A 55,371-nucleotide genomic window follows, 5' to 3' on the forward strand; every position below is an offset into this window, starting at 1 on the left:
TTGGAGCGCTGGCGCGCTCGAGTTCGCGGCCCCGCCGGTCCCGTCGATCAGGTGCCGTTGCTTGCTCCTTCGTCGCCTACGCAACGGCACCTGATCGACGGGACGGCCGCGAACCCGGCCGCTGCGCGTCCGGCCCCTCCCTAGGGGTCGGGGGTCGGGGCTGGGTGGGCGGCATGTTGGCGCGGTGGCAATAATCAGGGCATGAGTGAATGGAAGGCCTTTACCGTCGAGATCGCCGACAACGTTGCCCAGGTCACGTTGATCGGACCGGGCAAGGGCAATGCGATGGGACCCGACTTCTGGCGCGAGCTGCCCGAGGTCTTCGCCGAGCTCGACGCGGATCCGCAGGTACGGGCGGTGGTGGTGACCGGGGCGGGCAAGCACTTCTCGTTCGGTCTCGACCTGGCCGCGACCGCGGGCACGCTGGCTCCGGTGCTGGCCGACGACGCGAAGGCGGGGCCGCGTACGGAGTTCCTCAAGGAGGTCCGCCGGATGCAGGCCTCGGTGACGGCGCTGGCCGAGTGCACCAAGCCGGTGATCGCGGCGGTGTCCGGGTGGTGCATCGGCGGTGGTCTCGACCTGATCGCCGCTGCCGATATTCGTCTGGCCAGCGCGGATGCCAAGTTCAGCCTGCGTGAGGCGAAGGTGGCGATCGTCGCTGACATCGGGTCGCTGCAACGCCTGCCCGGCATCATCGGCGAGGGCAATCTGCGGGAGCTGGCCTTCACCGCCAAGGACATCGACGCGGCCCGTGCCGAGCGGATGGGCCTGGTGAACGAGGTGTTCGCCGATCAGGAGGCCGTGCTGGCCGCCGCGCACGCGATGGCGCGCGAGATCGCGGGCAACCCGCCGCTGGTGGTGCAGGGCATCAAGGACGTGCTCGAGCAGCGGACCAGCCCGGCGATCGCCGACGGTCTGCGTTACGTGTCGACGTGGAACGCGGCGTTCCTGCCGTCGAAGGACCTGCCCGAGGCGATCGCGGCGGTCTTCGAGAAGCGCGCGCCGGAGTTCAAGGGCGAGTAAAGGCAGTTCAAACGGTTGCCACGGCGACCGTTCTGCCTACATACTTGCATCACACAACTAATTGATTGATGCAAGTAAAGGTAAACGTGTGAGTGAGAGTGAGCCCGCGATCGACGCGATCGCGATCCAGCTCGTGCGGCTGCACCGGCTGCGCGATCGGGCGATGGCCCAGATCAAGGACCACTCGGGGATCGACCCGGCGGGGTTCATGGTGCTGTTCCGGTTGGTGTGTGACGGGCCGATGCGCTCGGGCGCCCTCGCCGACGCGGTGCATTCGGACGCGTCGACGGTGAGCAGGCAGGTCGCGCAGCTGGTGGAGCGTGGCCTGGTGGTGCGCGCCGCCGACCCCGACGACGGGCGAGCCACCGTGCTGGAGGCCACCGACTACGGGCGCGAGACCGCCGACCGGATCCGGGCGCGGCGCCGGAATTCCATCGCCATCGTCACCGAGAACTGGTCCACCGACGATCGCGCGCTTTTCGCCGGGCTGCTGACGCGGTTCGTCGAGGACTACGACGCGGCCCGCCCGGTCCTGCTGGCCCAGCCGCCCGCACTGAGCACTACGGAGAACGTTTCGTGACGACAACCGCGGCCCCGGTGGAATCACCGGCAGGCTTCACCCATCGCCAAATCCTGACCATCCTGTCCGGGCTGATGCTCGGCATGCTGCTGGCCTCGCTCGATCAGACGATCGTGTCGACGTCCATCCGCACCATCGCCGACGACCTCGACGGCTACTCGCTGCAGGCCTGGGCCACCACCGCCTACCTGATCACCGCGACGATCAGCACCCCGCTCTACGGCAAGCTCTCGGACATGTTCGGCCGCAAGCCGTTCTTCCTGGCCGCGATCGGTCTGTTCATCGTCGGTTCGCTGCTGTGCACGCTGGCCACGTCGATGTATCAGCTGGCCGCGTTCCGCGCGTTCCAGGGTCTGGGCGCGGGCGGACTCATGTCGCTGGCGCTGGCCATCATGGGCGACATCATCGGACCCCGTGAACGCGCCCGCTACCAGGGCTATTTCCTTGCGGTGTTCGGCATTTCGAGCGTGCTCGGGCCCGTCCTCGGCGGGCTGCTGGCCGGGCAGGACACCATTCTCGGCATCACCGGCTGGCGCTGGGTGTTCCTGGTGAACGTGCCGCTGGGGCTGCTCGCCCTGGTGGTGGTGACCCGGGTGCTGCACCTGCCGCGCAAGCCGCATGCCACCCACCGCATCGACTTCGCGGGTGCGATCGTGCTCGCGGTCGGATTGGTTCCGCTGCTGATCGTGGCCGAACAGGGTCGCGAATGGGGCTGGAGCAGTAACTCTTCGGTGATCTGTTACGCGATCGGCGCGATCGGGCTGGCCGGCTTCGTCGTGGTCGAGAAGTTCATGGGGGACGCGGCGTTGATCCCGCTGCGGATCTTCGACAATGTGACGTTCGCGCTCGGCGTGGTGATCTCCTTCGTCGTCGGTGCGGCGATGTTCGGCGGCATGCTGCTGCTGCCGCAGTACCTGCAGGTGGTGCGCGGCGCCGGGCCGACCGAGGCAGGTCTGCAGATGCTGCCGATGGTGCTCGGGCTGATGACCGGTTCGATCGTCTCGGGTCGGCTGATCTCGAAAACCGGCCGCTACCGGGCATTCCCGATAATCGGCGCGATCATGCTGACGCTCGGGTTGTTCCTGCTGCACCTGCTCGACGCCGACAGCCCGCTGTGGCTGGCGATGCTGTTCATGGCGGCCACCGGCTTCGGCCTCGGCAATCTCATGCAGCCGCTGACCCTGGCCTTGCAGAACGCGCTGCCGCCCAAGGACATGGGCGTTTCGACCGCGTCGGCGACGTTCTTCCGTCAGATCGGCGGCACTCTCGGCGCCGCGGTGTTCCTGTCGATCCTGTTCTCGCTGCTCACCCCGAACATCACCACCGAATTGCAGCAGTCGGCGGCGGACCCCGCCTACCAGCAGGCCGTGATCGAGGGCGCGCAGAGCACCAACCCGGCGGATGCCGCGCTGGCCAAGGGCCTGCTGGCGCACGACACGTCGGCCGCGGGCAAGGTACTCCAGGACAGCTCGATCATCCAGCAGCTCGACCCCGAACTCGCCAAGCCCTTCCAGGTGGGCTTCGCCGACTCGATGTCGACGGTGTTCCTCGTCGCCTCCGCGGTGGCGTTGATCGCCCTGCTGCTGGTGCTGTTCTGGAAGGAAGTTCCGCTGCGGATGTCGGGGGGAATCCAAGCCGACGGCGATGCCAAGGCCGCCGAAGGGGTGGGTGCGCTGGTCGACACCGCCGCGCAGTCCGCCGCGTCAGCCGGGGACCCGCGCGACGGGGGCGAGGGTGGTCGAGTCCGAGCGGGTGCGCCCCCGGCATGATCATCGGGTGAGTCGATTCGGCAGCGGTGGTGTAGTGCGGCGGTTACGTCGTCTGCCCGCCGCTGTCGGCTATCTGCTGGTGGGCGGGCTGACCGGGGTGGCGTCGCTGTTCGCGGTGGTCGCGCTGGCGATCGTGGCGGCCGCGAGCCTGATCGGGATCGGGATTCCCGCGCTGCCGGAGGCGGTCAAGTTGATCCGGCCGCTGCTGGGGCTCGAACGGCGCAGGGCGGGCAGGTTGCTCGGCACGCCGATCGTGTCCGCCTACCGGCCGTTGACCGGCGACCTGCGTCATCAGCTCGCGACGCTGGCCGCCGATCCGGCGAATCGGCGTGATCTGGCCTGGCTGGTGCTGCACGCGATCATCGGATTGCCACTGGCCGCGCTGGCGGTGGCACTGCCGCTGAGCGCGGTACAGCATCTCGCCGTCGCGAGTTATTGGAGTGCGCGGGCCGACGGCACGGTGTCCAGCGGCGGCATCGTCATCGATTCTTGGACCGCCGCCGTGGTGAGCGTGGCGGTCGGCATTGTCTACGGCGCCCTCGCACTGCGTGCGCCCGAGGCGGCGAACGCGCAGGCCCGAGTGGCAGGGGAGTTGCTCGCGCCGGACGAGAACGCCGTGCTGGCCGATCGGGTCGCCGAGCTGACCGTGACCAGGGCCGCCGCGTTGGACGCGCACGGTGCCGAACTGCGCCGCATCGAACGCGATCTGCACGATGGCGCCCAAGCCAGAATCGCGGCGGTGATCATGCAACTCGGACTGGCCGAGCAATGGCGCGACCGTGATCCCGAAGCCGCCGATCGGATGGTGCGGACAGCGCAGGACACGGCTTCGGCGGCCTTGGCCGAACTGCGCGATGTGGTGCGCAGCGTTTACCCGCCGGTGCTCTCGGATCGGGGCCTGAACAGCGCCGTCTCCGCACTGGCCGCGCGCAGTCCGATCCCGTGCGTGCTCGAATCCAACGGCATCACCCGGCGGCCGATGGCGGTGGAGGCCGCCGCCTATTTCGTGATCGCCGAGGCCATCACCAACGCGACCAAACACTCCGGTGCCGACACACTCTCGATAGAACTGGGTGGGCCGCCCGATCTGCTCACCGTCGAGATCCGCGACGACGGTATGGGTGGAGCGAGCGCGACCGACGGGGGAGGTCTGGCCGGCATCCGGCGCAGGGCCGAGGCGCTCGACGGGCAGATGACGCTGAGCAGCCCTGCCGGTGGGCCTACTGTGGTGCGGGTGGAGTTGCCGTGCGGGTCGTGATCGCCGAGGACGACGCCCTCCTGCGGGAAGGCCTCGTCCTGCTGTTGAAGACGGCCGGGATCGACGTGGTGGCCGCCGTCGACAATGCCGACGATTTCCTCGCCGTCGTCACCGCCGACCGGCCGGACGCCGTGGTGGTGGATGTGCGGCTCCCGCCGACCTTCACCGACGACGGCCTGCGCGCCGCCGTGCGTGCCAGGACCGTCCATCCCGGGCTGCCGGTGCTCGTGCTGTCGTCCTATGTGGAGGACAGTTACGCCTCCGAACTGCTCGGTGACGGTGGTGGTGGCGTCGGGTACCTGCTCAAGGAACGGGTCGGCAAGGTCGACCGGTTCCTCGAATCCCTGCACCGCGTCGCCGCCGGTGGCACCGCGATGGACCCGGAAGTGATCGCACAACTGCTGGTGCGCCGCAAGCTCGACGATCCGCTGTCCACGCTGACCGCCCGCGAACGCGAAGTGCTCGCGCTGATGGCCGAAGGACAGGACAACTCCGCCATCGCGGCACGCCTGGTCGTCACCGAAGGCGCTGTGCTCAAACACATTCGCAGCATCTTCGCCAAGCTCGGCCTCGCCGCCGACGAATCGGGCCACCGCCGGGTCCTCGCCGTACTGGCCTACCTGAACGCGCGCCCCGGATCGTCCTGACAGACCGGGTCGGTGTCGGGCAGCGTGCCGTCGCGGAGATAGGCGTTGACGGTCGTGTCGACGCAGGTGTTCGGGTAGTTGCCGTAGATCCAGTGCACTGCGACATCTTCCAAGGTCACCAGGCGTGACCCCGTCATTGCCCGGTGCATGACACGCGCGCCCGCGTGGGTGGTGCGGGTGTCGTCGGTGGACTGGACGATCAGGCTCGGCACCGCATTGCCGATCACGGTCGGCTGCTCGACCGGGGGCGCCCAGAACGCGCACGGCGGAATGTTGTTCGCGAACGCGCCGAACAGCGGTTGATCGGCGCGACTCGCCTCGATATTGCGCCAGTACCAGGCTGGATCGCGCGGTACTTCCACATCGCCGCACAGGACGGCCAACGCCGGTGAGTAGTCGCGTGGCCGCGCGGTGAGCATGAAGGCGAGCGAGGCGGCAAGCTCGGGTTCGGGCCGCACCTCGATGCCGTCGGCGGCATCGGCGAGTTGGCGGATCTGGTGGGCCAGCAGCGGATAGTTGCGTGGGTCGTCGAGCCCGCGGTAGAGCACCATCGGCAGGCTGTGTTCGTCGACGGTGAACTCGCCGATCCGGATCGGCCGGTCGTTCGCGCGGCGGACCATGGTCTGCACGGTCGACCTGACCGCGGAACGGTCCGCGCCGAAACGGAACTCGCCGTCGTGGGCGGCCACCCAATCGGCCCATCGGTCGAATGCCGCCTCGTTGACCGGGCCCATGGCACGGATCATCCCGACCGATCCGTAGTGCTCGGGGTCGACGGCACTGTCGAGGACGAACCGGTCGCTGCGCTCGGGGAACAGCTGGGCGAAGACCGCGCCGAGGTAGGTGCCGTAGGAGGTGCCGAAGTAGCTGATTCGTTCCTCACCGAGGGCGGCACGGATGATGTCCATATCGCGGGCGGTGTTGCGTGTGGTGATGTGGTGCAGCCGAGGTCCTTCGTTCGTCGCGCACAGCGCGGCGAGTTCGGCTTGCTGAGCGACGCTTTCGGCGAAACCGACGCCGTCGAGACCGGCAGATTCCAGCCCGAATCCGTGTTGCCAGCGGCAGTTCACCGGGGTGGAGCGGCCGATGCCGCGCGGATCCATGCCGATCAGGTCGTAGCGGTCACGGACGTCGGAGCTCATCGCCTCGCGCACGTCGATCATGAAGTCGAGACCGGGAGCGCCGGGGCCTCCCGGATTGGACAGCAGCACGCCGCGACGTTTCGCCGGGTCCGTAGCGGGCAGCCGCGAGATGGCCACGGTCATCGTTTCCGCCTGTGGCGCCGAGTAATCCACCGGTACCCTCACCTGCGCGCACTGGGCGCCCGCCGGATCGAGACGCGGATCATCGCAGGACTGCCAGGTCAGCGACTGATGGCGAAAACGATCGAGCGGGTCGACATCGGCCGATGCCGTTGTGGCGGTGAGCAATCCGGCGGCCGTCGCGGCGACCGCGACGGCCAGGATCGCGCGTTTCATGAGGCGCAGACCACGGCGTCGAAGGCCCGCTCGACAACCTCTGCCTGGTCTTTGCTGTGCGGCAGCTCGTTCACGGTGATGGTCACCGCGACGCCGTCGGCTGTGACACCGGTGCGGGTATCGAAACCGGGGATGCTGCCACCGTGGGCGACGGTCGTCTTGCCACACGAGGTGGTCTGCACGACCAGGCCTAATCCGTAACCGGCCGAAGGCATTCGGTCGAACTGCACCGTCTGCCGCATCTGTTCCAGCTGTGCGGCGGGCAGCAACTTACCGTCCAGCAGTGCGAGGAAGAAGCGGTTCAGATCCGAGCCGGTGGCGATCATCGCACCCGCGGTATCGCCCCATGAGGGATCGAAGTCGGTGAAATCGACACGTGCGCCGTCGATGTCCTGATAGCCGCGCGGGTGTGGTGTGCGCAGGCTGATGTCGCCGGGTGCGGGAAAGTAGGTGTCGCGCAAGCCGAGTGGCTCGGTGATCCTGGTGGTGATCTCCGTGGCGGCGGGGCGGCCGGTGACCTGCTCGATCAGCATGCCGAGCAGGATGTAGTTGGTGTTGGTGTAGACCGAGCGGGCGCCGGGTTCGTGCCGCGGCGGCATCGTCATCGCGATGCGGACCAGCTCGCTGGGCGAAAAGTGGCGCAGGCGGATGACTTCCGGGTCTGGCTCGATCTGCTGCGTGCCTGGGTCGGCACGCAGGCTGGGATCGCCGCCGGCCAGATAGTCCGGTAGCCCGCTGGTGTGCTGGAGCAGTTGGCGCACGGTGATGCGGTTGCCATCGTTGCCACTGCCCTGCACGACGCCCGGTAGGTACCGCTCGACGGGACCATCGAGTTCGACCTTCCCCTCGGCGACCAACTGCATGACCACGGTCGCGACGAAACTCTTGGTGTTGCTGCCGATTCGGACATACGCCCCGTCGGGAATCGGTGCGCCCGTCTCGATATCACCGACCCCCGCGGTGACGGTCTGTTCGCCGGCCGCGGTGGTGATCACGGCCTGGGCGCCGGGGAATCCGGCCTGCACCACCGATTCGAGCGCCTGCCGGATCTCCGGCCGACCCGGTTGCGCCGCCGTGGCGCTGTTCTCGGGCCCGCACGCGGTGACGGTGAGTAGTGCGAGCAGGCCGGTTCCGGCCGTGAAGGCACGCAGTGACTTGCTCGAAAAAGTGGTGTTGAGCTGCATGATTCGAGCCTAGGAACGAGCGGGCGCCGTGCCCATGACGCGCACACCCGAATCGAAGGTGGTGCCTGCGCTACCAACCTTGGGGTGGGGTAGGTGAATCGACCAAGGGGAGAGCGAACCTACCCCTAGGGTTGGCTGTTCAAACCTCTGCGCCGCAATAACTTCGAGAAGTCGAAGTTGTCCGCGTCAGGAGAATCAATATGCGCATCAAATCCACCGTCGCCGCCGCCCTGCTGGCCGTCGCGACCGTCGCCGGGGTGTCGGCGGTCGGTGCGGGCAGTGCCGCCGCGGCGCCGTACGGAACATATTACGGCACCTACTACGAGCTCTATCAGTGCCGCGCGGCCGGGGAAGATCCGTACACCGGCGGGTACTACTGGGAGTGCACGGAGAGCTGGGACGGCTGGGATCTCTACATCTGGTACTGACACCGAAACGGGAAGTCCGAAAACTCTTCGGACTTCCCGTTTTTCGTAGGTCTATCGGCTCAGTGGCCGGATTCCTTCAGTCGAGTGAAGGACTCGTCGATGATCTTCTCGGCCTCGGCGCGGCCGAGCCACTCCGAACCCTCGACGTACTTGCCCGGCTCGAGATCCTTGTAGCGCTCGAAGAAGTGCTTGATCGCCGACAGTTCGAACTCCGAGACGTCGCCCAGGTCCTGGATGTGATCCCAGCGCGGGTCGCCCGCGGGGACACACAGCACCTTGTCGTCGCCACCGGCCTCGTCGGTCATGCGGTACACGCCCACCGGGCGGGCCTCGACGATCACGCCGGGGAACACCGACTCGGGCAGCAGCACCAGCGCGTCGAGCGGGTCGCCGTCCTCGCCGAGGGTGTTCTCGATGAAGCCGTAGTCGGCCGGGTAGCCCATGGAGGTGTACAGGTACCGGTCGAGCTTGACCCGACCGCTCTCGTGATCGACCTCGTACTTGTTCCGAGAACCCTTGGGAATCTCGATGGTGACGTCGAACTCCACGCCATCTCCTTGCTCGTTCGAGTGCTGGTCTGTGCCGAATCGCCAGATCGTTCTGGGGAACCGTTGCGCAACGAGGATAGTGTGGTGTGCTGGTACACCGGTGCGGCAGGCGGCTGTAGTCGCGCAGTCGAGGCGTGTCGGTCGGCGTTGAGGGAGACACTGTCGTGGTCGATGCAGGCGGCAATCCGGGATCACCGGTGCAGGGGCGCCGGAGGTCCCGCTGGATCTGGTTGTCGGCAGTGGTCGTCGCGCTACTGGTGATCGCGGGCGGTTTCGCGGCGATCGCGCAGCCGTGGACGCCGGAATTCCGGCACGGCGGACTCACCGTGGCGCCGCCGCCGGACACGGGTCAGGTGTTTCCCGAGGTTGCTCCGGCCCGATCGGACGCGCCCGCGCCCACGGTGGCGGGCATCGCCGCGGCGCTCGCCGCGGTGGTCGGCAACCCTGATCTCGGTGCGTTCGCGGGTCAGGTGACCGATCCGGGCAGCGGGACGGTGCTGTGGAGTCAGGAGTCGACCAAGGCGATGATCCCGTCGTCGACGGCCAAGATCATGCTGGTCGCGGCCGCATTGCTGACCTTGCCCGATGATCAGCGGGTGACCACCAAGGTGCTCGCCGGTGCGCCCGGCGAGCTGGTGCTGGTGGCGGGCGGGGACCCCACGCTCACCACACGGGCAGCGGGCGGCTACTACACCGACGGCGCCCGGATCGCGGATCTGGCCGCGCAGGTGCGGGCCGCGGGCCGCCAGGTGAACGCGATCGTGGTCGACACGTCCGCCTACTCGGGGCCGACCATGGCCTCGGGCTGGGACCCGATCGACATCCCGGAAGGGTCGATCGCCCCGATCGAGCCGATCATGCTCGACGGTGGCCGGTTCGACCCCTCGGCCGACTATTCCCCGCGCACCGCGAATCCCGCGCTGGACGCCGGGCGAGCGCTCGCCGCCGAGCTGGGTATCGATCCCGCCGCGGTGCGAGTGGGACCGGCCGCGCAGACCGGCGCCCAGATCGCGAAGGTCGAATCGGCCCCGCTGCGGGTTCGCTTGCACGACATGATGATTCACTCCGACAATGTGCTGGCCGAGACCATCGGACGTGAGCTGGCGGTGGCGTCGGGCCAGCCGGCATCCTTCGCCGGTGCGGTCGCCGCCACCACGGCCGCCCTGTCGACGGCCGGATTCGATATCGCCGGACTGCATCTGGCCGACAACAGTGGGCTCTCCGTCGACGACCGGGTGACCCCGAAGCTGCTCGATTCGATCATCGCGACCGCGGCGGAACCGACCGGCAACGCCGCATTGGTACCGGCCGGAACACAGGCCAGGCCCGAAAACGACCCGCGCGCAGCGGCTCTCGCGCCGATGCTGGACTACCTGCCCGTCGCGGGCGGCACCGGCACACTCGCGCCGCGCTTCGTCACACAGAACCGGCAGGGTGCGGGGTGGGTGCGCGCCAAGACCGGAACTCTGAGCGTGGCCAGCGCGTTGGTCGGATATGTACTCGACCGCGACGGGCGGGTACTCACCTTCGCACTCATGTCGAACGACCGATTGCCGGAGCAGAGCAGGCCGGCGCTCGACGCGGTGGCGGGTGCCCTGCGCAACTGTGGATGCTCGTAGAGAACGGGTGACTATGACCGACAAGACCGAGCGCAAGAGTTCCGGGTTCAGCGGAGCTGTGGACTGGCGGCTGGCCGCGCGAACCGGGGCGGTGCTCGCTCCCTCCGGGCCGCGCGTGTCCCGGCAGACGGCCGAACAGGTCGTCGCCGAGCTGGCGTCTGCCTCGATACTGGCCGAACTGCCGGTGCGTGAGGTCAGTGGGCTGCTCGACGACCGGCCGGTTCCCGAGGCGCGGATCGTCGACCGGCCGGGGTGGATCTCCGCGGCCGCCGATTCGATGGCTGTGCTCACCGGCATCGAATCCGCCGACGGGGGCAAGTTCGTCGGGAAACCCGCGGGTGTCCAGGCGGGGACCATGCTGGCGTTCCTGTCGACCGCGATTCTCGGGCAGTACGACCCGTTCACCGGCGAGGACGGCACCTTGCTGCTGGTCGCGCCCAATATCCTCGGCGTCGAGCGTGCGCTCGGCGTAGATCCGAGCGACTTCCGGCTCTGGGTGTGCCTGCACGAGGTGACACACCGGGTGCAGTTCTCGTCGGCGCCCTGGCTGGCCGGGTACATGCGCACCAACGTGGACATCTTGAGCGAGGTCGGCGAGGAACCGATGAGCGAGATGCTCACCCGATTACTGGGCGAGGTGCGGTCGCGGCGCAACGGCGACAACACCGACGATCCGAACAGTCGAGGGGTGGTCGGACTGTTGCGTGCGGCCCAGGCGCCGCCGCAGCGCGAGGCACTGGATCGACTGTTGATGCTCGGCACGCTGCTCGAAGGGCATGCCGATCATGTGATGGACGCCGCCGGGCCCGCTGTGGTGCCGACCGTCGCCGATATCAGGGCCGCGTTCGATCGACGTCGACAGAAGCCGTCCAATCCGATCCAGCGGCTGCTGCGGGCCTTGCTCGGCGTGGACGCGAAGGTCGCGCAATACGTACGGGGCAAGAAGTTCGTGGACGCGGTGGTCGAGCGGGTGGGGGTCGCGGAATTCAACACGGTGTGGACGAACGCCGACACGCTGCCGTTGCTGGACGAGGTCGACGATCCGGAACGGTGGATTCGCCGGGTGCTGGGATAGGTCTCGGTAACCTGCACACGTGACTTACGCGGACGGTCGACCGCCGAGCAGGGCCGCGCAGCCTGCTCGTGGATCGCGGCTGCCGTCCGAGGCGATTGTTCGGTGTGGCCGATGACATCGCCTCGTCCGATGCGCCTGCCGGAGACAGCGGCGGTGCTCGCGGTGCGGCGGGGTGTGCGCGAGTGGGTGGCCGCGCACGGTGGGCGGGGGCCGGTGGTTGTGGGGTTGTCCGGCGGGGCGGATTCGCTGGCCTTGGTGGCCGCCGCCGTTGTCGAGGCGGGTGCGGTGACCGCGGTGGTCGTCGACCATCGGTTGCAGGAGGGGTCAGGGGCGGTGGCCGATCGGGCGGTCGAGCAAGCGATGGGGCTCGGGTGTGTGGGGGCGATGGTCGTGCCCGTCGAGGTCGGGCGTGCGGGGGGTGTGGAGGCGGCGGCTCGGGCGGCTCGGTACGCGGCGTTGGAGTCGGTACGGGACGGGCGGCCGGTGTTGCTCGGACACACGCTCGATGATCAGGCCGAGACGGTGCTGCTCGGGTTGGCGCGCGGCTCGGGCGGGCGGTCCATTCAGGGGATGGTGGCGTGGAATGCGCCGTGGGGGCGGCCGTTGCTGGGTGTGCGGAGGGCTCAGACGGTGCGGATGTGCACCGATCTGGGGATCGAACCGTGGGACGATCCGCACAACGTCGACCTCAGGTACACCCGCGTGCGGGTGCGCAACGAAGTACTGCCACTGCTCGAGGACGTCCTCGGCGGTGGGGTCGCGCAGGCACTCGTCCGCACGGCCGAGCAGTTGCGTGCGGACGGCGCGGTGCTCGATGCCTACGCGGCCGAGTTGCTGCGGAATGCGCGTTCGCACCGCGCGAGCGCACGTCCCGATGGCGCCGTGGCGCGCCGTCCCGATCTCGATGATCGATCCGGGGCCGGTGGCCGCGACGACACTGATCGACCCACGCTGTCGATCGAGATCCTGGCCACTGCCCCGCCCGCGTTGCGTCGCAGGGCGGTGCGCGCCTGGCTTGCGGACGAGGGCGTGAGCGGGCTCATGAACGCCCATTTACAGGCGATCGACGAGCTGGTGAGTAATTGGCACGGACAGGGCGGGGTGGCGGTGGCGGGCGGCTCGAGGGACCACAGGTTGGTCGTGACGCGCGAACATGGCACGCTGGCGGTGCGAGCACAGCCGCGCATTTGATGCCACGAAGGGACACCCACTTCCGTGTACGGAGACGACATCGCATCGGTGCTGATCACCGAAGACGAGATCAAAGCCAAGATCGAGGAACTGGCCGAGCTCGTCGCCAAGCGATACCCGCCCGATTCCCCCGAAGGTGACCTCCTGCTGATCTGCGTCCTCAAGGGCGCGATCTTCTTCATGACCGACTTCGCCAGGGCGCTGTCGATCCCCACTCAGCTCGAATTCATGGCCGTGTCGTCCTACGGTTCGTCCACCTCGTCCTCGGGCGTGGTGCGCATCATGAAGGACCTGGACAAGGACATCGCGGGCCGTAACGTCCTGATCGTCGAGGACATCATCGACTCGGGCCTGACCCTGTCCTGGCTCAAGCGCAACCTGTCCACCCGCAACCCGGCCTCGCTGGAAGTAGTCACCCTGCTCCGCAAGCCCGACGCGCTGCGCACCCCCGTCGACGTAGCGCACGTGGGCTTCGACATCCCCAACGAATTCGTCGTCGGCTACGGCCTCGACTACGCCGAGCGCTACCGCGACCTCCCCTACATCGGCACCCTCAACCCGGCGGTGTACTCGTAATCTTGGAGCGCTGGCGCGCTCGAGTTCGCGCCTCCGGCGGTCCCGCCGATCAGGTACCGCTGCTTGCTCCTTCGTGCCTACGCAACGGCACCTGATCGGCGGGACGGGCGCGAACCGCCGACTGCGTCGGCGGCCCCTCCTCGAGGTCGGGGCTGGGGGTCGACGACTCTGATCAGTGCCCGGATATCGGCGTCGATGGCGCGGAACAGCGCGTACGAGCCGAGGAAGGCCACGACGCTGCCGAGGTAGACGACGCGCAGGGAGACCATGGTCGGCAACAGGTCCTCGGTGGGCAGCAGGGTGATGGCGACCATCGCGATCAGCGGGATGGACGCGGCGACCGCCAGATACCAGCCGCAGCGCCGCAGGAGTCCGCGCAGCGCCGCGGCGTCGGTGTGGAACCGGTGGCCTTGCTGCAGGAAGGCCGGGTAGGCGCAGCGGACCATGTAGAAGGTGATGAGGAAGAACGCGTAGGTCGCCGCCACGGCGCAACCGATGGCGTTCGACGTCAGAAATTGCACCGTGGTGCGCGTCTCCAGCTCACCGGTGCTCACCTTCACCGTGGCGGGCAGGATCGCGGCCGCGGTGACCCAGAACAACACGGCGACGACAACCGCCCGGTCACCCAGGTACAGCGATTGCCTGCTTGCCAGGCCCAACGTCGCGGTACCCACGCGTCGCCCGGCCCGTAACGCGCGTGGAACCAGGATCGCGTGGCGGGACAAATAGACCAGGATCACCGCGCCGAGCGCGAAGGACATCACGTTGGTGACCACCGAGACGATGTGCACCGCCTCGCGAGCGGCGGGCTCGAGCCGCTGCACCAGCAGGCCGGAGTTCTGCCAGGTCTTGTATTTCACGGCGAGCGCGTTGGGTACCGCGATCGCCAGCGTCATCAGCGCAACCATGAAGGGCCGCAAGCGAATTCGGTAGGAACCGGCAGGCGGGTCGACCAGGTCTCTGCCGCGCGGGTCCAGGCAGAGGTCGAACTGTTCGGCGAGGACGGTGCCGTCGGGCCAGCGGTCGTTTCGGTCCGGCTCGAGGCAGCGCAGCAGCACCCGGCGAAGTGCGGGCGGACAGTCCGGCGGGAGTTGTTGCAGCGCGGAATTACCGACGCCCGTGCTGCGTGCGGAGAGCATCGCTTCGAGTCTGGTTCGATCTCCGCAGTCGGGGTCGTCGGCGCCGGTGTCGTCGAACGGCTTGGTGCCGGTGAGCAGTTCCCACAGCAGCACACCCAGTGAGAAGAGATCGGAGCGTGCTTCGAGGTCGGCGGCGCTGCGGTCGTAGCCGGGATGGCTGGCCTCGAGCTGCTCGGGTGACATGTACGCCAGCGACCCGCCGAAATACGAGAGCGGGCTGGTGCCCGCGGTCTCGCTGAAGCTGATGTTGAAATCGGCGAGCTTCGGCACGCCCTCGGCCGTGAGCAGGACATTCGCCGGTTTCACGTCACGGTGCAGCACACCCCGATCGGCCGCGTGATCCAGTGCCGCGGCCAGGCGCCGACCCAGCCAGGCCACGGTGTCGGGCCAGCTGAGGTGGGCGATCTCGCGCCGCACGCTCGAATCCGCCGGCCGGATCTCGCCCTTCTCCGTCATCGCCGCGTCGATCGCGTCGAGCAGGAGCCGACCGTCGCGTTCGGCGGGCGGGGTCGCGCGGACCCAGCGCAGCAGGCCGAGCAGGGTGCCGCCGGGCAGGAACTGCATGTACAGCAGGCGCAGCCGGGGCGACCCGTCGCCGGGTGGATCGAGGACGAGCTGATCGAACACGCGCACGATGTAGTCGTGGTCGAGCTGGGCCAGGGTTTGCGGCTCGGTGCCGCTGTCGGCGGAGATCTTCACCGCGACCAGACGTTGCATCGACCGTTGCCTGGCGAGGAAGACCCGGGCGAACGCGCCCACGCCGAGCTCGGTCAGCAGCTCGAAGTCGCCGACGCGGTCGCCCACCTCGAACCGGTCGAGCCCGCGGCGATCGGTGGAGTGCATGGTGGCGGTGCGGTCGAGCGAGGGGCGGGTCGCCTCGGTGATGACAGTCGAGCTCACGACGGGTCATACGCGCGGACCCGCACGGAAGTTCATCCGCGCCGCAGATCGTCAGCTGACGACGCGTTCCAGGGCTTTCAGATCGGCTTCGAGCGCGCGGAAGAGCAGGTAGGAGCCGATGAAGGCGACGATGCCGCCGACGCAGAGCACCCGGACGGCGACGATCACGGCTGGGATATCACCGGGCGGGAGGAAGGTGACGCCCGCGACGGCGAGGAGGGGGACCGAGGCGGCCACCGCGAGGTACCAGGTGCAGCGGCGGCTCAGCTCGCGCAGCCAGGTGCTGTCGTCGGTGCTGATCTCGCCGTGGCGAAGGAAGATCGGGTAGATGCAGCGGACCAGGTAGAACGTGACGAGGAAGAACGGGTAGGCGACGGCGATCGCCCCGCAGACCAGCAGGGATGCGAGGAAATGGACCACGGCGTGGCCGGGGACATCGCCGGCGGCCAATTGCAGCGCGATCGGGAAGGTGAGTCCGGAGATCGCCCACAGCGAGAACACCACGATCACCACCCGGTCGCCGATGCGCAAGGTGTCGTGTCTGGTGCGGCGCAGAATCTGTGGGTCGTAACGGCGGCCATGGCGAAGGCCGCGCGGCACGGAGAGCACGAAACGGGCGAGGTAGATGAGCACCGCGGCCCCCAGCGGGAAGAAGACCACGTTCACGCCCGCCGTGATCACGACGAACGATTGCTGGGCCGACTCGCTGAGCCGACTCACCACCAGATTCTGGTTGTGCTGGATGTTGTACCAGGAGGCGAGGGCGTTGGGGATGCCGATCGCCAAGATCATCACCAGCAGCGGCCACTTGCGCCACACCATCCGCCAGCTGTTCGGCGGCGGGTCGACGAGGTCGCGGGCCCGGGCGTCCAGACACAGATCGAACTGCTTGGCCAGCACCGCGCCTTCGGCCCAGCGACCCGACCTGTCCGGGTCGAGGCAGGTCAGCAGCACCCGGCGCAGGGCAGCGGGGCAGTTCGCCGGAACCCGGTCGAGCGCGGCGGGATCGACGCCGCCGGTCCGTCGCTCGAGCATGGCCTCGAGGGTGGTTTCGTCGCCCCGGCCCTCGGCCGCGGCGGTGTCGTCGTCGAACGGCTTTGCACCGGTGAGCAGTTCCCACAGGACCACGCCGAGGGAGTAGATATCGCTGCGGGTGTCGAGGTCGGCGGCGGTGCGGCTGAGGCCGGGGTGACAGGCCTCCAGCTGTTCGGGCGACATGTAGGCCAGCGAACCGCCGAAGTAGGCCACCGGGCTGGTGCCCTCGACGGTGCGGCTGAAGCTGATGTTGAAGTCGGCGAGCTTCGGGACGCCCTCGGCGGTGAGCAGCACATTCGCCGGTTTCACATCACGGTGCAGCACACCGTGCGAGGACGCGTAGTCGAGCGCCTCGGCCAGCCGCCTGCCCAGCCAGGCCACCGTTTCCGGCCAGCTCAGGGCGGCGATCTCGGCGCGCACGCTCGAATCGGTCGGGCGGATCTCGCCCTTCTCCTCCATGGCGGCGTCCACGGCGTCGAGCAGCAGTTTGCCGCTGCGTTCGGCGGGTGGGGTCGCGCGGACCCAGCGCAGCAGACCGAGCAGGGTCCCGCCGGGCAGGAACTGCATGTAGAGCAGGCGCAGGCGCCGCGAACCCGAGGGCGCCGAGTCGGTGTCCATCAGTTGCTGGTCGAACACGCGCACGATGTAGTCGTGGTCGAGCTGGGCCAGCGTCTGCGGCTCGGTACCGCGGTCGGCGGAGATCTTCACCGCGACCAGACGCTGCATCGACGTCTGCCTGGCCAGGAAGACACGCGCGAAAGCACCGGAACCGAGCCCGGTGAGCAGCTCGAAATCGCCGATGCGCTGGCCGATCTCGATGCGGTCGAGCGGCTCGAACGCGCCGGGATTCGAGAGTGCGTCCGTCGACGACGTCGCGGCCGAGGTGGCGGTCGCGGTGAGGTCGAGCTGCGGGCGGGTCATCTGGGTACTACGAGTCGAGTCCGCCGTTTGGTTCATCGTCGCGTCGGGATCGTCGGTCCGGTGAGTGCTCTGGTCGAGTTCCTCGGTGTTGAGCAGGCCGCGCAGACTGGCCGCCTGCTCCGGGTACTCGCGCAGGCACTCGCGCGGGTCGACACGTTCGCCGCTGTGCCTGCGGATGACGAATTCCTCGAACACCAGCCCGGCGGGCAGCGTGGCAACGTCGAGTTCGGGGAACTCGGCGCAGTAGTTGACCAGCCGCTTGCGGTCGATGCCGGTGCCTGCGTGGTGCAGCCAGCGATGGCGCAGGTCGACCCGGATCAGCTCGTGCAGCGCCTGCGCGCGCAGGGTGGCCGCGTCGGGGAGGAACTCGGCGATGTCGGGCGGGCGTTCGTCGACCGCGCCCCACGCGGCGGCGAACGCCTCGACCATGTCGACGCGCACATTCGTGGCCCGACCGGCCGTTGCGTCGGGTTGTTCCCCGCTTCCGGTGTTATCGCTCATCAACCGACCTAAAGAGTTCGCGCGGATCGGTGCGAAATTCATTCCGCCACACCCACCGCCATCGCCGGAGAGCTGTACTTGAAATGATAACTTGCGCCTCTAGAGCTGATCACCCGAATTTCGACGACCATGCGACGGGGGCGAATCCGCAGATGAACGAAGACCTCACAGCGGTAGCATGGGAGTCCGTCGACGACGACGGCGTAACGGACGCTGAGGTGACGATGGACTCGTCTCGCCCTCCTGCCGACGAATACCCCATCGGCGGCCCCGCCGCGGCACTGGCCGCCCGGGTCCGTGCGGGCACCATCACGCCCGCCGACGTCACCGCCGACGCGCTCGCCCGCATCGGTTCGGAGAATCGCAAGATCAACGCCTTCACGGTGGTGCGAGCCGAGCGGGCCAGGGCCGAAGCGCGGGAACTGGCCGCCCGGCAAGACCTCGACGAGCTGCCGCTGGCCGGTGTGCCGGTGGCGGTGAAACAGAACATCGCGGTGGCGGGCGAACCGACCCGGGCCGGTTCGGCGGCCACCTCCGCCGAACCGGCGAGCGTCGATCACCCGGTCGTGGCCAGGCTGCGCGCCGCAGGCGCGATCGTTGTGGGGTTGACGGCGATGCCCGAGCTCGGTTTGTGGGCCAGTACCGACTCCGCGGGGTGCGTCACCCGCAATCCGCGTGATGTCGGCCGGTCGACGGGTGGATCCTCGGGTGGTGCTGCCGCGGCGGTGGCCGCCGGACTCGTGCCGATCGCGCACGGCAACGACGGTCTCGGCTCGATCCGGGTGCCCGCCGCGGCATGCGGGGTCTTTGGGATCAAGCCGGGTAGACACGTGGTGCCCGCGCAGATCGGCGCCGATTCCTGGGCGGGACTGGCCGAGAACGGTGTCCTCGCGACCACGGTGTCGGACGCGGCGCTGGCGCTGTCGGTGCTGGCAGGCCGTTCCGACCTGGCCGAACTACGCAAGCCGCAGCGACTACGCATCGGACTGGCCGTGGCTCCGCCGTCGCGTCTGGTCCGGATGGATCGGCATTGGACGGCGGCGGCGCGCACCGCGGGTGCGCGCGCGGCAGTGGCCGGGCACGAGGTGCAACCGGTGGAACTGCCCTACGGCGACACGGCGCTGTTGATGCTGCTGCGCTGGCCGAGTGCGGGCCTGGCCGACGCCGACACACTCGAGAACCCCGAACTGCTCCAGCAACGCACCAAACGTCACCTGGCGATCGGCCGGGTGATCCGGCGACTCGGCCTGGTCCGCCCCAGCCAGATCGACCGGACCGAAGCCAGGCTGCTCGAATTCTTCGAGGACTTCGACGTGGTGATCACCCCGACGCTCGCCGCGCCACCGCCCAAGGCCAGGCAGTGGAGCGGGCGCGGGTGGGCCGCGAATGTCGTGTCCTCGGCGCGCTACGCGCCGTTCACCGGACTGTGGAATCTGCTCGGCTGGCCCGCGGCGTCACTACCGATGGGCACCCATCCCGAAGCGCACACCCCGTTGGCCGCGCAGCTGGTCGGTCCGCCGGGCAGCGAGTCCACCTTGCTCGGTCTCGCCGCCCAACTGGAACTGTCGAACTAGACCGCGATCGGCTGCGGCTGCGGTGTCGGCTCGGAGAAACCACCGTCGACGGCGCGACCGGCGAATTCCAGAATGGTCGGGCGCGTGTCGTCGGCCCGCCATGCCACCGCCAGCTCACACGGGGTGAGACCGGCGACCGGACGCGCGGTGAGCCCGGGCCAGCGGTACATCGGCACGTTGTTCTCGGCCAGCAGGCACACGCCGAGGCCGAGGCTCACGGCCTCGAGCTTGTCCTCGGGGGTGGCCGCCTCGGCGCCGATCTTGGCCGCCTTGCCGCCACGGGCATCGTTGCCGAGCCAGAAGTCGCGGACCGCGCCCGCCTCGGTGGGCAGGGCGACGAAGGGCTCGTCGAGCAGATCGGCGAATTCGATGCTGTCCTGCTCGGCCAGCGGATGCGACTCCGGCAGCAGCACCCAGCGCGGCTCGGTGCGCAGCACCTGCCAGCGATAACGGTTGGGGTCGGGCAGCGGCAGCCAGACCAGCGACAGGTCGGCCTGTCGACCGGCCAGGCCACTGGAGGGGTCGTTCCACGACGCGGCGTGCAGGGCGAGGCGGTGACCGCTCGCGCTCTCGAGGTCGTTGAGCAGACCCCGGCCGAGCGCGGACTGGATTCCGACGCGCAGCACCTCGCCTGCTTCCTGGAGGGACACGTTGGTCACCTCCCACAGCTCGAGGATCTTGCGTGCGCCTTCGAGCAGTTCCTTACCGGCGACGGTGAGGGCGACACTGCGCTGGTTGCGGTCGAACAGGACCACGTCGAGCTGGCGTTCGAGCTGGCGGATCTGGCGTGACAACGTCGGCTGAGCGATATGCAGCCGCTGGGCGGCGTTCGTGAAATGCAGTTCCTCAGCGACGGCGACGAAATACCGCAGATCGCGCAAATGCGGGTCCATAGCACCTTGCTATCAGAATCGGTCGGGAAAATCCAGCCAAAACGGGCAAGGAAGTTCGCGGAAGTGGATCAAAACAGTCACCAGGTTGGTATCGCACAGCATATGGCCTGACATGGTGAGCTGCACCATCGGATTGTCTATTGTTCGTGGCGATCTGCCACCGAGTGGATCGACGTCATATCTGGGCGGCTGACCAGCGAAAATGCGTCGCTGTTCACATCACCTGCTCCGATGTGGGCCGCACCGCGCCGCTGTCGTGCGCGCCGAAAGGTGCCGCTGACCACGGCGACCGTGACCAGCAACTTCGTCGAAGTGATGTTAGTCACAAACAAGTTTCGAAGCGGCGAATCCGGCTGCGCACCAACAGGTGTCGCAGCCGGAATCGACTACTTGCTCTTCTTGAGACGCAGCACCGCGGGCAGGTCGATTCGGCGCATCCCGCGCGCACCGGCCGCCCGCATCGCCGCGACCGCGACGACCAGCTTGTTCATGTCGTAGGGGTACCAGAACAATTCCTTGCCCATGGTCGGCAGCTTCGGCTTCGTCATCGCCTGCGCGCGACAGTATTTCCGCAGCCCCGACGCGCCGCCCCAGCGTGCGCCGACGCCGGACAGACCCCAGCCGCCCATCGGCATCGCGGGATTGAACAGGTTCGAGAACACGTCGTTGATGTTCACCGCGCCTGTGTTCAGCTGTCTGGCCACGCGTGCGCCGCGCGCCTTGTCGCCGGTCCACACCGACGCCGAAAGCCCGTAGATCGAGTCGTTGGCCATCCGGATGGCCTCGGCCTCGTCGGCCACCTTCATCACCGGCAGCGTCGGGCCGAAGGTCTCCTCGGCGACGCACGACATCGAATGGTCCACATCCACGAGGACAGTCGGCTCGAAGAAGGTGCCGACGCCGGTGCGTTTGCCGCCGGTGGTCACCCGGGCGCCCGCCGCCACCGCCTCGTCGACGTGGCGCTGCACGATCAGCACCTGATTCTCGTTGGCGAGCGCGCCGACGTCGTTCTTCGACTCGCGATCGTCGGCGCCCTGACGCAAGGCGGCGACCGCGGCGGTGAGCTTGGTGACGAACTCGTCGTAGGCGGGTGCTTCGACGTAGACCCGCTCGACCGAGATGCACACCTGCCCGGCGTTGAACATGCCGCCGAAGGCGATGCCGTGCGCGGCGCGGTCCAGGTCCGCGTCGGCGAGCACGATCGCCGGGTCCTTGCCGCCGAGCTCGAGGCTGTAGGGCACCATCCGCTCCGCGCAGGTGGCCGCGATCTTGCGACCGGTCGCGGTGGAACCGGTGAACTGGATGTAATCGGCGTTCTCGACCACCGCCGCGCCGGTCGCGCCCGCGCCGGTGACCACCTTGAACACCGGCGGCGCACCGATCTCGGCCCAGCCGCGGGCCAGCTCCACCGCGGACAGGGGCGTCACCTCCGACGGCTTGAGGATCACCGCGGCGCCGGCCGCCAGCGCGGGGAACACGTCGATCGCGGGCATCGCGAGCGGGAAGTTCCACGGCGTGATCACTCCGACCACGGGATAGGGGCGGTAGGCCACAGTCAGCGACTTCACCCGCGCGAGCGGGCTGTGCGGCGACGGGTGCTCGTCGGCGAGGAACTTGCCCGCCCGGCGCGCGTAGTAGCCGAGAATGTCGACCGCGAACGCCGGATCGATGATCGCGTCGACGCGCGGCTTGGCGGTCTCGGATTGCAGCACCGCGGCCAGGTGCTCGGTGTTGTCGATCAGCCAGTCCTGCATCTTCAGCAGCCACTGCTTGCGCCCGGACGGCCCGATCGCTTCCCATTCTGGCTGGTAGAGGCGCAGTTCGCGGACCGCGGCCGCCACGTCGTCCGGTGTGGTGACCGGTACGGTGCCGACGAGGTCGCCCGTGGCCGGATTGTGTACTTCGATCACCGCGACGTCTTTGTCGAGTTCGCTCACTGGTCGTTCTCCTCGTGCGTCTGCTGAATTCGGTTCACCGACTATCGCGGCGCGGCCAAGAGGAAGTGGCGTGCCTGCTCAGACAATTAGAACACGTTGCAGTTCTGGATCGAGCTGATTCCTACGGTGCTTCGCTGGCCTCGTTCTCGCGCGCCGCGATCCGGCGCAGCGGTGGCTCGGTGGGCGGCGGGACCCGGCGATCGGGGAGTTCGGCCAGCAGTGCCGTGGTAGCCGCGGCGATGGCCGCGACAGCCTTGTCGACCGCGGGCTTCGTGGCGCTACTCAGGCCGGAGATGCCGCCGACTTTGCGCACATATTGCAAGGCGGCAGCGTAGATCTCCTGCTCGGTGGCGGCAGGCTCCAGACCACGCAAGACGGTGATATTTCTACACATGACAGAACCATAGACCTGTGAGGCATGACACGACAGGCGAAGAATAGGGGGATCTGAAAATCTCGTGATGCACGTGAGATTCGCACGCCACCCGTGATCGCGGTCACGGCACTAGACTCGGCCGCATGCCTGCCAGGGGAGTACCAGCGCTGACCACTTTTCCCTACCCGGAACTGGACGAGCGCGAAGAAGATCACTGGTCGGGTGCGGGGGTGAGCGACGACGAACTGCGCGCGCTCGCCCTCGGCGCCTTCTACTCCACCCGCTGGGACGCCTTCCACGACGCGATGTTGCTCGGCCCCGAGCGTGAACACCCGCTCGGCGACCGCCGCGAACTCGCCATCGACACGCTCACCGGCGCCTGGGGCATCACCGACGGCACCGAAGCTCGCGCCTCGATGGAACAGCTGCTCGAAGGCATGCACGCGCCGTTGTATTCGCTGGTGCATCCGCTGGTGATGGCCTCGGTCAACGCCAGCGAGCGCGACCGTTTCGGTGAGCGGGCCGACAAGCAGCGCGCGTTCCTGCGGCAGGTCGGTTCGTTTCGGGGGATGGACAATCCCGAGGCGCTGGTGCGCGACTACGACATCTGGGCCCAGGCCATCAAGATCGGCTTCACCGATCATCTCTCGCGCCCGTTACCCAACGACATCCACGCCTGGGATCTGGCCCGCGTCGTCGCGGTGGCCCGCATGGCGTTCACCGCGGGCTACATCGACGCCGACGTGGCGTGGGAATACTGCATGCGCGCGCTGGTGCCCGCGCAGCGCCGCTACCGCAACTGGCGCCAGTTCGGCGACGCCTACCTCACCGGCTGGACCTACTGGCAGGCCACCGAGGACCTCGCCGAACTGAAGAACGGCGGCGTCGACCGCCGGATGGAACTGGTGCGACTATGGACCCGGCCCACCAGCCCGTGGCGGCGGATCGAACTCAACGAACCGGAGCAGAAGGCGGAAACCGAAGCGGCCGAACCGAATTGAGCATTCGGTCCGGCCACCGGCACTACAGGCTGCGCAGGATACCGCGGCCGTAGCGCTGGAATTGCGTGTCGTCGACCATGCCGAGCGAATGCCGCTCGACCAGTAATTCCCATTCCGCGTAGAGCTGGTTGACACCGGGGTCGGCGGGACCGGCGGCGCCGTCGGCGGCCTGCCTGCGGATGGCGAAATTCACCGCGCAGGTGACCCGTTCGGTGTCGGCGCGATCCACGCCCGCGAAATGCAGCGTGCGATTGCCGTCATTGATATCGATGCCCGATCCGCCGTGGCGCGTATCCACCTCGCCGGGCGCCGAGCGCGCGCCTTCGACGGTGCGGGCGCCGAGAATCGCGGCCACCGCCAATTCGAAGGCATAGCGCTCGCCGCTGCCGATGGAGATGAACAGCACGCGGGAAGTGGTCGCGGCGAGCAGGCCGATGCCCGATCCCGCAGGCGGGGCGGCAACGGCGATGGCCGTTTCCAAGACGTATTCGTCGGGCGTGACATACCGGTTCAGCGCGGTGACGGCCGAACGCGCGTCCTTGCGCGGCGCCATCCGGCGCACGGCGCGCTCGACATCGGCGCGGGTGGGACCCGACTTGCCCCACTCGGGAGCGGGCGGGGTGAGATCCGGCGCGGCCACGTCGATGCGCTGGGTCACCATGATCTGGTCGTTGATCCGGTCGACGATGCCGAGGGCGGCAGGCACGTCGTGCTCGGCGATGAGCACCGGAAGGGGAGTGCGGTCGGCGGGAACGCCGGTGAGGACCGCCGTGGGATAGCGCAGGTAGATCTCGATCACCACCGCTTCGTCGGCGCGCCGATTGAGGCGCACCTTGAGCAGGTCGGCAATGGGAACGTCGAGAACACGTTCGCCGTCGGTACCCGGCCGGAGGACGACGAGCCGTCCACCGCCGTGGCGCAGAATCGCTGTGGGTGTTCGTAGCTCGACGATGTCTATACCCCCTGCGCTGTAGTTGTGTCGTCGCCCACGATAAGGCGGGCATGACATGATTGTGGCCACTTGCCACAACCCGGTCGGAGCGTTCGGGAACCTCTTGCGTTCTCCGGCCGTTTACCAGTGCAACTGCACCAGCAGCCGAACTGCGCGATGTATCGAACTAGACCGTACGCGGTAACGTGGCATGTCCGCATCCGAAACCCGCCGATCTCGACGCTTCGCAAGCACACCCGGAGTAATAACCGGAAAGGACTGGGCCGTCCGGCCGACGCTCTATGAACCGCAAGACAGTGTTTCGCACCTTGGCGATCATCTCGGGCATCATGCTCATGATCTGGCTGTTCAGCTTTCTCAGCGATGACACGCGCGGTTGGGAGAGTGTCGACACTTCCGTTGCGCTGGCCCAGCTCGAGGACAAAGCGAACGTCAAGAACGTGCAGATCGATGACAAGGAGCAGCAGCTCCGCATCGAACTGAACAACGGCAACGAAGCCACGAGCAACAACGCCAAGATCGTCGCCAAGTACCCCAGTGGTGGGGAGAACTCCGCGCAGGTCCTCGACGCCGTGCAGAAGTCCGGCGCCCCGTACGACACCGTGGTCAAGCAGGAGAGCTGGCTGTCGCAGCTGCTGCTGTTCATCGTGCCGATGGTGCTGCTGGTCGGCCTGTTCATCTTCGTGATGTCGCGCATGCAGGGCGGTGGCCGTGGCGGAATGATGGGCTTCGGTAAGTCGAAGGCCAAACTGCTGACCAAGGACATGCCCAAGACCACGTTCCAGGACGTGGCCGGTGCCGACGAGGCCGTCGAAGAGCTCTACGAGATCAAGGACTTCCTCCAGAATCCGGCCCGCTACCAGGCGCTCGGCGCGAAGATCCCCAAGGGCGTGCTGCTCTACGGGCCGCCGGGAACCGGTAAGACGCTGCTGGCCCGCGCGGTCGCGGGCGAGGCCGGGGTGCCGTTCTTCACCATCTCCGGTTCGGACTTCGTCGAGATGTTCGTCGGTGTCGGCGCCTCCCGCGTGCGCGACCTGTTCGAGCAGGCCAAGCAGAACAGCCCGTGCATCATCTTCGTCGACGAGATCGACGCGGTCGGCCGCCAGCGCGGTGCGGGCCTCGGCGGCGGTCACGACGAGCGCGAGCAGACCCTCAACCAGCTGCTGGTCGAGATGGACGGCTTCGGCGATCGCTCCAACATCATCCTGATCGCGGCCACCAACCGGCCCGACATCCTCGACCCCGCGCTGCTGCGCCCCGGCCGGTTCGACCGGCAGATCCCGGTCGGCAACCCCGACCTGGCCGGTCGCCGCGCGATCCTGCGGGTGCACTCGGCGGGCAAGCCGATCTCGCAGGAAGCCGACCTCGAGGGTCTGGCCAAGCGCACCGTCGGCATGTCCGGCGCCGATCTGGCCAACGTGATCAACGAGGCCGCGCTGCTCACCGCCCGCGAGAACGGTTCGGTCATCACCGGCGAATCGCTCGAGGAATCGGTCGACCGCGTGATCGGTGGCCCGCGCCGCAAGAGCCGCATCATCAGCGAGCACGAGAAGAAGATCACCGCCTACCACGAGGGCGGCCACACCCTGGCGGCGTGGGCGATGCCCGATATCGAGCCCGTCTACAAGGTCACCATCCTGGCCCGCGGCCGCACCGGCGGGCACGCCATGACGGTGCCCGAGGACGACAAGGGCCTGATGACCCGCTCGGAGATGATCTCCCGGCTGGTCTTCGCGATGGGTGGCCGCGCCGCCGAGGAACTGGTGTTCCACGAGCCCACCACCGGCGCGTCCTCCGATATCGACCAGGCCACCAAGATCGCCCGCGGGATGGTCACCGAATACGGCATGAGTGCCCGCCTCGGCGCCGTGCGCTACGGCCAGGAGCAGGGCGACCCGTTCCTCGGCCGCTCGATGGGCGTGCAGGCCGACTACTCGCACGAGGTCGCCCGCGAGATCGACGAGGAGGTGCGCAACCTCATCGAGGCCGCACACACCGAGGCATGGTCGATCCTCAGCGAATACCGCGAGCAGCTCGACGCCTTGGCCACCGCGCTGCTCGAACGCGAGACGCTGCACCGCAAGGATCTCGAGACGATCCTGGCCGGTGTGGAGAAGCGTCCGCGGATCACCGCGTTCAACGATTTCGGTGACCGGCACCCGTCGGACAAGCCGCCGGTGAAGACGCCGGGCGAGCTGGCCGTCGAGCGCGGCGAGCCGTGGCCGCCGGTGCAGCCCGCGCCGGTGCCGGTGCCCAACGGTGCACCGCCGGTGGAGCCCAACGGCTACCCGGGTCAGCCCTACGGCCAGCCCGCACCGCCCGCGGCCGGTTACCCGTTGCCCGCCGCGCCGACCCAGGCGTTCCCCCGGCAGTCGGGCACGCACGGTTCGCGGCCCGATTACGGCGCACCGGCCGGCTGGTCGGCTCCGGGTTGGCCGCCGCGCGAGGAGCAGCAGCAGCCGCAGCAGCAACAGCCGCAGCAGCAGCCCCAACCGCCGCAGGACCAGGGCAGTGCCTGGGGCAGGCCCGAGCAGCAGCAGCCGCGGCACGCCAGCGATGGTTTCCAGCCGTGGGGTGCCCAGCCGCAGCCGCCGGTGCGTGACGCCGATCCGGAGAACAAGGAGTGGGAAGGGCCGAACGGCCGCCACTGACCGGGGGCCAACTACGCTCGGAGGTCGAATGCCGAACAAGTACCGGCATTCGGCACTGGTTCTCGGATCACGCTCGGCCGTCGAATGTCGGGTGGTCGCCGGCTTTCGGCTCTCGTTCTCGGCCCGCCCGCCTCTGGACTGAGCGGAGAACAGGGCCGAGAACCCGCGGCGCCAGCCGCAAATATCACGGAGGTGCGGAGAAGTTGTCGGCCAACAAGCAGGAACTCGATCCGGCAGGTGAGCTGGGTGCGACCAGTCCGTCGGTGCTGACGGCGCTGGCGACCGGTTTGCCGTTCGATCAGGAGCGCGCCGAGAACGCGGTGCGCGAGCTGCTGCTCGCGGTCGGTGAGGATCCCGACCGTCCCGGCTTGCTCGACACGCCCGCGCGGGTGGCGCGTGCTTACCGGGAGATGTTCGCCGGGCTCTACACCGAGCCTGACGCGGTGCTCGCGACCACCTTCGACGAGGGTCACCAGGAACTCGTGCTGGTTCGTGACATCCCGATGTTCTCCACCTGTGAGCATCACCTGGTCTCGTTCCACGGCGTCGCGCACGTCGGCTACATCCCCGGCTCGCACGGCCGGGTGACGGGGCTGTCGAAGCTGGCGCGCGTGGTCGATCTCTATGCCAAGCGCCCCCAGGTGCAGGAGCGGCTGACCAGCCAGATCGCCGACGCGGTGATGCGCCGACTGGATCCGCGCGGCGCGATCGTGGTGGTCGAGGCCGAGCACCTGTGCATGGCCATGAGGGGAATCCGTAAGCCCGGCGCCAGCACCACCACCTCGGCGGTGCGCGGCCAGCTGCAAACCGACTCCGCCTCGCGAGCCGAGGCGCTGGACCTGATCCTGCGCAAATGAGCCAGCCACTGGTGACCGCCCGTGACCACCGCTCCTGCGTGGTCATGGGTGTGGTCAACGTGACCGCTGATTCTTTCTCCGACGGTGGTCGCTACCTCGACCCCGAACTCGCGATCGCGCACGGTGTGGAGCTGTACGAAGCGGGCGCCGACATCGTCGACGTGGGTGGTGAATCCACCAGGCCGGGGGCCGACCGGGTCGACCCGGCCGCCGAGGCCGCCAGGGTCGCTCCGGTGATCCGCGGACTGGTCGCCGCCGGGGTGCCGACCAGTGTCGACACCATGCGCGCCGAGGTCGCCGAGGCCGCGCTGGAGGCGGGTGTCTCGGTGGTGAACGACGTCTCCGGCGGCCGTGCCGACCCGAACATGGTGAAAGTCGTCGCCGAAGCGGGCGTGCCGTGGATCCTCATGCACTGGCGGGCGGGCGCCGACTACCGCCATACCGGCCCCGCCGATCACTACGACGACGTGGTCGCCGAGGTGAACGCCGAACTCTGCGCCCAGGTCGACCTGGCTGTCGCCGCGGGGGTCACCCCGGACCGGCTGATCCTCGACCCCGGCCTCGGTTTCGCCAAGAACGCCGAGCACAACTGGGAACTCCTCGCCGCTCTCCCGGAACTGGTGGCAGGCGGTTTCCCGATCTTGATCGGCGCCTCACGCAAGCGTTTCCTCGGCGCCCTCCTGGCCGACGAAGCCGGCCCACGCCCGCCCGACGGCCGCGAAACCGCCACCGCCACCCTGTCGGCCCTCGCGGCCACCCATGGCGCCTGGGGCGTGCGCGTGCACGATGTCCGGGCTTCCCTGGACGCCATCGCCGTCGTCGATGCCTGGCGTCGAGCAGCCGACGCTCGATCGGCCGCTGGGCGCACGCCGTGAACGTCCTCGCTACCCGAACTGCCGCAGGCGTCCGAGTCACCCTCCGAGGAGTTGTCCGATGAACTTGCCCTTGCTGCCGCCGCCCGCGGGCAGACCCGCCTCGTCGAGGATCGAGCTGCGCGGCCTGCGTGCTTTCGGCAGGCACGGAGTGTTCGATTTCGAGCGTCGTGACGGTCAGGAATTCGTCGTCGATCTGACGGTGTGGGTCGATTTCGCCGCGGCCGCCGCGTCCGACGACCTCGCCGACACCGTCGACTACGGCGCGCTCGCCGAGCGTGCCGTGCGCATCGTGACCGGTCCGCCGCGCGATCTGATCGAAACAGTGGTCTCCGAGATCGCCGACGACGTGATGGCCGACCCGCGGATCGAGGCGGTGGAGGTGGTCGTGCACAAGCCGTCGGCGCCGATCCCGCACACCTTCGAAGACGTGCGCGTGGTGGCCATCCGGTATCGCACGCAGGCCCCGGAGCCGCGCCGATGACTCGCGCGGTGCTCTCGATCGGCTCGAATCTGGGCGATCGGCTCGCGCATCTGCGCAGCGTGCTCGACGCGCTGGGGGAGCGGGTCGTGGCGGTGTCGCCGGTCTACACGACCGCGCCGTGGGGTGGCGTCGACCAAGACGATTACCTCAATGCTGTTGTCACAGCGGAAGATCCGGCCTTCGACGATTACGCCTGGCTGCGTTTCGGTCAGGAGCTCGAGCAGGCGGCGGGCCGCGTGCGCGAGGTTCGCTGGGGTGCGCGCACCCTCGATGTCGATGTGGTCCAGTGCGCCGACAGCACCGGCACGGCGATCGCCCGCGACACCGATCCGACGCTGATCCTGCCGCACCCGCAGGCCCACAACCGGGCCTTCGTCCTCATCCCGTGGCTGGCTGTCGAGCCGTCCGCGCACCTTGTCGTCGACGGGGCCGCGCGCCCGATCGCCGAGCTGCTCGCCGGACTCGACCAGTCCGAGAAAGACGGCGTGGTCCGTACCGACCTGGTGCTACGCGAGGAAAGCGCCGGCTCGTGCTGAAACCCACCCGGGTACTCGACCTCGCGCTGAACGTGGTGGTGGCCGCCGCGGTCGCCTGGGTCGCCACCCGGTTCGCCTATTCCAGCTTCCCGTCGATCTCGGTGGCCGCGGGCGCCTCGCTGCTGCCGGTCGCCGCGATCGAGGCGGCGCTCGGCTTCGCGATCAAGGCCAAGATCGCCGATGAGCAGATCGGCGACGGATCGGGCCAGATGCATCCGATCAACGTGGCCAGGGGTGTGGCGCTGGCGAAGGCGTCGTTGCAGGTGGGTTCGCTGGCCGCGGGTGTGTGGCTGGGTTTCCTGCTGTGGGTTTTCCCACAGCGCGGGACCGTCACCGCCGCCGCTACGGATTCGCCGGGTGCGGTGGTCGGCCTGCTGGCCGGTTCGGCCCTGGTTGCTGCGGCTTTGTGGCTGGAGTATTGCTGCCGGGCACCCGAGGACCCGACCGACGACCCCGCTACTACATAGCAACTTGCGAATGGAATCTCCGTAGCCTTTGGTGGGCCGACCAGCCGATTCCGGCTACCCTGGCCCTCATGGTTTCACCCTCCCGCAGCACGGCGCCCCGACGACGGCGGGACGACGCGGGAAAATTCTTCGTCGGTTTCCTCATCCTGCTCGGTCTGACCGCCAGTGTTTTCCTGATCTTCAGCGAAAACGTCCAATACGTGCGGATCGGCCTGGTAGCGGCCCTGTGGGCCGCGGTGATCGGCGCGCTCGCGGCTACCCGCTACCGCAAGGACGCGGCCGTCGACAAGGCGAAGGTGCGCGATCTGCAGACGGTGTACGAGTTGCAGCTCGAGCGTGAGATCAACGCGCGCCGTGAGTACGAGATGGGTGTCGAGGCGCGGGTGCGCGCCGAAGTCGGCGCCGACTCCTCCGAAATCGCCGCGCTGCGCGCCGAGCTGACCCTGCTGCGCCAGAATCTGCAGGTTCTCTTCGACGGCGCCCTGCTCGACGAGCAACCTGCGCTGCAGGCCGATGCCGTGCGGATCGACGCGTTGCCCGCCGGTGGCTTCAATGCCTTCGACGAGCCCGACCACGATTTCGACGTTAGCCCCGAGGATGCCACCGCCGCCTGGTTCGGCCCGTGGCAGCAACCGCCCAGCGCACTGAAACCTGTCTTCATGCAACCGGTTTCGGCCAATTTCGCCGACCCGTACGACGACCCGGTCACCGCCGAGACCTCGGCGGTGCAGCTCGACGAGTACGCCGAAACCCAGCAGTCGACCGCCCCCGCGCAGCCCGCCGCACCGACCACGTCATCGGGAAAGACGCCGCCGCCGCGCCTGTCCTCGCCGAACACCCGCCAGGTGACGGAGACGGTCCTGCCGGCCGAGCCCACCGCCAACGGCAACTCGGCCGCTGCCCCCGAGCCCACCCCGGCGGCGGCCGAACCGACTCCGGCACCGGTCGCCGCGGCCGAACCTGTCCCGGCACCTGTAGCGACGGCCGAGCCCACCCCGGAGCCCGCCCAGCCCCCGGCCACCCGCCCCGAGAAGGCCCCCTCGGTGGGCACCAGCTCTCGTCGGCGCCGCCGCGCCGAAACCGAGGGCACCGCCCGGCTGTCGGTGGCAGACATCATGGCCAACCTCGAATCGGAGTCCACCGGCTCCGCTTCTCCGCGTACCTAGCTGGTCGCAACACCGACGACAGCCGGCTCGCCCACCGGCAAACCCTCGGCCGCGTCCACCTGTCACCACGCACCTGGGTCCGGCCTGAATACACGGAGTGGCGGACCAGGTGAGCGCTAGATCACGGTGGGGGCGTGTGGCGGTCCTCGAGTAACTCCCTCTATTCTCGAAGCGAACGTCTGGTACCCGCACCGCGGGACTGGAACGCAAATCGAGAGGACAACGTTGACCTCGAGAAGTGTCAACCCTGATGGCGCAAACACGAGTGGCGACTCCGTGCCCGCACGAATGGATCCAGCGCCCGCACGACTGACGGTGGGAATCGTCTCGGCGGGACGAGTGGGTTCCGCACTCGGCGTAGCGCTCGAGCGAGCCGGCCACGTGGTCTTCGGTGTCGCCGCGATCTCCGACGCCTCGGTGCACCGCGCCCGTACTCGGCTGCCCGAAGCCCAGGTGCTGCCGATCGAACAGATCGCCCAGCGCAGTGAACTGCTCCTGCTCGCCGTGCCCGACGCCGAACTGGCCGGGCTGGTCCGCGGCCTCGCCGGTGCGAACGTGGTCCGCCCCGGCACCATCGTCGTGCACACCTCCGGCGCGAACGGCGTCGCGATTCTCGAACCGCTGACGAAGCAGGGTGCGCTCGGCCTCGCGATCCACCCCGCCATGACCTTCACCGGCCACGACGAGGACATCGCCCGGCTCGCCAATGCCTGTTTCGGCGTCACCGCCGCCGACGAGGTCGGGTACGCCATCGCACAGGCGCTGGTGATCGAGATGGGTGGCGAACCGGTTCGCGTCGAGGAAGATCAGCGTTCGCTCTATCACGCGGCCCTCGCCCACGGCAGCAATCACCTGGTCACGGTGATCGTCGACGCCGTCGCGGCCCTGCGCGAATCCCTCTCCGGCCCCGGTCTGCTCGGCCAGCCGCTGGTCGACGATCAGCCCGGCGGCCTCCCCGAACGGCTGCTCGCCCCGCTCGCCTCGGCCGCACTCGACAACGCCTTGCGTCGCGGCCAGGCCGCGCTCACCGGTCCGGTCGCCCGCGGTGATGTCGACGCCGTCGCCGCCCATCTCGCCGCGCTCGAGCAGGTCGACGACCGCTTGGCCGAGGCCTACCGAGCCAATTCGTTGCGCACGGCCCAACTCGCCCACACCGATCCGGCACTGCTGGAGCTCCTCGCCAAGGAAGGCCACTGATGGAACCCCGAGAAGTGCATCACCACCAGGGTGGCGCTCGCGCGACCGGCGCTTTCAAGGCGGGCGTGCTCACCGTGCACCACAACCCCGAGGTGCTCGACACGGTCGCCAAGGCCCTGCGCGGCGCCGGTCGCACGGTCGGTTTCGTGCCGACGATGGGCGCGCTGCACGAGGGGCACCTCGCGCTGATCCGTCAGGCCAAGCTCAACAACCAGGTCGTGATCGTCTCGATCTTCGTCAACCCGCTGCAGTTCGGCGCGAACGAAGACCTCGACGCCTACCCGCGCACTCTCGACGCCGACCTCGAACTGCTCCGCACCGAGGGCGTCGACCTGGTTTTCGCGCCGACGGTTTCCGATATGTACCCGGACGGCATGCGTACCACGGTCCAGCCGGGTCCACTCGGCGCCGAGCTCGAAGGCGGCACCAGGCCGACGCATTTCGCGGGCATGCTCACCGTCGTCGCGAAGCTGCTCAACATCACCCACGCGTCCGAGGCGTATTTCGGTGAGAAGGACTACCAGCAGCTCACGCTGATCCGGCAGATGGTGCGCGACCTGAACATGGACGCGAAGATCGTGGCCTATCCGACGGTTCGCGAGCCCGACGGCCTCGCCCTGTCCTCGCGCAACCGCTTCCTCGACGCCACCCAGCGCGAGTCGGCGCTGGCGCTGTCGGCCGCGCTCGCCGCAGGCCGTCACGCCGCCGGCCTCGGCGCGGAGGCGGTTGTCCAGACCGCTCGCTCGGTTCTCGACGCGGTCGACGGCCTCGATGTCGACTACCTCGAACTGCGCGATGCCAACCTGGGTCCGGCGCCCACCGCGGGCAACGCCCGCCTGCTGGTCGCCGCCAGAGTCGGCGACACCCGCCTGATCGACAACGCTCCCGTAGTACTCGGCGCCCAGATCGACGGGCATCCCGACGCGAACTCCCTCCCTGCCTCGCAGGCGCACTGAAAGGCGACGACGATGTTGCGCACCATGATGAAGTCGAAGATCCACCGTGCCACCGTGACCCATGCCGACCTGCACTATGTCGGGTCGGTGACCGTCGACCAGGATCTGCTCGACGCCGCCGATCTGCTCGAGGGTGAGCAGGTCTGCATCGTCGACATCGACAACGGCGCCCGCCTCGAGACCTATGTGATCGCCGGCGAGCGCGGTTCGGGCGTGATCGGCATCAACGGTGCCGCCGCCCACCTCGTGCACCCCGGTGACCTGGTCATCCTCATCGCCTACGGCCAGATGGACGAGGCCGAGGTCCGCGAGTACGACCCGAAGGTGGTCTTCGTCGACGACCACAACCGTCCGGTGGAGCTGGGCAGCGACCCCGCGCACGCACCGGAGGGCTCCGGCCTCACCTCGCCGCGCTCGCTGTCGTTCGTCTGAGCCGGGCGGGGGACCCAGGACCATGCTGCTGACGATCGACGTCCGCAACACCGGAATCGAGCTCGGCCTGTTCTCCGGTAGTGGCGACCACGCGACACTGGTGCGGCACTGGCGGATTCACACCAATCCACTGATCACCGCGGACGAGTTCGCCATGCAGGTGCGCGGTCTGGTCGGCGACGATCTCGATCAGATCGCCGGTGTCTCGGCGTTGTCGACCGTGCCGCCGGTGCTGCGCGAACTGCGCGCCATGCTGGCGCGCTATTGGTCCCATGTGCCGCATGTGCTGGTGGAACCCGGTGTGCGAACAGGCATTCCGTTGCTGGTCGACAATCCGAAGGAAGTCGGCGCCGACCGCATCGTCAACTGCCTTGCCGCGTTCCGTAGTTTCGGCGGGCCCGCGATCGTCGTCGATTTCGGCACTGCGATCTGCGTCGACCTGGTCTCGGCCAAGGGGGAATTCCTCGGCGGCGTGATCGCGCCCGGGGTGGAGATCTCGGCCGAGGCGCTGGTGGAACGCAGTGCGATGCGTCGCGTCGAGCTGGCACGGCCGCGTTCGGTGGTGGGCAAGAACAGCATGGAATGCATTCAGTCCGGCGCGATCTTCGGGTTCGCCGGGCTGGTCGACGGGCTGGTCGACCGCATCCGCGACGAATTCGACGCGTTCGCGGGCACCGATGTCACCGTCGTCGCGACGGGGGCGGGCGCACCGCTGATCGTGCCGGAGTCGGAAACCATCGACCAGCACGTCCCGCATCTCACGCTCACCGGCCTGCGCCATGTCTACGAGCGCAACAAAAAGTAGTGTCTGCTAAACTAGCGCTCGTGATCTTCCGTGTGAGCATCCAGGAGTGTTGTCGAGGCTAATCTGCCTCGACCGTTCGAGGCTGACGTTTTCCCTCGACCGTTTTCTCACCTCCTGGAGATGCGCTCATGCGTTCTTCTGTCCTTTCCCTTCCGTCCGCGCGCGACGAGTACTCCGCGACGCCCCCGCTCGACCGGGCGATCGCCTCGGCGTTGCCGACCCGGTTGCGGCCCGCTGACCTGCTGCGACTCACCGACGAAGGCGCCGAAGACGTCCTCTCCGGTCGCTACGACCACCTCCTGCCCGCCGACGGTATCTGGCCGGCCGACGAGCGCTGGGCGACCCGCCTCTCGCACGACGACGAGGTCGATGTCTGGCTGATCAGCTGGACGCCGGGCAAATTCACCGATTTGCACGATCACGCCGGTTCGCTCGGCGCCCTGACCGTGCTGAGTGGCGCCCTTTCGGAATACCGCTGGAATGGCACGGAGTTACGCAGGCGCACGCTCGCCGCGGGTGATCAGGCGTCGTTCCCGATCGGCTGGGTGCACGACGTGGTGCGCGCGCCCGCCGCCGCCGAATCCGTCGGTCCGCTCGATCCCACCTTGAGCGTGCATGCCTATTCCCCGCCGCTGTCGGCGATGTCGTATTACGAAGTGACCGGCCACGGAACGTTGCGCCGAACCAAAACCGTCCTCACCGACCAGCCCGAAGGTGATCTGTGATGAGCCGTTTGACGATTGATCAGATGCTCGAGAACGCTCGCGCGCGATTGCACCGGGTGTATGTGTACGACGTGGCCGCCGCGCTCGAGCGTGGCGCGATTCTGGTCGACATCCGGCCGGCCGCCCAGCGGGTGCGCGAAGGTTCGCTGCCCGGCGCGCTGGTGATCGAGCGAAATGTCCTGGAATGGCGGTTGGATCCGACCTCGTCGGCTCGGTTGTCCCTCGCCGTTGATCACGACGTGGAATGGGTCGTCTTCTGCTCGGAGGGGTACACGTCGAGTTTGGCGGCGGCCGCGTTGCAGGAGCTGGGGTTGCACCGGGCCACCGATGTGATCGGTGGATACCAGGCGTTGAAGTCGGCGGGGTTGTTGACCGTGGGCGTCGGCGTCCCGCATTTCGCCCGTGAGGTCGACGCGCTGGCTTCGCTGTAGGGGGTCGACGTCCGCGAGTTCGGTTGTCCACGAGGCGAATCAGAGGTCGTCACGGGCGGTGTGTGTTTCAGTTATGTGACGTTGATTGCATCTCGCGGGGGAATGGTCGGTGTGGGCCGGGGTTTGCCTCTCGTTCTTTGTGGGCGGGAGTAAATCCATTTCGGGGTGCCGCTAATGTTGTCGAACGTGAGCACTCCTAACCCCGCCGCACCCGGCCGCGCCGCCACTTCCGCTGTGGACATCGATGTTCCCGAGCAGATGCGGATTCGCCGGGACAAGCGCGAACGGCTGCTCACCGAGGGTGGTGAGGCCTATCCGGTGGTGGTGCCACGCACCCACACCCTGGCCGAAATCCGTGCCGCCTACCCGGATCTGGAAGCCGACACTCAGACCGGTCTGCAGGCCGGTATCGCGGGTCGCGTCATTTTCGTCCGTAATACCGGCAAGCTGTGCTTCGCCACGCTGCAGGAAGGCGACGGCACCAAGCTGCAGGCGATGATCAGCCTCAACGGTGTCGGCGCCGACGCGCTGGCGGCGTGGAAGGCCGATGTCGACCTCGGTGACTTCGTGTTCGTGCACGGCGAGGTCATCTCCTCGCGTACCGGCGAATTGAGCGTGATGGCCGATTCCTGGTCGATGGCGGCCAAGTCGCTGCGCCCGCTGCCGGTGGCGCACAAGGAGATGAACGAGGAGTCGCGCGTCCGTCAGCGCTATGTCGACCTGATCGTGCGCCCGGAGGCCAGGGAAATGGCCCGTACCCGCGTGAACGTGGTCCGTGCGCTGCGCAACGCGCTCGAGCGCCGCGGCTTCCTCGAGGTCGAGACCCCGATGCTGCAGACCATCCACGGTGGCGCTGCCGCGCGCCCCTTCGTCACCCATTCCAATGCGCTGGACATGGATCTCTTCCTGCGCATCGCGCCGGAGCTGTTCCTCAAGCGGTGCGTGGTCGGCGGGCTGGAGAAGGTCTTCGAGATCAACCGGAACTTCCGCAACGAAGGCGCCGACTCCACCCATTCGCCCGAGTTCGCGATGCTGGAAACCTACGAGGCCTACGGCACCTATGACGACTCGGCGACGATGACCCGGGAATTGATCCAGGAAGTCGCGCGCGAGGCATTCGGCACCCTTCTGGTGACGCTTGCCGACGGCACTGAATATGATCTCGGAGGCGAGTGGACCACCGTCGAGATGTATCCCTCGCTGTCTGAGTCGATCGGTGTCGAGGTCACTCCGGAAACCACTGTCGAGGAATTGCTCGCGCTCGCCGATCGGGTAGGTCTGGAAATTCCTTCGGACAAGGGCTACGGTCACGGGAAACTGGTCGAAGAACTATGGGAACACGCGTATGGCGACAAGCTCTACGCGCCGACTTTCGTTCGCGACTTCCCGGTCGAGACTTCACCGCTGACCCGTCAGCATCGCAGCAAGCCCGGCGTCACCGAGAAGTGGGACCTCTATGTTCGCGGCTTCGAGTTGGCAACGGGCTATTCGGAACTGGTAGACCCGGTGATCCAGCGGGAACGCTTCGTCGACCAGGCCAGGTTGGCCGCGGCGGGCGATGACGAGGCCATGGTGCTCGATGAAGACTTCCTCGCCGCGATGGAACACGGTATGCCGCCGACCACCGGAACCGGTATGGGAATCGACCGGTTGTTGATGGCACTCACGGGTTCGGGAATCCGGGAAACGATCCTGTTCCCGATTGTGCGACCCACTAGTCGCTGACCAGTGAATTCACGGGGTGAAGACCCCGTGTTGGAAATTTCGCATTTCGGGGTATTCTTGCCTCGGGTATTCGGCCTGGAGGCAGGCTTGACGATTTCGAGAGGACGTTCATCTCATGGCAAAGAAGGTCACCGTTAGCCTGATCGACGATGTCGACGGTGAGTCCATCGCGGACGAGACCATCGAGTTCGCTATCGATGGGGTGTCGTACGAGATCGATCTGTCGGACGCAAATGCGGCGCGCCTGCGCGAAGGCCTGGACGAGTGGGTCGCCAACGCCCGCCGTGTGAGTGGCCGTCGTCGGGTGAAGGCTGCCGGTGCACCCGCGCCGCAGGGCAAGAGCCGTGTTTCCATGGACCGCGAACAGAGCGCCGCAATTCGCGAATGGGCACGCCGTAAGGGTCACAAGGTCTCCGCCCGCGGTCGTATCTCGGCGGAAATCACCGAGGCATACAACAAAGAGGTCGGCAAGAGCTGAGATATCGGCGGCGCGGGCGCCGCGTGGTTCGCGGCCCCGCCGGTCCCGCTGTTGAGGCACCGTTGCTTGCTCCTTCGTCGCGTACGCAACGGCACCTCAACAGCGGGACGGCCGCGAACGGCAGGCTGCGCCTGCCTGCCCCTCCTCGAGGTCGGGGCGTACGGGATTGCGTTGGCGGGGAAAACGAGGGAACGAAGGGCCCGGGTTGTGCCGGGTGCGGGGAACAAGGGGCCCGGGTTGTCCCGGGTGTGGGGTCTCGGGACGTAGACTGATGGCCGTGCACAAGGTGTTTCGAGTATCCGGCGGTGTCGCGCAGTGAGTTCCTTCCTGCGGTATACCGACGACACCGGTAAGCAGCATGAACTGGCCCTGGAGGCCGGGCAGCAGCGTGTCACCATCGGGCGCAATGTGCAGGCCGACCTGGTGCTCGCGTGGGACGCCGAGGTTTCCCGGCTGCACGCCGCGGTCGAACATCTCGGTGCGCACTGGACCATCATCGACGACGGACTGTCGCGCAACGGCACCTTCGTCAATGGCGAGCGGCTGGTCGGGCGGCGCCGGCTGAGTCCCGGCGACCGGATTCGGGTCGGGACCACGCTCGTGCATTTCTTCGATTTCGGCGGTGTGGTGGATGACGCGACGCATACCGCGTCCGGGTCCATCCCCACGATGCGCTCGCTGACCGAGACCCAGCGCGCGGTGCTGGTCGCGCTGTGCCGTCCGTACAAACACGGCACCGGATTCGCGACGCCTGCCTCGAACCAGCAGATCGCCGAGGAATTGTTCCTCTCGATCGATGCCATCAAAACCCACCTGCGCGCCTTGTTCGCGAAGTTCGGGGTGGAAAATCTGCCGCAGAACCAGAAGCGCACCCGATTGGCCGCGCTGGCGATGCAGAGCGGCCTGATCTCCGACCACGATCTGTGAGTGCGACGGTCGCGTAGGTCGGTGAGCGTCTGAACTATGTCGCGGATCCGGTCTGGGCGGTTGACTTACTCGTATCACCGGAGCGCGAGATCGAAGCTCCGGACCACGAGTCAGGAGACATCACATGTTCGCAGTTCGGATGGCCACCATGGTGCTGGCCCTGCTCAGTACCGGACTCATCGCCGGCGTGTTCTACGCCTACGCGATCTCGGTGATGCCGGCGCTGGCCCGCACCGATGACCGCACGCTGATCGACGTGATGCAGAAGATCAACGTCGTGATCATCAACCCCTGGTTCATGTTCGGCTTCATGGGCACGGTCGGTTTCACGGCGCTGGCGGCCGCGCTGCACCTCGGTAGGGAACAGCGTTCGACACTGATCTGGATCGGAATCGCGTTGGCGCTCAACGTGATCGCGTTCGCGGTCACCGCCGGCTTGAACGTGCCGCTCAACGACGCGCTCGCCGCGGCGGGTGATCCGGCGTCGATCGCCGACACCGCCGCCGTCCGTGCGGATTTCGAGGCGACCTGGGTTCGCTGGAATATCGTCCGCGCGGTGCTGCACAGTGCCGCGTTCCTGGTGCTGTGCGGCGCGCTGTTCGCCGCGGGCGTGCAGCAGGGTAAGTCCAGTTCGGCCACCGACGTGGCCGCGGCACCGGTGCCGATGGTTTACGGCCGGTAGTGCCACGCGATCACTAGAACGTGTTCCATGATGAGTGGAACACGTTCTAGTGAGGAGTCGTTCATGCGACGTTGTTCGCTTCTGGTGCTGGCCGCGGCCCTGTTCGCCTGCCTGCCCGCCACCGCGTCGGCCCAGCCCCTTCCGGTCGACTACAACTTCTTCGCGGGCATTGCGCCGGAGCTCACCAACCCGGGCGGCTCGCTACCCGGCGCGAACGATCCGGGCTGCGTCCCCTCGCCCGAGCATCCCGACCCGGTGGTCCTGCTGCACGGCACCGGCGGCGGAGGGCAGACGAACTGGGGTGTATATGCCCCCCTGCTGGCCAACGAGGGCTACTGCGTCTTTTCCCTCACCTACGGCGCCTACGCCCTTCCCTGGCCCGTCTCGGCGATCGGCGGCATGCGTCCGATCGAGCAGAGCGCCGCCGAGGTCTCGGCCTTCGTCGACAGCGTGCTGGCCCGCACCGGCGCCGAGCGCGTCGACCTGATCGCCCATTCGCAGGGCAATATCGTCGGCAACTACTACCTCAAGCGGTTGGGCGGCGCAGACAAGGTCGGCAAGCTGGTCGGGATCGCGCCGCCGTGGCTCGGTACCAATGCGTTCGGCGCGGCCGACATCGCCCGCTTCAGCCGGGCGCTCGGCGCTGGTCCGGCCTTCGACGCGGTCAGCTCGTCGCTGTGCCAGGCCTGCGGGCAGATGTTCACCGGCTCGCCCTTCATGACCGCGCTCAACGCCGACGGTGTGTACGACGCACGGGTCACCTACACCAATATCGTCTCCGCCTTCGACGAACTGGTCGTTCCGCATACATCGGGCCTGGTCCCCGGCCCGAACGCCACCTCGATCGTGGTGCAGGACGGGTGCGCGCAGGACTACTCCGAACACCTGGCCATCGCGGGCAGCCCGCGCGCGGCAGGTCATGTCCTCAACGCCCTCGATCCCGCCCGGCAGGCCGCGGTCGCGTGCGAATTCGTCCCACCCTTCACCGGTTGAGCCGCGCGGCGCGATTTCGCTGTAGGCAAAACTGAGGTGGAAACGAATGCTGCGACGTGCGCGTTGTCAGTGAGTGACCATGTTGTCGCCGGTCCCCATTAGGGTGGACCGGCGGCGGCGGAATCCCCTGCCAACTAGAGTGGATGGCGGGGGCCGCAACCCCCGGGCTTCATGGCAGGCTGACGGCGAAAGTTGTCGGTCCGACGCCCTAGGTTGTATCGAGCATACTGCGGCGTCTGTTGCCAGAATGTCGGAGCAGGAGAGTGAGGGAGCGATGTTCGAGAGGTTCACCGACCGCGCGAGGCGTGTCGTTGTCCTGGCCCAAGAAGAGGCCCGGATGCTCAACCACAACTACATCGGCACCGAGCACATCCTGCTTGGGTTGATCCACGAGGGCGAGGGCGTGGCGGCGAAGTCGCTGGAGTCCCTTGGCATCTCGCTGGAGGGTGTGCGCAGCCAGGTCGAGGAGATCATCGGGCAGGGCCAGCAGGCGCCGTCCGGTCACATCCCCTTCACCCCGCGTGCCAAGAAGGTGCTGGAGCTGAGCCTGCGCGAAGCGCTGCAGCTCGGCCACAACTACATCGGTACCGAGCACATCCTGCTCGGCCTCATCCGCGAGGGCGAGGGCGTCGCGGCCCAGGTGCTGGTCAAGCTCGGCGCCGACCTCAACCGTGTCCGTCAGCAGGTCATCCAGCTGCTGTCCGGGTACCAGGGCAAGGAGCCCGTCGAGGGCGCCGGTCCGCGCGGCGAGGCGGGCACCCCGTCCACGTCGCTGGTGCTCGACCAGTTCGGTCGCAACCTCACTCAGGCGGCCCTGGAAGGCAAGCTCGATCCCGTCATCGGGCGCTCGAAGGAAATCGAGCGCGTGATGCAGGTGCTCTCGCGCCGCACCAAGAACAACCCGGTGCTGATCGGCGAGCCCGGTGTCGGTAAGACCGCGGTCGTCGAGGGCCTGGCACAGGCCATCGTCAACGGCGAGGTCCCCGAGACCCTCAAGGACAAGCAGCTCTACACCCTCGACCTGGGCTCCCTGGTCGCGGGCAGCCGCTACCGCGGTGACTTCGAAGAGCGCCTCAAGAAGGTGCTCAAGGAGATCAACACCCGCGGCGACATCATCCTGTTCATCGACGAGCTGCACACGCTCGTCGGCGCGGGTGCTGCCGAAGGCGCCATCGACGCGGCCTCGATCCTGAAGCCGAAGCTGGCCCGTGGCGAGCTGCAGACCATCGGTGCCACCACCCTCGACGAGTACCGCAAGTACATCGAGAAGGACGCCGCGCTGGAACGCCGTTTCCAGCCGGTGCAGGTGGGCGAGCCGACCGTCGAGCACACCATCAACATCCTCAAGGGTCTGCGCGACCGCTACGAGGCGCACCACCGGGTCTCCATCACCGACAGCGCGCTCGTCGCCGCCGCCACCCTGGCCGACCGCTACATCAACGACCGGTTCCTGCCGGACAAGGCGATCGACCTGATCGACGAAGCGGGCGCGCGCATGCGCATCCGCCGGATGACCGCTCCGCCGGACCTGCGCGACTTCGACGACAAGATCGCCGATGCGCGCCGGGAGAAGGAAAGCGCTATCGACGCGCAGGACTTCGAGAAGGCCGCGCGTCTGCGCGACAAGGAGAAGCAGCTCGTCGCCAAGCGTGCCGAGCGCGAGAAGCAGTGGCGTTCCGGTGATCTGGACGTCGTGGCCGAGGTCGACGACGAGCAGATCGCGGAGGTGCTGGCCAACTGGACCGGCATCCCCGTCTTCAAGCTCACCGAGGAGGAGACCACCCGTCTGCTCCGGATGGAAGACGAGCTGCACAAGCGGATCATCGGCCAGGAGGATGCCGTCAAGGCCGTCTCCAAGGCGATCCGCCGCACTCGCGCCGGTCTGAAGGACCCCAAGCGTCCGTCGGGCTCGTTCATCTTCGCCGGCCCCTCGGGTGTCGGTAAGACCGAGCTCGCCAAGTCGCTGGCGAACTTCCTGTTCGGCGACGACGACGCGCTCATCCAGATCGACATGGGCGAGTTCCACGACCGCTTCACCGCTTCTCGTCTGTTCGGTGCCCCTCCCGGGTACGTGGGCTACGAGGAGGGCGGCCAGCTCACCGAGAAGGTGCGTCGCAAGCCGTTCTCGGTGGTGCTGTTCGACGAGATCGAGAAGGCGCACCAGGAGATCTACAACACGCTCCTGCAGGTGCTCGAGGACGGCCGTCTCACCGACGGTCAGGGTCGTACGGTCGACTTCAAGAACACCGTGCTGATCTTCACCTCGAACCTGGGCACCTCCGACATCTCCAAGGCTGTCGGCCTCGGCTTCACCCAGTCCAACGCCGAGGGCTCGAACTACGAGCGGATGAAGCTCAAGGTCAACGACGAGCTGAAGAAGCACTTCCGCCCCGAGTTCCTCAACCGCATCGACGACGTGATCGTCTTCCACCAGCTCACGAGCGAACAGATCGTGCAGATGGTGGACCTGATGATCGCCCGCGTCTCGGTGCAGCTGAAGAACAAGGACATGGCGATGGAGCTGACCGAACAGGCCAAGAGCCTGCTCGCCAAGCGCGGCTTCGATCCGGTCCTCGGCGCTCGTCCGCTGCGTCGCACGATCCAGCGCGAGATCGAGGACCAGCTCTCGGAGAAGATCCTCTTCGGCGAGATCGGCGCGGGCCAGACCATTCTGGTCGACGTCGAAGGCTGGAACGGCGAGGGTCTCGGCGAGGACGCCAAGTTCACCTTCGAAGGTAAGACGAAGCTGACCAAGGGCTCCGCGACCGACGACAAGCCCGAGGTGGTTCTCACCGGCGCAGCCGAGGGCACCGCGCCCGAGGCCGCCGCCTCCGGCGAGTAGTAACCAGCTGAACCGAAAGCCCGCCCTCTGTATCAGAGGGCGGGCTTTTCGCGTCGCGGATCAGCAGCGCATCGTCTACTGACGTGCGCGTTCGAGAACCGGGGCGAAGGCGGTGGCCAGCTCGCCCGGGACGATCAGCTCGTCGATTCCGTAACGCTCGCTGCGGGACTCGAGGATTTTCACCGCAGCCTGTGGATCGCTGGGGAGAAGTCCGGCGGCCCCCGCGGCGCGGAGTTTTTCGGGGGTGTGGCCGAGGCGGGTGCTCAGCCAGCTGGGGAGCTGGTCGCCGATGCCGACCAGTTGGAGGGTGAATCGGATCTCGCGGTCGGTGTGGGCGGTGACGATGCCGACCATCTCGGCGAGGTCGTCTTCGGTCGCGTCCGGTGCCGCCGCCAGCAGAATGCGGTCGGCGTATCGCGCCGCCGTGGTGAGCATTCGAGGCCCGCTCGCCGCGATGACCACCGGTGGTGACGGGTCCACCTGGGCGCGCACCGAGGTGATGGTGTCGATCAGCTGGTTTCGTCGTTCACCCGCCGAACCCCATGGCATGCCGAGTCTTTCGGCCTCCGTTCGCGCGTCCGGTCGGCCGGTGCCGATCCCGAGTTCGAATCGGCCGCCCGAAAGCAGTTGCAGTGCCGCCGTTTCCCGAACAGTCGTAGCGGCGGAGCGGAAGGGCGCGGCCAGGACATTGGGCCGCAATCGCAGGTTCTCCGTCACGGCGGCGGCTGCTGCCAGGGCAATGAGCGGGGACGGCGTGTACAGCGTATCCGGCAGCATCAGCGTGCGGTACCCCTGTGCCTGCGCCCCGGTCACCGCCTGTGTCCACTCCGCCCCGGACCGCGGCATGAGCACGATTCCGAATCGCATCGCTACTTCTTCCCGCGCGGTTCGCTCAATACCGCGAGCCTGCCGCGGTATTCGGCCTCGGTGATCTCGCCGCGAGCGAAACCTTCGCGCAGCGCGCCCACCGCGCCACCGCGTCCCGCGCACCGGCGGCGGGCGAAGAACACCAGTGCGATCACGGTGATCCAGAAGATCACCGGGAAGATCCAGAAGAACGGCCATGGATGCCACCCTCCGTCGTAGTGGTCGGCCAGCAGGGTCAGCGTCGTCGCGCTGTCGACAATGTTCATGTCTCAACCCTGCTCGCCCGAACGACCGACGACATCGGCCGCGAGACCCGATCCGGCGTACGTCACCGCGCGTACAACCCGTCGGCCGGTACCGTGCAGTGCATCGGAGTTCCATCAGGAGGGGTGCACGTGACGCAGACCGATGGTGCGCACAGCCTCGACGATGTGCTGGCCGGTGTGCAGTGGCGCTTCGCCGGTCGCGACGAGTTCGCACTCACGGCGGGCCAGTGGGAGTTCATGACCGAGCCGAGCGCGCTGGTGGTGCTGGACGGGCTGGTCCGGGTCGAAGGGCTCAGCACGGCAGAAGACCTGGCGAGCGGGGATTTTCTGTTCGTGCCCGGCACCGAACGATTCGCGATCAACGCGCTGTCGGACGGCCGGGTGCTCCGGGTGCGCCTGGAACCCGTCGGGACCGGCAGTGCCATGACCGCGCTGCCACAACGGCTGCTGCTGACCGGTTTCGTCGACCACACGCCTTTGGCCGCGACCATGTTTCGTCACCTGGTCCAACAGTGCCCTGACCCGTTCGGCGTCCAGGGCGACCGGGTGGCCACCTTGCTCACTTCGATGGCGATCGAGTCCTGGCATGCCCGTGGTTGCGCGCCACCACGGTGGCTGCTGAAGGTGAACGAGCCCGGGGTGGCGCAAGCCGTGGCCGCGATGCATGCCGACCCGGGGCAGGAGTGGACAGTTGACGGGCTGGCAAAGATCGCGCTGGCCTCGCGGTCCGGGTTCGCCGCCCGGTTTCAGGCGGCGACCGGCCTCACACCGGGCCGGTACCTGACGAAACTGCGGATCGAGCGGGCGCAACTGCTGTTGGTCGACCACGCGGTGCCGGTCGGCACGGTGGCCCGCAGGCTCGGCTATCGCTCGGAGACGGCGTTCGGGCGGGCGTTCCGGCGGCAGACGGGCCGCACGCCGTCGCAGTGGCGGCGGGCGGCCCGGGCATCGACTGAGGTCAGTGCGCCGCTCGGGTGAGTGAGTGCCTGATCAGGACCCCGCCGACAACCGCGGCGACGGCACCGAGCGCGTAGGTCGGGGCCAGGCCGACGCTGTCCACGCCGCGACCGCCGATCGCCGAGCCGAGGATGATCGCCAGCTGGAAACCGGCGACGATCAGTCCGCTGCCCGCTTCCATGCGATCGGGCAGCACCCGCGATACCCACACCTGCACGAGATTGAGAATGCCGCCGAACGCGGCGCCCCACACCACCACGGCCAGGTAGGCGAGTGGGGCGAACGCCGCGGAGGCGATGATCGCGAGCAGTGACAGGCCGACGGCTGCCGGCACCGCCACCAGCAGGGCGCCGAGGTGGCGGTCGGCGAGTGCGCCGAGGACGAAGTTGCCGAGCAGACCACCGACGCCGAACAGGGCGAGCAGCACCGGGATCACCGCCGGGCCCGCACCGAGCAGTTCGGCCAGGGCCGGGCGGATATAGGTGTATCCGGCGAAGTGCCCGCCGACGACGGCGACCATGCTGACCAGCCCGAGCGTCACGCCCGGGGACCGAAGGGCGTTGCCGAGTGCGGCGAACCCGATGCCCGTGCTCGGCGCGATCGGCGGCAGCATCAGCCGCACCGCGACGGTGGTGGCGGCGGTCAGCGCGGCCACGATCAGGAAGGTCGTCCGCCACCCGGCGTAGGTGCTCAGCAGCACGCCGAGCGGCACTCCGGCCACCGTCGCGACCGTGGTTCCCGCGTTCACGATCATCATCGCCTTGCCGAGCCGTTCGGCCGGGACGAGCTTCGCGGCGATCACCAGCGCCATCGACCAGTAGCCGCCGACAGCCAGGCCGAGCAGCAGGCGCGCGATCAGCAACAGCACGATGTTCGGCGCGAGGGCGACCACCACGTTCGACACCGCCGCGCCGACGGTCAGCCAGATCAGCAGGGTGCGCCGATCCAGGCGGGGAAACAGCGCGCCCGATCCGAGCGCGGCCACCAGCGCGGTCAGCGCCGTCGCGCTCACCGACAGTCCGACAACCCCTTCGGGCACTCCGAGATCATTCGCGAGTGCGGTGAGCACGCCCGGCGGCAGGAACTCCGCGGTCACCAGCGTGAAGCTGCCGAGGAACATGGTGAGCAGGGCGGGCCACGTGGCGCGGCGCGAAACTTCCGATGCCGCAGGGCTCGTCGTCAATGTCTTGATCATGCCTGATGCAACAGCCGGAATATCCCCGTCACGCGACCCAAACGCCACGGCGATCGACCTGAACGCCAACGTTGCGCTGCTACTGCGCCACCGGATCGGCCGCGTGATCGGCGGATCTGGGCAATGACCTCGGGCAGGCTACGCGAATTGGCCCATCGCCGCGGAATTCGTCGCGGCCGCGTGCGTGAAGAACGCCTGGAGATCCTCGTAGGCCTCGCGCAGGTAGTCGAGTGCTTCGTCGCCGTCCCAGATGTCCGGGCCCGCGCCCTCTTCGTCCATCAACTCCGGGGAGAAATGCTCGGCCAGTCGGTCGAAGGGAGTGGCGGAGAGGACCCGTGCCGCCGCGGACACCTCGGTTGCCGACCACACACGCAGGCAGTCCTGGCGGGTGCTCGGCTCATCGCCGCCGAGTAGGTCGAAATCGACTGCTGCGGCGGAGAGCAGGCAGCGCAGGCCGTCCCAGGCCTGGTCGAGGTCGCCGGACGGTTCGTCCGCGGATCGAGGCGTTTCGATGAGGTCCCACGCGGCGTCCGGCTCGGCAGTGACCCGGATGGCATCGGAGGGAGTGATACGGGTGAAGACGAAAATGATGCTCACGGAAAGGAGGAGCCTTTCAGGCGGAGTAGTCGGACCGTGGTGAAGGTAGGAATCGCGCCTTGGCGATACCTTGGGGTCTTCTTTTCGCCGGTCAGACGGTCCTGTTTCGCGGCGTACGGTGGGAATTGCTTATCCGACCGACACGGGGGTGTTCGCACACATGACTGATTCCGACCGCACGCTGATCGCCGTTCTGCTCGACCGTTCGGGGTCGATGCAGACGATCAAGGCCGATACCGAAGGTGGGTTGGCCGCCTATTTCGAACAGCAGCGCAGTGTGCCGAAGACGATCGAGGTCACGCTCGCGCAGTTCGACACCACCTATGACGTGGTCTACGCGAATGTGCCGCTGGCTCAGGTGCCTGCGCCGAGCTTGCAGCCGCGTGGCGGGACCGCGCTCTACGACGCGCTCGGCAAGCTCGTCACCAGCGTGGGCAGCGAGCTGGCCGAGCGCCCCGAACACGAGCGTCCCGGCACCGTGATCGTCGTCGTTCTCACCGACGGCCACGAGAATTCCAGCCGCGAATGGACCCACGCCGCCGTGAAGTCTCTCATCACCCAGCAGCAAGACGTGTACAACTGGACCTTCGTCTTCCTCGGCGCCAACATGGACGCCGTCGAAGTAGGCTCCAACCTCGGCTTCGACCCCGGCTCTGCCATCACCTACGCCCCGGTCGCCGGCGGCGTCCGAGGCGCCTTCGACGCCCTCTCCGCCTACTCCGCCCGAGCCCAAGCCGCCCCCGCGGGCGCCGCCCGCCGCGCCCGCTTCTCCGACTCCGAACGCCGACAAGCCGACCAGGGCGAGTAGTCCTACGCCGCGTCGACCTTCTCGAACCGAGCGACGAACCGAACCTCGAGCGCATACGCCAAACGTTCGAGCATGCCGATTGTCGGTGTCCCGCCCCCGGATTCGATCCGTGAGACCTCAGGCTGACGCAGCCCGGCCCGTTCGGCCAGCTGTGTCTGTGTCAGCCCGAGTTCGAGCCGCCGTTCGCGAATGGCTTCGGCCAGCTCGATCGCCAGAATCGCCTCGGCCCGCCCGGCCTCGTACTCGCCCGCGTCGAACCCGGGGCTGCTCATCCGTTCACGGCGCAGGTCGTCCATCGATGGGTGCTCAGTCATGATCGGTTACCTCCTGTCGAAATCTGTGTGGGCACAACCATGTTCCGATTCGCATACCTTGCGTAGTGCCTTGGCTCGCGCCACCTCGTCGGTCTCCCGCATGCGAGTCTTGCGGAAAACTGTCAGCAGCACGATGCGACGACCCGGAGCGAGCCAGTAGGTGATTCGCATTTCTCGCGGGTGAAGGTGAAAGCGGAGTTCACGTACCCCATCGCCAAGATTGCGCGACCACGGTTCGGTCAGGGTGGTCGCACGCTCGGCAAGCATGCCCACATACACGTCTACCTGGCCGTACTCGCGTGTATTCAGTGAGCGCAGCCATCGGGCGCTACTGCCAGCCTGGGCGGACCAGGCCTGATTCGTAGGCGAGGACTACGAGTTGGGTGCGGTCTCGGGCGGCTAGTTTGGTGAGGATTCGGCTGACGTGGGTGCGGGCGGTGGCGGGGGACATGTAGAGGCGGGCGCCGATTTCGGCGTTGGTGAGGCCTTCGGCCACCAGGGTCATCACCTCGCGTTCGCGGTCGGTGAGTTCGGCGAAGGCGGCGGGGGGTGGTTGTTTGGCGTGGGTGGAGAATTCGGCGAGGAGGCGGCGGGTGACGCCGGGGGACAGGAGCGCGTCGCCCGCGGCGACGACGCGGACAGCGCGGAGCAGGTCGGCGGGCTCGGTGTGTTTGACCAGGAAGCCCGCGGCGCCCGCGCGGATCGCCTCGAAGACGTATTCGTCGAGTTCGAAGGTAGTGAGGACGACGACGCGGACCGCCGCGAGCTGAGGGTCGTCGGCGATCATGCGGGTGGCGGCGAGGCCGTCGAGGATCGGCATGCGGATGTCCATCAGCACCACGTCGGGGACGAGGGCTCGGGTCATCCGGACGGCTTGCTCGCCGTTTTCGGCCTCGCCGATGACTTCGATGTCGTCCTGGGCGTCCAGCAGCGCGACGAAACCGCCGCGCACCAGCGCTTGATCGTCGGCGACGAGAAGCCGGATCTTGGTGGGCCCCGCACCGGTCGGCGGCAGTTCGGTCATGCGCCCGCCTGCCTGCCCGGTGAATCCGACGATCGCGCGGATGCGGTCGAAGTCGCTGGTCGAGCGGGCAATCGGGCCGCCACCCGGAACCCGCCGGACGGTCGCGGCCCCGCGGTGAGCGCCCCGCCGAGCGCGTGCGCCCGCTCGCGCATCCCGATGATCCCGTTGCCGCCGATGCCGGTTCGGACAGCGGTCCCGGTCGGCCGGGTGTTGTCGACGGTGATGTCGACCGATTCCGGGGTGTATCGCAGGGTGATCAGAGCTGTCGCGCCGGGCGCGTGGCGCACCACGTTGGTCAGCGATTCCTGCACGATTCTGGCCGCGGCCACATCGATCACGCTCGGCAGCTTCTTCGGCGTACCGATGATCTTGGTATCGACGTCGAGCCCGGTCGCGCGGGTGCGCTCGAGCAGGGTGTCGAGGTCGTCGAGGGTCGGTGCGGGCGCACGCGGCGCGGGACGCGGCGGAGGGGGTGAATCATCCACGACGGGAGCATGTTCCGGGTACTCCGGCACCACCGCCGCGCCACTGCGAATCGCGTGCAGCAGCGTGTGTACCTCGGTCAGTGCCTCTTTCGAGGTCGTCTTGATGGTCGCCAGCGCCGCGGCCGCCTGCTGCGGCTTGCGATCGAACAACTCCAGCGCCACCGACGACTGCACGTTGATCAGCGAAAGACTGTGTGCCAGTACATCGTGCAGTTCCCGCGCGATCGCCAACCGCTCCTCGGAGGCCGCCCTGGCCTGCTGCGCTTGCTCGTCGCGTTGTGCCGCCTCGGCCCGCTGCTCGCGCGCCAGCACCACCGCGCGCCGCTGCCGCACGCCCTCCGCGATCGCGACCAGCACGCCCATCCAGGCCAGCAGGCCGAATATCTGCCACGCGTCGGAGTGCCGCCCGAGCAGGGCGGGTAGCGGCCACACCATCGTCAGATACCCGATCGCGACCACCGGGTAGGTGCGCCATCGCGATCCGGTGACGGCGGCCGAGAGGAACGCGATCACCAGCGACAGGAAGATCGGCCCGTACCCGTAGTCGCGCAGGACATAGGTCACCGTGGCGATCAGCGACACCGCCAGCACCGCTTCGGGCACTGCCCGCCGGAAACCGAGCGCCACCGGCCCGGCGAGCAGCAGCAGATACGCGAACGCGTCCAGCGACCGCACCCCGGTTTGATGCGAATTCGCACCGGAACTACCGGCCAGCTGGATCACCGCGACCACCACTGCCAGGCCCCAGTCCTGAACGACTGAGCCACGCTCCCACTTCGCAGACGCTCCCACGTGCCCAACCCTATTGTGTGCGCCCACCCACCGCGTCGGCCTGCGCACGTATTTCCCGCGGGAAGCCGCGTAGGCCGCGCGGCGTAGCGCCGTGCACGCCGCGCGACGGATGTCCCGGGACCCCTCGAGCGCGGATTCTGATTCCCATGAACGAATCGATCGTGGTCACCACCGAGTTGACCAAACGCTATGGCGAGCACCTCGCGGTGGACGCGGTGAGCATGCGGGTCGCGGCCGGGGAGATCTACGGATTCCTGGGGCCCAACGGCGCGGGCAAAACCACCACGTTGCGCATGCTGGCCGGTCTCATCCGGCCCAGCGCGGGCACCGCGACCGTGCGGGGCCTGTCGCCGGGCGATCCGGCGGTGCTGCGCCGAATCGGCGTCCTCATCGAGGGCCCCGGCTTCTACCCGTACCTCTCCGGCCGCGACAACCTGCGAGTATCGGCCCGCTATCGCGGCCACGGCAATGCCGAGGTCGAGAAGGCATTGGAACGCGTCGGCCTGGCCGACCGGGCAGGCGACCGCTTCCGGACCTATTCGCTCGGAATGAAACAGCGTCTCGGCGTCGGCGCGGCCATGCTCGGCGACTCGGACCTGCTCATCCTCGATGAACCCACCAACGGCCTCGACCCGGCGGGCCTGGCCGAAATGCGCACGCTCATCACCGATCTCGCGGCCGACGGACACACTGTGCTGCTGTCGAGCCACCAGCTCGCCGAGGTGCAAGAGATCTGCCACCGCGTCGGGGTGATCTCTGGTGGTCGCCTGCTGGCGGAATCTACGGTGGCCGAATTGCGCGGCACCGCGACACTGCTGGTGCGTGCCGAGCCCGTGGACGTGGCGCTGGACGCCGTCCGCGCCGTCACCGATGCCCCCGCTCGAGCGGGCGCGGACGGCATCAGGGTCGACACGAGCGCCGCGCTGGCCCCTGAGGTGGCGCGAGCCGTCGTGACAGCAGGCGCGGACCTGCTCGAACTGCGGGTGGACGAGAAATCGCTGGAAGAAGTGTTCTTCGAGATGACGGCTGTGGAGGTAGCGAAATGAACGCCATGACAGGGGATCTCACCGCGAGTATCCGTGCGGAGGCGCTACGGCTGAGCCGCTGGCCCGCCTTCTGGATCGTCCTCGGTACCTGGATCCTGCTCAACCTGACCTTCGCCTACCTCTTCAACTACCTCGCCTACACCTCGGGCGAGAGCGGTGCGATGTCGGACGGCCTGCCTCGCGATGTCCTGCTCGGCCAACTCATGCCCGCCGCTGTGCCCGAGGTGTTCACGCAGGGCATGTCGATGTTCGGCGGCGCGTTGGTGCTGATCCTCGGCGCTCTCGCGGTGGGCAGCGGATATGGCTGGGGCACGTGGAAAACCGTGTTCACCCAGGGCCCGAGCCGAGCCGCGGCCGTGGGGGGATTGCTGTCGACGCTGCTGGTAGTGGTCCTCGCGCTTGTCCTGGTGGCCTTCGCCGTCGATGTCGGCATCGCCTCCGTGATCGCAGTCGGCGAATCCCAGCCGGTGACGATGCCGTCGCTCGACGACTCGCTGATCGGGATCGTCACCGGTACCGCGATTCTCGGTATGTGGATGCTCGCGGGAGCGCTCATCGGCGCCATCGCTCGTGGTCCCGCCCTCGCAGTCGGCCTCGGCCTGGTCTGGGTCCTGGTGGTGGAGAACCTGCTTCGCGGTGTGGCGGGGATCTTCGGCCCGATCGAAGCCGTCACCAACGTGCTCCCCGGTACGGCCGCGGGCTCGCTGGCCGGGGCGATGCGCACCGTGGAGGGGCCGGCCAACCCCGGCGTTCTCGACATCCTCACCCGCGGTGAATCTTTCGCTCTGCTGGCCGGGTATGTGATGGTTTTCGCCGGTGGCACCATCTGGTTGATGACCCGCCGCGATCTCACCTGACGCGCTGCGATCATCGAACCCGGCACCAGGTAGCGGCAGTCCGACACGGACGGCCGCTACCTGCGCGTCAGGTCAGGACCAGCCGGCCGGGTTGGACGCCGTTTCGCGGGAGATGCCCGAGCCCGTGTCGGGGAAGGCGCCGAAGCGCTCGTTGTGCAGGTGGGCGAAGAAATAGCACATCTGCTCGCATTCGGCGTCGGTGGTCGCGGCCTCGGGGTCGGAGCTGACGGCGTCGTAGTAGTCGCGGCCCATGGCCACGATGAATCCGCGGGCATAGAGGAAGCCGTCGTCGGAGCCGTCGGTGATCGCCTGGAGGTCGGCGCGGTCGATGTCGTAGAGCGCGCGTTCGGCGACGCGGTCGAGCGCGGTCAGTTCCGCGCTGCTGAAATCTGTTGACAGGGTGTTCAACTGGGCGAGAAAGGCGTCGAGTCGGCTGTCGAGGTCGCCTGCTGCCGTCCGCAGGGCCGTGGACGGATCGGTACCGGTGGCCGTCCAGGCCGACGCGATCAGATTCCAGAATCGGGCGATGTCTTCGGGGGTGCTCGTCACCTGCCGGACGGTACTGCTCGGGTCCGACACGGAGCGGGGTTCGAGGTCATCGGTCAGGCACGCAGGAGACGCTGGGCGAGGGCGGACAGACCTGCGGTGATCTGCTCGGGCGACAAGCCGCGTTCGCGTTGCTGGAGGTAGACCTCGGCGGCGAGTGGCGCGAGGACCGTATCGACCAGCGAATCCGGCTGTGGCACAGCGGCTTCGACCAGCAGCGACCGTACGTGCGCCGACCAGAACCCGTAGGCGCCGGTGGCGAAGCGGGCGCCGCCGGTCTCCGCGCCGAGCACCAGATGGGCGTGGGCGGCGAGCAATTCGACCATCGCCGCGTAGAAGGCGGCCAGGCGATCGGCCGGGGGCGCGCCGGGGCCGAGCGGGGGTGCGCCGCGCAGGAGCTGTTCCTGGAGGGCGCGTTCGTGCTCGTCGAGGAGGGCGACGGCGATCGCGTTGCGGTCGGGGTAGCGGCGGTAGAGGGTGCCGCGGCCCACGCCCGCGGCCTTGGCGATGTCGTCCATGGTGATGGTGCGTGGGTCGCGAGTGGCGAAGAGTCCGGCCGCCGCTGCCAGGACTTTCGCACGATTGCGGGCCGCGTCGGTGCGTTCGGTGGGTGGCTGCGCGTCGAGCGCCAAGCCGGTGATCAGGTCGGATCGTGGCTCCATGGGTCGACTGTAACCCGGCGACGAATATCTGGACAACATGTCCACTTGTGTTCTATCGTCGAGAAATCGACAAGTGGACAATATGTCCAGTTAGGAAGATGTCATGACTCACCTGCTGCACCTCGACGCCAGCGCCCGGACGAACTCCCTCAGCCGCAAGCTGGGCGCCGAATTCGTCCGGGCCTGGCGCGACGCCGAGCCCGGCGGCACCTACACCTACCGCGACCTCGCCGCCGAGCCGACGCCGTTCATCGACGAGGGCTGGACCGAACTGTGTGACGCCGTCCTCGCCGCCGGGGCCACCGACCTCGACCGGCTCCCGGAACTCGCCGTCACTCCCGCGGCGAAGGCCGCATGGCGGGTGGCCGAACCGCTGCTGGCGCAGGTGCTGGCCGCCGACGTGATCCTGATCGGCACACCGATGTACAACTACTCCGTCCCCGCCGCTCTCAAGGCATGGCTCGACCAGGTCACCTTTCCCCGAATGTCGCTGGGGGAACGCAGGTTCGTCGTGGTGACCGCCCGTGGCGGTGCGTACTCGCCCGGTGCGCCCAAAGCGGCGTTCGACTACCAGGAGCGCTTTCTGCGCGACTTCTTCGCCGGCCACTTCGCGGTCACCGACACGGTTTTCGTCAACGCCGAACTGGCCAATGCCCTGCAGGATCCGAACCTGGCCCATCTGCGCGACGCGCACGAAGCCTCCTTCGCCGCCGCGCAGGCCGAAGTTCGTTCGCTGGCAAAGGATTACGTGCGATGAGCTGGATAGTGCTCGGCCTGGCCGGACTCGTCGAAATCGTGTGGTCGCAGACCATCAAACCGACCGAGAATTTCACCAGACTCGGTCCGACCCTGCTCTGCGTCGCGCTCGGCTCGCTCGCCGTCTATCTGCTCTCGCGCGCCATGCAGACCCTTCCGGTGGGCACCGCCTACGCGGTTTTCACCGGAATCGGCGCGCTCGGCGCGATCGGTCTCGGTGTGCTCGTGCACAAGGATCCGCTGAGCGCGGGCCGCGCGCTGGCGCTGTCGCTGATCCTCGGCGGCATCGTGCTCGCGCGGGTGACGAATCCTGAGTAACTCTGTCGTACACCCGATGCGAGGATCGGCCGGTCATGACCGGTAAGGTC

At 67.9% G+C, this 55,371-nt stretch carries 56 protein-coding genes; 37 read left to right on the forward strand and 19 right to left on the reverse strand.

Features of this window, described 5'->3' with window-relative positions; genetic code table 11:
* Positions 1–201: 201 nt before the first annotated feature.
* From ACWDXS_RS31890 to ACWDXS_RS31910, 5 genes are all read left to right on the forward strand, one after another.
* Positions 202–1,023, forward strand: coding sequence for a crotonase/enoyl-CoA hydratase family protein (locus tag ACWDXS_RS31890; protein WP_379295914.1), 822 nt, complete (start codon positions 202–204; stop codon positions 1,021–1,023).
* 88 nt (positions 1,024–1,111) lie between these two features.
* A complete protein-coding gene (locus ACWDXS_RS31895; RefSeq protein WP_378990785.1) occupies positions 1,112–1,603 on the forward strand; it encodes a MarR family winged helix-turn-helix transcriptional regulator in 492 nt (163 codons plus the stop codon).
* The gene (locus ACWDXS_RS31900) at positions 1,600–3,372 is read left to right on the forward strand and encodes an MDR family MFS transporter (RefSeq protein ID WP_449971474.1); all 1,773 of its coding nucleotides are present in this window, start codon (positions 1,600–1,602) and stop codon (positions 3,370–3,372) included. Before ACWDXS_RS31895 ends, ACWDXS_RS31900 begins: the two co-directional genes overlap by 4 nt.
* Positions 3,373–3,379: 7 nt before the next feature.
* Positions 3,380–4,630, forward strand: coding sequence for a sensor histidine kinase (locus ACWDXS_RS31905; protein WP_449971477.1), 1,251 nt, complete (start codon positions 3,380–3,382; stop codon positions 4,628–4,630).
* A complete protein-coding gene (locus ACWDXS_RS31910; RefSeq protein WP_449971480.1) occupies positions 4,618–5,277 on the forward strand; it encodes a response regulator transcription factor in 660 nt (219 codons plus the stop codon). The genes ACWDXS_RS31905 and ACWDXS_RS31910 overlap by 13 nt, the downstream gene beginning before the upstream one ends.
* Here ACWDXS_RS31910 and ACWDXS_RS31915 read toward each other — a convergent pair.
* A complete protein-coding gene (locus tag ACWDXS_RS31915) occupies positions 5,247–6,755 on the reverse strand; it encodes an alpha/beta hydrolase (protein WP_449971483.1) in 1,509 nt (502 codons plus the stop codon). The genes ACWDXS_RS31910 and ACWDXS_RS31915 overlap by 31 nt on opposite strands.
* A complete protein-coding gene (locus tag ACWDXS_RS31920; protein ID WP_449971486.1) occupies positions 6,752–7,939 on the reverse strand; it encodes a serine hydrolase domain-containing protein in 1,188 nt (395 codons plus the stop codon). The genes ACWDXS_RS31915 and ACWDXS_RS31920 overlap by 4 nt, the downstream gene beginning before the upstream one ends.
* Positions 7,940–8,139: 200 nt before the next feature.
* On the opposite strand from ACWDXS_RS31920, the gene ACWDXS_RS31925 reads away from it, so the two are divergent.
* The gene (locus tag ACWDXS_RS31925) at positions 8,140–8,367 is read left to right on the forward strand and encodes a hypothetical protein (RefSeq protein WP_378990774.1); all 228 of its coding nucleotides are present in this window, start codon (positions 8,140–8,142) and stop codon (positions 8,365–8,367) included.
* 59 nt (positions 8,368–8,426) lie between these two features.
* On the opposite strand, the gene ACWDXS_RS31930 is transcribed toward ACWDXS_RS31925, so the two are convergent.
* Complete coding sequence (locus ACWDXS_RS31930; protein WP_062991391.1) at positions 8,427–8,915, reverse strand: inorganic diphosphatase; 489 nt, start codon at positions 8,913–8,915, stop codon at positions 8,427–8,429.
* Positions 8,916–9,079: 164 nt separating this feature from the next.
* Here ACWDXS_RS31930 and dacB point away from each other — a divergent pair, with 164 nt between their 5' ends.
* The 4 genes from dacB (at position 9,080) to hpt (ending at position 13,376) form a co-directional block, all read left to right on the forward strand.
* On the forward strand, positions 9,080–10,534 hold the full coding sequence (dacB, locus tag ACWDXS_RS31935) for a D-alanyl-D-alanine carboxypeptidase/D-alanyl-D-alanine endopeptidase (RefSeq protein WP_449971491.1): 1,455 nt from the start codon (positions 9,080–9,082) through the stop codon (positions 10,532–10,534).
* 13 nt (positions 10,535–10,547) lie between these two features.
* A complete protein-coding gene (locus ACWDXS_RS31940; protein ID WP_449971494.1) occupies positions 10,548–11,609 on the forward strand; it encodes a zinc-dependent metalloprotease in 1,062 nt (353 codons plus the stop codon).
* A gap of 129 nt (positions 11,610–11,738) precedes the next feature.
* Entirely contained in the window at positions 11,739–12,800 is a 1,062-nt protein-coding gene (gene tilS, locus ACWDXS_RS31945) for a tRNA lysidine(34) synthetase TilS (protein ID WP_449971635.1), read from the forward strand.
* 24 nt (positions 12,801–12,824) lie between these two features.
* On the forward strand, positions 12,825–13,376 hold the full coding sequence (hpt, locus tag ACWDXS_RS31950; RefSeq protein WP_056819061.1) for a hypoxanthine phosphoribosyltransferase: 552 nt from the start codon (positions 12,825–12,827) through the stop codon (positions 13,374–13,376).
* Between the two features lie 77 nt (positions 13,377–13,453).
* Here hpt and ACWDXS_RS31955 read toward each other — a convergent pair whose 3' ends face one another.
* A complete protein-coding gene (locus ACWDXS_RS31955; RefSeq protein ID WP_449971498.1) occupies positions 13,454–15,415 on the reverse strand; it encodes a protein kinase domain-containing protein in 1,962 nt (653 codons plus the stop codon).
* Positions 15,416–15,466: 51 nt separating this feature from the next.
* Positions 15,467–17,872, reverse strand: coding sequence for a protein kinase domain-containing protein (locus ACWDXS_RS31960; RefSeq protein WP_378990766.1), 2,406 nt, complete (start codon positions 17,870–17,872; stop codon positions 15,467–15,469).
* 224 nt (positions 17,873–18,096) lie between these two features.
* Between ACWDXS_RS31960 and ACWDXS_RS31965 the strand changes: the two genes are divergently transcribed.
* Positions 18,097–19,446 carry an amidase gene (locus ACWDXS_RS31965; RefSeq protein ID WP_378990765.1) on the forward strand — a complete coding sequence of 450 codons (1,350 nt, stop codon included), beginning with the start codon at positions 18,097–18,099 and terminating at the stop codon, positions 19,444–19,446.
* Here ACWDXS_RS31965 and ACWDXS_RS31970 read toward each other — a convergent pair.
* From ACWDXS_RS31970 to ACWDXS_RS31980, 3 genes are all read right to left on the reverse strand, one after another.
* Entirely contained in the window at positions 19,443–20,339 is an 897-nt protein-coding gene (locus ACWDXS_RS31970; RefSeq protein WP_378631508.1) for a LysR family transcriptional regulator, read from the reverse strand. The two genes, ACWDXS_RS31965 and ACWDXS_RS31970, sit on opposite strands and share 4 nt — an antisense overlap.
* 386 nt (positions 20,340–20,725) lie before the next feature.
* Positions 20,726–22,276 carry an aldehyde dehydrogenase family protein gene (locus ACWDXS_RS31975; RefSeq protein WP_449971503.1) on the reverse strand — a complete coding sequence of 517 codons (1,551 nt, stop codon included), beginning with the start codon at positions 22,274–22,276 and terminating at the stop codon, positions 20,726–20,728.
* A 121-nt stretch (positions 22,277–22,397) separates the two neighbouring features.
* Positions 22,398–22,670 carry a DUF2277 domain-containing protein gene (locus ACWDXS_RS31980; protein WP_378990763.1) on the reverse strand — a complete coding sequence of 91 codons (273 nt, stop codon included), beginning with the start codon at positions 22,668–22,670 and terminating at the stop codon, positions 22,398–22,400.
* A 125-nt stretch (positions 22,671–22,795) separates the two neighbouring features.
* Between ACWDXS_RS31980 and ACWDXS_RS31985 the strand changes: the two genes are divergently transcribed.
* Positions 22,796–23,653, forward strand: coding sequence for a DUF1266 domain-containing protein (locus ACWDXS_RS31985; RefSeq protein WP_062991379.1), 858 nt, complete (start codon positions 22,796–22,798; stop codon positions 23,651–23,653).
* Between the two features lie 22 nt (positions 23,654–23,675).
* Here ACWDXS_RS31985 and ACWDXS_RS31990 read toward each other — a convergent pair whose 3' ends face one another.
* A complete protein-coding gene (locus tag ACWDXS_RS31990; RefSeq protein WP_378990762.1) occupies positions 23,676–24,662 on the reverse strand; it encodes a hypothetical protein in 987 nt (328 codons plus the stop codon).
* 224 nt (positions 24,663–24,886) lie between these two features.
* Here ACWDXS_RS31990 and ftsH point away from each other — a divergent pair, with 224 nt between their 5' ends.
* The 19 genes from ftsH (at position 24,887) to ACWDXS_RS32085 (ending at position 43,831) form a co-directional block, all read left to right on the forward strand.
* On the forward strand, positions 24,887–27,256 hold the full coding sequence (gene ftsH, locus ACWDXS_RS31995; RefSeq protein WP_378990761.1) for an ATP-dependent zinc metalloprotease FtsH: 2,370 nt from the start codon (positions 24,887–24,889) through the stop codon (positions 27,254–27,256).
* A gap of 242 nt (positions 27,257–27,498) precedes the next feature.
* Entirely contained in the window at positions 27,499–28,113 is a 615-nt protein-coding gene (gene folE / locus ACWDXS_RS32000) for a GTP cyclohydrolase I FolE (protein WP_378990814.1), read from the forward strand.
* Complete coding sequence (gene folP, locus ACWDXS_RS32005) at positions 28,110–28,988, forward strand: dihydropteroate synthase (protein WP_378990760.1); 879 nt, start codon at positions 28,110–28,112, stop codon at positions 28,986–28,988. Before folE ends, folP begins: the two co-directional genes overlap by 4 nt.
* Positions 28,989–29,046: 58 nt before the next feature.
* Positions 29,047–29,469, forward strand: coding sequence for a dihydroneopterin aldolase (gene folB / locus ACWDXS_RS32010; protein ID WP_449971509.1), 423 nt, complete (start codon positions 29,047–29,049; stop codon positions 29,467–29,469).
* Complete coding sequence (gene folK / locus ACWDXS_RS32015) at positions 29,466–30,005, forward strand: 2-amino-4-hydroxy-6-hydroxymethyldihydropteridine diphosphokinase (protein WP_449971512.1); 540 nt, start codon at positions 29,466–29,468, stop codon at positions 30,003–30,005. The genes folB and folK overlap by 4 nt, the downstream gene beginning before the upstream one ends.
* Entirely contained in the window at positions 29,999–30,472 is a 474-nt protein-coding gene (locus ACWDXS_RS32020) for a DUF3180 domain-containing protein (protein ID WP_378990757.1), read from the forward strand. Before folK ends, ACWDXS_RS32020 begins: the two co-directional genes overlap by 7 nt.
* A 68-nt stretch (positions 30,473–30,540) precedes the next feature.
* Entirely contained in the window at positions 30,541–31,638 is a 1,098-nt protein-coding gene (locus ACWDXS_RS32025; RefSeq protein WP_449971517.1) for a DUF6779 domain-containing protein, read from the forward strand.
* Between the two features lie 288 nt (positions 31,639–31,926).
* A complete protein-coding gene (locus ACWDXS_RS32030; protein WP_378990813.1) occupies positions 31,927–32,835 on the forward strand; it encodes a Rossmann-like and DUF2520 domain-containing protein in 909 nt (302 codons plus the stop codon).
* On the forward strand, positions 32,835–33,791 hold the full coding sequence (gene panC, locus ACWDXS_RS32035; protein ID WP_449971520.1) for a pantoate--beta-alanine ligase: 957 nt from the start codon (positions 32,835–32,837) through the stop codon (positions 33,789–33,791). Before ACWDXS_RS32030 ends, panC begins: the two co-directional genes overlap by 1 nt.
* 12 nt (positions 33,792–33,803) lie before the next feature.
* Positions 33,804–34,223 (forward strand): aspartate 1-decarboxylase, encoded by a 420-nt coding sequence (gene panD, locus ACWDXS_RS32040; RefSeq protein ID WP_357370408.1) that lies wholly within the window; start codon positions 33,804–33,806, stop codon positions 34,221–34,223.
* Positions 34,224–34,245: 22 nt separating this feature from the next.
* The gene (locus ACWDXS_RS32045) at positions 34,246–35,028 is read left to right on the forward strand and encodes a type III pantothenate kinase (protein WP_378990754.1); all 783 of its coding nucleotides are present in this window, start codon (positions 34,246–34,248) and stop codon (positions 35,026–35,028) included.
* A gap of 128 nt (positions 35,029–35,156) precedes the next feature.
* A complete protein-coding gene (locus ACWDXS_RS32050) occupies positions 35,157–35,753 on the forward strand; it encodes a cysteine dioxygenase (RefSeq protein WP_364584063.1) in 597 nt (198 codons plus the stop codon).
* On the forward strand, positions 35,753–36,184 hold the full coding sequence (locus tag ACWDXS_RS32055; protein WP_378990753.1) for a rhodanese-like domain-containing protein: 432 nt from the start codon (positions 35,753–35,755) through the stop codon (positions 36,182–36,184). Before ACWDXS_RS32050 ends, ACWDXS_RS32055 begins: the two co-directional genes overlap by 1 nt.
* Positions 36,185–36,442: 258 nt before the next feature.
* The gene (gene lysS / locus ACWDXS_RS32060; RefSeq protein ID WP_378990810.1) at positions 36,443–37,909 is read left to right on the forward strand and encodes a lysine--tRNA ligase; all 1,467 of its coding nucleotides are present in this window, start codon (positions 36,443–36,445) and stop codon (positions 37,907–37,909) included.
* Positions 37,910–38,024: 115 nt separating this feature from the next.
* Positions 38,025–38,387 carry a histone-like nucleoid-structuring protein Lsr2 gene (locus ACWDXS_RS32065; RefSeq protein ID WP_067454241.1) on the forward strand — a complete coding sequence of 121 codons (363 nt, stop codon included), beginning with the start codon at positions 38,025–38,027 and terminating at the stop codon, positions 38,385–38,387.
* Between the two features lie 315 nt (positions 38,388–38,702).
* Positions 38,703–39,314 carry an FHA domain-containing protein gene (locus ACWDXS_RS32070; protein ID WP_101464728.1) on the forward strand — a complete coding sequence of 204 codons (612 nt, stop codon included), beginning with the start codon at positions 38,703–38,705 and terminating at the stop codon, positions 39,312–39,314.
* A gap of 124 nt (positions 39,315–39,438) precedes the next feature.
* The gene (locus ACWDXS_RS32075) at positions 39,439–39,996 is read left to right on the forward strand and encodes an anthrone oxygenase family protein (protein WP_378990752.1); all 558 of its coding nucleotides are present in this window, start codon (positions 39,439–39,441) and stop codon (positions 39,994–39,996) included.
* A 63-nt stretch (positions 39,997–40,059) separates the two neighbouring features.
* Entirely contained in the window at positions 40,060–40,989 is a 930-nt protein-coding gene (locus ACWDXS_RS32080) for a lipase family alpha/beta hydrolase (RefSeq protein ID WP_379314392.1), read from the forward strand.
* Positions 40,990–41,263: 274 nt separating this feature from the next.
* Positions 41,264–43,831, forward strand: coding sequence for an ATP-dependent Clp protease ATP-binding subunit (locus ACWDXS_RS32085; protein ID WP_378990750.1), 2,568 nt, complete (start codon positions 41,264–41,266; stop codon positions 43,829–43,831).
* Between the two features lie 75 nt (positions 43,832–43,906).
* Here ACWDXS_RS32085 and ACWDXS_RS32090 read toward each other — a convergent pair whose 3' ends face one another.
* Together ACWDXS_RS32090 and ACWDXS_RS32095 are read right to left on the reverse strand one after the other, a co-directional pair.
* Complete coding sequence (locus tag ACWDXS_RS32090; protein ID WP_449971530.1) at positions 43,907–44,698, reverse strand: LLM class flavin-dependent oxidoreductase; 792 nt, start codon at positions 44,696–44,698, stop codon at positions 43,907–43,909.
* A gap of 2 nt (positions 44,699–44,700) precedes the next feature.
* Entirely contained in the window at positions 44,701–44,964 is a 264-nt protein-coding gene (locus ACWDXS_RS32095; RefSeq protein ID WP_378990748.1) for an SHOCT domain-containing protein, read from the reverse strand.
* A 129-nt stretch (positions 44,965–45,093) separates the two neighbouring features.
* Here ACWDXS_RS32095 and ACWDXS_RS32100 point away from each other — a divergent pair, with 129 nt between their 5' ends.
* Positions 45,094–45,942: a helix-turn-helix domain-containing protein gene (locus ACWDXS_RS32100; protein WP_449971533.1), complete on the forward strand. Its 849-nt coding sequence runs from the start codon at positions 45,094–45,096 to the stop codon at positions 45,940–45,942.
* On the opposite strand, the gene ACWDXS_RS32105 is transcribed toward ACWDXS_RS32100, so the two are convergent.
* Complete coding sequence (locus ACWDXS_RS32105; protein WP_449971536.1) at positions 45,923–47,116, reverse strand: MFS transporter; 1,194 nt, start codon at positions 47,114–47,116, stop codon at positions 45,923–45,925. The two genes, ACWDXS_RS32100 and ACWDXS_RS32105, sit on opposite strands and share 20 nt — an antisense overlap.
* A 138-nt stretch (positions 47,117–47,254) precedes the next feature.
* Complete coding sequence (locus ACWDXS_RS32110; protein WP_449971539.1) at positions 47,255–47,713, reverse strand: YfbM family protein; 459 nt, start codon at positions 47,711–47,713, stop codon at positions 47,255–47,257.
* 160 nt (positions 47,714–47,873) lie between these two features.
* Here ACWDXS_RS32110 and ACWDXS_RS32115 point away from each other — a divergent pair, with 160 nt between their 5' ends.
* Positions 47,874–48,521: a vWA domain-containing protein gene (locus tag ACWDXS_RS32115; protein ID WP_378990743.1), complete on the forward strand. Its 648-nt coding sequence runs from the start codon at positions 47,874–47,876 to the stop codon at positions 48,519–48,521.
* A gap of 2 nt (positions 48,522–48,523) precedes the next feature.
* Here ACWDXS_RS32115 and ACWDXS_RS32120 read toward each other — a convergent pair whose 3' ends face one another.
* Genes ACWDXS_RS32120 through ACWDXS_RS32135 form a run of 4 tightly spaced genes read right to left on the reverse strand, consistent with a single transcriptional unit; the run spans position 48,524 to position 51,136 of the window.
* Positions 48,524–48,835 (reverse strand): helix-turn-helix domain-containing protein, encoded by a 312-nt coding sequence (locus ACWDXS_RS32120; RefSeq protein ID WP_378631540.1) that lies wholly within the window; start codon positions 48,833–48,835, stop codon positions 48,524–48,526.
* 6 nt (positions 48,836–48,841) lie between these two features.
* Positions 48,842–49,153, reverse strand: coding sequence for a type II toxin-antitoxin system RelE/ParE family toxin (locus ACWDXS_RS32125; protein WP_449971639.1), 312 nt, complete (start codon positions 49,151–49,153; stop codon positions 48,842–48,844).
* 10 nt (positions 49,154–49,163) lie between these two features.
* Positions 49,164–49,859 carry a response regulator gene (locus ACWDXS_RS32130; protein ID WP_378990742.1) on the reverse strand — a complete coding sequence of 232 codons (696 nt, stop codon included), beginning with the start codon at positions 49,857–49,859 and terminating at the stop codon, positions 49,164–49,166.
* Positions 49,856–51,136 carry a sensor histidine kinase gene (locus tag ACWDXS_RS32135; protein ID WP_387446204.1) on the reverse strand — a complete coding sequence of 427 codons (1,281 nt, stop codon included), beginning with the start codon at positions 51,134–51,136 and terminating at the stop codon, positions 49,856–49,858. The genes ACWDXS_RS32130 and ACWDXS_RS32135 overlap by 4 nt, the downstream gene beginning before the upstream one ends.
* A gap of 146 nt (positions 51,137–51,282) precedes the next feature.
* Between ACWDXS_RS32135 and ACWDXS_RS32140 the strand changes: the two genes are divergently transcribed.
* Positions 51,283–52,182, forward strand: a complete 900-nt coding sequence (locus tag ACWDXS_RS32140) for an ABC transporter ATP-binding protein (protein WP_449971544.1) — start codon at positions 51,283–51,285, stop codon at positions 52,180–52,182.
* Positions 52,179–53,039, forward strand: coding sequence for an ABC transporter permease (locus ACWDXS_RS32145; RefSeq protein ID WP_449971547.1), 861 nt, complete (start codon positions 52,179–52,181; stop codon positions 53,037–53,039). The genes ACWDXS_RS32140 and ACWDXS_RS32145 overlap by 4 nt, the downstream gene beginning before the upstream one ends.
* Positions 53,040–53,111: 72 nt before the next feature.
* Here ACWDXS_RS32145 and ACWDXS_RS32150 read toward each other — a convergent pair whose 3' ends face one another.
* On the reverse strand, positions 53,112–53,588 hold the full coding sequence (locus tag ACWDXS_RS32150; protein ID WP_378990736.1) for a DUF4240 domain-containing protein: 477 nt from the start codon (positions 53,586–53,588) through the stop codon (positions 53,112–53,114).
* A 53-nt stretch (positions 53,589–53,641) separates the two neighbouring features.
* Entirely contained in the window at positions 53,642–54,247 is a 606-nt protein-coding gene (locus ACWDXS_RS32155) for a TetR/AcrR family transcriptional regulator (RefSeq protein WP_378990735.1), read from the reverse strand.
* Between the two features lie 103 nt (positions 54,248–54,350).
* Between ACWDXS_RS32155 and ACWDXS_RS32160 the strand changes: the two genes are divergently transcribed.
* Both ACWDXS_RS32160 and ACWDXS_RS32165 read left to right on the forward strand, forming a co-directional pair.
* Positions 54,351–55,004 carry an FMN-dependent NADH-azoreductase gene (locus tag ACWDXS_RS32160; RefSeq protein WP_449971552.1) on the forward strand — a complete coding sequence of 218 codons (654 nt, stop codon included), beginning with the start codon at positions 54,351–54,353 and terminating at the stop codon, positions 55,002–55,004.
* Positions 55,001–55,321 (forward strand): DMT family transporter, encoded by a 321-nt coding sequence (locus ACWDXS_RS32165; RefSeq protein WP_378631554.1) that lies wholly within the window; start codon positions 55,001–55,003, stop codon positions 55,319–55,321. The genes ACWDXS_RS32160 and ACWDXS_RS32165 overlap by 4 nt, the downstream gene beginning before the upstream one ends.
* Positions 55,322–55,371 lie beyond the last annotated feature (50 nt).

Source organism: Nocardia sp. NPDC003183 (genome assembly GCF_053590715.1).

What these genes read in the sequence shown, in the direction of transcription:
- ACWDXS_RS32080 (WP_379314392.1), top strand. Translation starts at nt 40,060, where the DNA reads ATGCGACGTTGTTCGCTTCTGGTGCTGGCCGCGGCCCTGTTCGCCTGC.
- folB (WP_449971509.1), top strand. Translation starts at nt 29,047, where the DNA reads ATGAACTTGCCCTTGCTGCCGCCGCCCGCGGGCAGACCCGCCTCGTCG.
- ACWDXS_RS31890 (WP_379295914.1), top strand. Translation starts at nt 202, where the DNA reads ATGAGTGAATGGAAGGCCTTTACCGTCGAGATCGCCGACAACGTTGCC.
- ACWDXS_RS31925 (WP_378990774.1), top strand. Translation starts at nt 8,140, where the DNA reads ATGCGCATCAAATCCACCGTCGCCGCCGCCCTGCTGGCCGTCGCGACC.
- ACWDXS_RS32115 (WP_378990743.1), top strand. Translation starts at nt 47,874, where the DNA reads ATGACTGATTCCGACCGCACGCTGATCGCCGTTCTGCTCGACCGTTCG.
- folK (WP_449971512.1), top strand. Translation starts at nt 29,466, where the DNA reads ATGACTCGCGCGGTGCTCTCGATCGGCTCGAATCTGGGCGATCGGCTC.
- ACWDXS_RS31990 (WP_378990762.1), bottom strand. Translation starts at nt 24,662, where the DNA reads ATGTCATGCCCGCCTTATCGTGGGCGACGACACAACTACAGCGCAGGG.
- ACWDXS_RS32065 (WP_067454241.1), top strand. Translation starts at nt 38,025, where the DNA reads ATGGCAAAGAAGGTCACCGTTAGCCTGATCGACGATGTCGACGGTGAG.
- ACWDXS_RS31960 (WP_378990766.1), bottom strand. Translation starts at nt 17,872, where the DNA reads ATGAGCGATAACACCGGAAGCGGGGAACAACCCGACGCAACGGCCGGT.
- ACWDXS_RS32045 (WP_378990754.1), top strand. Translation starts at nt 34,246, where the DNA reads ATGCTGCTGACGATCGACGTCCGCAACACCGGAATCGAGCTCGGCCTG.
- ACWDXS_RS32165 (WP_378631554.1), top strand. Translation starts at nt 55,001, where the DNA reads ATGAGCTGGATAGTGCTCGGCCTGGCCGGACTCGTCGAAATCGTGTGG.
- tilS (WP_449971635.1), top strand. Translation starts at nt 11,739, where the DNA reads ATGCGCCTGCCGGAGACAGCGGCGGTGCTCGCGGTGCGGCGGGGTGTG.
- ACWDXS_RS32050 (WP_364584063.1), top strand. Translation starts at nt 35,157, where the DNA reads ATGCGTTCTTCTGTCCTTTCCCTTCCGTCCGCGCGCGACGAGTACTCC.
- ACWDXS_RS32030 (WP_378990813.1), top strand. Translation starts at nt 31,927, where the DNA reads ATGGATCCAGCGCCCGCACGACTGACGGTGGGAATCGTCTCGGCGGGA.
- ACWDXS_RS31970 (WP_378631508.1), bottom strand. Translation starts at nt 20,339, where the DNA reads ATGGACCCGCATTTGCGCGATCTGCGGTATTTCGTCGCCGTCGCTGAG.
- ACWDXS_RS31980 (WP_378990763.1), bottom strand. Translation starts at nt 22,670, where the DNA reads ATGTGTAGAAATATCACCGTCTTGCGTGGTCTGGAGCCTGCCGCCACC.
- ACWDXS_RS32085 (WP_378990750.1), top strand. Translation starts at nt 41,264, where the DNA reads ATGTTCGAGAGGTTCACCGACCGCGCGAGGCGTGTCGTTGTCCTGGCC.
- ACWDXS_RS32130 (WP_378990742.1), bottom strand. Translation starts at nt 49,859, where the DNA reads ATGACCGAACTGCCGCCGACCGGTGCGGGGCCCACCAAGATCCGGCTT.
- panD (WP_357370408.1), top strand. Translation starts at nt 33,804, where the DNA reads ATGTTGCGCACCATGATGAAGTCGAAGATCCACCGTGCCACCGTGACC.
- ACWDXS_RS32075 (WP_378990752.1), top strand. Translation starts at nt 39,439, where the DNA reads ATGTTCGCAGTTCGGATGGCCACCATGGTGCTGGCCCTGCTCAGTACC.
- ACWDXS_RS32095 (WP_378990748.1), bottom strand. Translation starts at nt 44,964, where the DNA reads ATGAACATTGTCGACAGCGCGACGACGCTGACCCTGCTGGCCGACCAC.
- ACWDXS_RS32090 (WP_449971530.1), bottom strand. Translation starts at nt 44,698, where the DNA reads ATGCGATTCGGAATCGTGCTCATGCCGCGGTCCGGGGCGGAGTGGACA.
- ACWDXS_RS32055 (WP_378990753.1), top strand. Translation starts at nt 35,753, where the DNA reads ATGAGCCGTTTGACGATTGATCAGATGCTCGAGAACGCTCGCGCGCGA.
- ACWDXS_RS32140 (WP_449971544.1), top strand. Translation starts at nt 51,283, where the DNA reads ATGAACGAATCGATCGTGGTCACCACCGAGTTGACCAAACGCTATGGC.
- ACWDXS_RS32025 (WP_449971517.1), top strand. Translation starts at nt 30,541, where the DNA reads ATGGTTTCACCCTCCCGCAGCACGGCGCCCCGACGACGGCGGGACGAC.
- ACWDXS_RS32155 (WP_378990735.1), bottom strand. Translation starts at nt 54,247, where the DNA reads ATGGAGCCACGATCCGACCTGATCACCGGCTTGGCGCTCGACGCGCAG.
- panC (WP_449971520.1), top strand. Translation starts at nt 32,835, where the DNA reads ATGGAACCCCGAGAAGTGCATCACCACCAGGGTGGCGCTCGCGCGACC.
- ACWDXS_RS32105 (WP_449971536.1), bottom strand. Translation starts at nt 47,116, where the DNA reads ATGATCAAGACATTGACGACGAGCCCTGCGGCATCGGAAGTTTCGCGC.
- ACWDXS_RS31940 (WP_449971494.1), top strand. Translation starts at nt 10,548, where the DNA reads ATGACCGACAAGACCGAGCGCAAGAGTTCCGGGTTCAGCGGAGCTGTG.
- ACWDXS_RS31920 (WP_449971486.1), bottom strand. Translation starts at nt 7,939, where the DNA reads ATGCAGCTCAACACCACTTTTTCGAGCAAGTCACTGCGTGCCTTCACG.
- folP (WP_378990760.1), top strand. Translation starts at nt 28,110, where the DNA reads ATGAGCCAGCCACTGGTGACCGCCCGTGACCACCGCTCCTGCGTGGTC.
- ACWDXS_RS31915 (WP_449971483.1), bottom strand. Translation starts at nt 6,755, where the DNA reads ATGAAACGCGCGATCCTGGCCGTCGCGGTCGCCGCGACGGCCGCCGGA.
- ACWDXS_RS32160 (WP_449971552.1), top strand. Translation starts at nt 54,351, where the DNA reads ATGACTCACCTGCTGCACCTCGACGCCAGCGCCCGGACGAACTCCCTC.
- lysS (WP_378990810.1), top strand. Translation starts at nt 36,443, where the DNA reads ATGCGGATTCGCCGGGACAAGCGCGAACGGCTGCTCACCGAGGGTGGT.
- ACWDXS_RS32120 (WP_378631540.1), bottom strand. Translation starts at nt 48,835, where the DNA reads ATGACTGAGCACCCATCGATGGACGACCTGCGCCGTGAACGGATGAGC.
- ftsH (WP_378990761.1), top strand. Translation starts at nt 24,887, where the DNA reads ATGAACCGCAAGACAGTGTTTCGCACCTTGGCGATCATCTCGGGCATC.
- ACWDXS_RS32145 (WP_449971547.1), top strand. Translation starts at nt 52,179, where the DNA reads ATGAACGCCATGACAGGGGATCTCACCGCGAGTATCCGTGCGGAGGCG.
- ACWDXS_RS31985 (WP_062991379.1), top strand. Translation starts at nt 22,796, where the DNA reads ATGCCTGCCAGGGGAGTACCAGCGCTGACCACTTTTCCCTACCCGGAA.
- ACWDXS_RS31965 (WP_378990765.1), top strand. Translation starts at nt 18,097, where the DNA reads ATGGACTCGTCTCGCCCTCCTGCCGACGAATACCCCATCGGCGGCCCC.